The sequence below is a fragment of the Pseudomonas sp. 8BK genome (assembly GCF_902506475.1).
Taxonomy (GTDB): domain Bacteria; phylum Pseudomonadota; class Gammaproteobacteria; order Pseudomonadales; family Pseudomonadaceae; genus Aquipseudomonas; species Aquipseudomonas anguilliseptica.
This window is the reverse complement of sequence record NZ_LR733252.1, coordinates 2971741-3025981: the sequence shown is the minus strand read 5'-3', so window position 1 is coordinate 3025981 and position 54241 is coordinate 2971741. Positions and strand designations below refer to the sequence as shown.

Sequence of the window (54241 nt, the reverse complement as noted above, 5' to 3'; positions counted from 1 at the left end):
CTGCGCATTCTTGGCGATATCGTCATGGCCAACCTGCAGGTGGCCAAACTGATCCTCGGCTCGCCCGCCAAGCTGCGCCCGGCCTTCGTGGAAATTCCCCTGCTGCTGGAAGATGAGCTGGCTCTAACCATGCTCACCAGCATCATCTCCCTGACCCCTGGCACGGTCTCTGCCGACCTCAGCGATGACCGCAAGCTGTTGCTGGTGCACGGCCTGGATGTGCCGGACGCCGAAGCCTTGGTGGCAGAAATCAAACAGCGCTACGAAGCACCCTTGCTGGAGGTATTCACATGCTCGCCTACGTGATTCCGCTGTGCCTGGTGATCATCGGCCTGGCCCTGGTGCTGACCATGGCGCGCCTGATTATTGGCCCGGATCTGCCCGACCGTATCCTGGCCCTGGATACCCTGTATATCAACGCGATTGCCATGCTGGTGCTGTTCGGCATCTGGTTGGGCTCGGACCTGTATTTTGAAGCGGCCCTGCTGATTGCGGTGATGGGCTTTATCGGCACGGTGGCCGTGGCCAAGTATTTACTGCGCGGCGACATCATCGAATGAGGAGCATCTGATGGCTTTCTGGATCGAAGCGCTGGTAGCGCTGTTTCTGCTGATCGGCAGCCTGTTCGCCTTGATCGGTGCGATTGGCCTGTACCGCCTGCCGGATTTCTTTATGCGCCTGCACGGCCCGACCAAGGCCAGCACCCTGGGTGTGGGCGGCATGGTGATTGCCTCACTGATCTACTTCAGCTTTCGTGGTGAGGGTGTCAGCCTGCATGAGCTGTTGATCGCCCTGTTTCTGTTTATCACCGCACCGGTCAGCGCCCATATGCTGGCCAAGGCCGCGCTGCAGCAGAAGCTGCAGATCAGTGAGCAAACTCGCGGTAAGCCCTGGGAACAATAAGGTGCCGGTTGCGTCGCGCTTCCTGTGGGAGGGGCTTTAGCCGCGTCGGCTGTCTCGTCTCGACCCCCCGCACAGTTCGCGGCTCTGACTGTATCTGTCGGTAGCGCGCCGGCCTCTCTACACTGCAGCCTTTAGTCAGGGGCTTGGGTATGGGTGAGCGGGGAAGGGGCATCGCGGTGATCTGCCTGGTTGTCGCCATGGCGCTGTGGGGCAGTTCCTTTATTGCACTGAAACTGGCCTTTGCCGAGTTGCCGCCGCTGTGGGTGATTTTCGGCCGTATGGCCCTCGGCAGCCTGGTGTTTCTGCTGGCCTGGCGCTGGCGCGGACAGATGCATTACCGCACCGGTGACTGGAAGTACCTGCTGGGCCTGGCGGCCTGCGAACCCTGTCTGTATTTCCTCTTTGAAGCCCTGGCGCTGCAGCACACCAGTGCAGCGCAAGCGGGCATGGTCACGGCGTTGCTGCCGCTGCTGGTGGCGGTGGGGGCGTTTATTTTCCTGCGCGAGCGGGTCAGCCGCATCACCCTTGCGGGCTTTCTCCTGGCGTTGATCGGCGCCGTATGGCTTAGCTTGGCCGGTAGCGCCGATGAGCATGCCAGCAACCCGATTCTCGGCAACTTCTACGAGCTGCTGGCGATGCTCTGCGCCATGGGTTACACCCTGTTGCTCAAGCACCTGTCATCACGCTATTCGCCCTTTCTGCTGACGGCCATGGTGGCCTTTGTCGGCACTATCTTCTTTCTACCCCTGGCGCTGTTCAGTGCACCTTTGCCAACCAGCGTCAGCCCCATGGGCCAGGGCGCGGTGGCGTACCTGGGCATATTGGTCACGGTGGGCGCTTACGGGATGTACAACTTCGGCGTCATCCGCTTGCCGGCCAGTCAGGCGTCGGCCTTTACCAACCTGATCCCGGTGTTCACCCTGTTGTTCGCCATACTGCTATTAGGCGAAAGCCTGAATACCTTGCAGATAGTGGCCGCTGCATTGGTGTTTGCCGGTGTCTTACTGAGTCAGTGGCAGGGAGCGACGCCCATGCCCGCTGGTGTTCTGGATTGAGGACAAAGTGATGAGTGATACCCGAACCTGGGCGCGTGAAGCGATCCGCATCATCGAGGCGGACTTTCAGCGCAGCGCCGACACCCACCTGATTCCCCTGGCGCTGCCAGGCTTGCCGGGTGTCGAGCTGTATTTCAAGGATGAGTCCAGCCATCCCACTGGCAGTCTTAAACATCGCCTGGCGCGTTCGCTTTTTCTTTATGCACTGTGTAACGGCTGGCTCAAGCCCGGCGCGCCGGTGATCGAGGCGTCTAGCGGCTCCACGGCGATTTCCGAGGCCTATTTTGCCCGCTTGCTGGGGTTGCCGTTTATTGCGGTGATGCCGGCCAGCACCTCGAAGGAGAAGATCGCGCAGATCGCTTTTTATGGCGGGCAGAGCCATCTGGTGCAGGACCCGACGCAGATCTACGCCGAGTCTGAGCGCCTGGCGCGTGAGACTGGTGGGCATTTTATGGATCAGTTCACCTACGCCGAGCGCGCCACCGACTGGCGCGCCAACAACAATATTGCCGAGTCGATCTTCCAGCAGCTGCGCAGCGAACGTTTCCCTGAGCCAAGCTGGCTGGTGTCCAGTCCTGGCACCGGCGGTACTCTGGCCACGCTGGGGCGTTATGTGCGTTATCGCCGCCACAGCACTCAGGTGTTGTGCGCCGATGCCGAGCGTTCGGTTTTCTTCGATTACTACCGCACGGGTGATGCCAGCTTGTGCCTGAACCATGGTTCGCGTATCGAAGGCATCGGTCGGCCCCGGGTCGAGGCGTCCTTTCTGCCGTCAGTGATCGATGCCATGTGCAAGGTGCCAGATGCCTTGTCTCTGGCCGCCATGCATTACCTGGCGCTGCGGCTGGGCCGGAAAGTGGGTGGCTCCAGCGGCACCAATCTGATTGGCGCATTGCTGGTGGCGCAGCGGATGGTTGCGGCGGGTGAGTCCGGCTCGGTGGTGGCGATTCTCTGCGATGGTGGCGAGCGCTATGCCGACACCTACTACGATCAGGTCTGGCTCAGCGCCCAGGGTTTCGAGCTGACTGGGTTGATCGCAGCGGTAGCGGATTGCGCCGAGCGCGGTGTTAGCTTGCCGAGTGACTTGCCCGTGGTGGGGGTGTAGGCGGCTGCTCGGTAGCGGCTGGTCTAAAGTCACTGCTGTAGGCGGGCGCACGCCGCGCCCCGAATGCAGCAGGAGAAATGCCATGGGAATTGCGCGCAGCTGCTTGCACATGCTGCTGTGGTCGGCCGTTGGGTTGAGTCAGGCAGCGCTGGCTACCGATGATACGGCGGGGTCGAAGGATCATCCGCTGCTGTCTCGCTACCCGAACTCGCATATCGTCGAATACGAGCAGAACTACAATGCCGCGCAGTTCGCCACCGGTACTCAGGACGGCGTACCACAGCGCCAGACCGTGGAAGGCGATGCCACGCAGATTCGCTATTTCCACAACGCGGTAGACAGCCAGCCGAGCCCGCTGCAGTTGCTGCGCAACTACCAGAATGCGATCAAGTCGATCGGTGGCGAAGTGATTTACGAGCGTCTGCCCCAGGACGGTGATGGCGGTGAAACCACGCTGAAGGTCACGACTGGCGGTAAGCAGGTGTGGGTGCGTCTCGAACCGGAGATTTTCAGCGCACCGACGCAGAGCTACAAGCTGGTGATCGTCGAAGTGGCGGCCATGCAGCAGGTGGTGACTGCCAATCAGTTGCTCGATGAACTCAACCGCAACGGCTTTATCGCTCTGTATATCAACTTCGATACTGGCAAGGCCGAGCTCAAGGCCGATGGCCAGGCCACGGTGGCAGAGATTGTCAGCATGCTTAAAGCCGCGCCGGATCTGCGCCTGGCCGTCGAAGGCCATACTGACAGTCAGGGTCAGGCCGAGGCCAACAAGCTGCTGTCTGAACAGCGCGCACTGAGCGTGATGAATGCCATAGTCGCCGCCGGTATCGAGGTGCAGCGGCTGACTGCTGCGGGCTTCGGCCAGGAACGGCCAGTGGCGGACAATCGCAGTGAAGAAGGGCGGGCGAAGAATCGCCGGGTTGAGTTGGTCAAGCTGTAGTCCACATGCTGCCTGGCTTGCAGGCAGCTGCGGATGATGGCCTAGGCTGGTTCGGCAATATCCAGCATGTCGCGAATCAGCGCTTCGGCCACGCGAATACCATCGACACCCGCCGACAGAATACCGCCGGCGTAACCCGCGCCTTCACCGGCCGGGTACAGGCCACGAACGTTGAGGCTCTGCATATCCGCGCCACGGGTGATGCGCAGTGGCGAAGAGGTGCGGGTTTCGATGCCAGTCAGCACCGCGTCATGCAGGTCGAAACCTTTGATCTGCTTGCCGAAGGCCGGTAGCGCTTCGCGGATCGCTTCGATGGCAAAGTCCGGCAACGCCAAAGCCAGGTCGCCCAGCTTGATCCCAGGTTTGTAGGATGGTTCGACGCTACCCAGCTCTGTAGAAGGTTTGCCGGCGATAAAGTCGCCAACCAGTTGCCCCGGTGCTTCGTAGGTGCTGCCGCCGAGCAGATAGGCCTGGGATTCCAGACGTTCCTGCAGTTCAACACCGGCCAGCGGACCGTCGGGATAATCCTGCTCAGGGGTGATGCCGACGACGATGCCGGCGTTGGCATTGCGCTCATTGCGCGAGTACTGGCTCATGCCGTTGGTCACCACGCGGTTCGGCTCGGAAGTCGCCGCAACAACGGTACCGCCTGGGCACATGCAGAAGCTGTAAACCGAGCGGCCGTTCTTGGCGTGGTGCACCAGTTTGTAATCTGCGGCGCCGAGCTTGGGATGGCCGGCGTATTTACCGAGGCGTGCGCGGTCGATCAGGCCTTGCGGGTGCTCGATACGAAAGCCCACCGAGAACGGCTTGGCCTCCATGAAGACTTCGCGTTTGTGCAGCATGCGGAAGGTGTCACGCGAGCTGTGGCCCAGGGCCAGGATCACCTGGCGGCTGAGAATCTGCTCGCCACTGTCGAGCACCACGCCCTTGAGCTGACCTTCTTCGATCAGCACATCACTGACGCGTTGCTGGAAGCGCACTTCGCCGCCCAGCGCCTTGATTTCCTCGCGCATGGTGGCGACCACGCCGGTGAGGCGGAAGGTGCCGATATGTGGCTTGCTGACGTAGAGGATTTCCTCTGGCGCGCCGGCCTTGACGAACTCCTGCAGCACCTTACGCCCGTAATGCTTGGGGTCCTTGATCTGGCTGTACAGCTTGCCGTCGGAGAAGGTGCCGGCACCGCCCTCGCCAAACTGCACGTTGGACTCCGGGTTGAGCACCTTCTGGCGCCACAGGCCCCAGGTGTCCTTGGTGCGCTGGCGTACTTCGGTGCCGCGTTCCAGCACGATGGGTTTGAGCCCAGCCTGGGCGAGAATCAGCGCGGCGAAAATTCCGCAGGGGCCAAAACCGACGACCAGCGGGCGCTCTGCGAGGTTCTCAGGCGCCAGGCCGACGGGTTTGTAGGTGGTATCCGGGGTGACGCTGATATGCCGGTCATCGCTGAACTTGGCCAGCAGCGCCGCTTCATCGCGCAGCTCGCAGTCGATGGTGTAGATAAAGTGCATCTCAGTGGATTTCTTGCGCGCGTCGTAGCTGCGTTTGAACAGGGTGAAGTCGAGCAGCTCGCTGTCGGCAATCCCCAGACGCTGGACGATGGCCGGGCGTAGTGCCTCGTCGGGGTGGTCGAGGGGTAGCTTGAGTTCGGTGATACGAAGCATGAGGGACGATCCACTTTCAGGGCCGGAGGCAACCCGGCAGCTTTAAAAAGCGGCGATTATACGCCTGATCTCGGGCTAAGGGCCGCTGCCGATCAACGGCAGCGGCTCGCCATGTGGCAGCATCCAAGCCTGGGTGCTAGCGCGCCTCAGGCTTTACCCACGCCAGCATCACATCAAGCATGCGGTTGGCGAACGCCCACTCGTTGTCATACCAGGCCAGCACCTTGACCAGATCGCCCTGCACGCGGGTGTGGCTGAGGTCGACCACGCAGGACACTGGATAGCCATTGAAGTCGCTGGACACCAGCGCCACGTCATTGCATTCCATCACCCCAGCTAGCAACTGCGTGGCGCCGGCTTGCAGGGCGGCGTTGATGGCTTCGCGGCTGGTCGGGCGTTCGCTGGTAAATGTCAGATCGACCAGTGACACGTTGGGCGTTGGTACGCGTATCGATAAGCCATCCAGGCGTCCGGCCAGTTCCGGCATCACCAAGCCAATGGCCTTGGCCGCGCCGGTGCTAGTGGGGATCATCGACAACACGGCGGCGCGGGCGCGGTAGAGGTCGCTGTGAGTCTTGTCCAGCAGGTTCTGGTCATTGGTATAGGAGTGGATGGTGTTGACCAGGCCCTGACGAATGCCCACGGCCTCGTGCAGCACCTTGGCCATCGGCGCCAGACAGTTGGTCGTGCAGGAGGCGTTGGAAACGATCTGCTGATCGCCCAGCAACTGGTGGTTAACGCCGTAGACCACGGTCAGATCGGCGCTGTCCAGCGGATGCGAGAGCAGCACGCGGGGGCTGCCGGCGCTGATGTGCTGTTCGACCTGTTCGCGCTTCTTCAGCTTGCCGGTGCATTCGAGCACCAGATCTACCGCGTGCTCACGCCAGGGCAGGTTGGTGACTTCGCGCTCACGCAGCAGCCGGATCGGGTGGCCGTTTACCAGCAGGGTATCGCCGTCCAGGCTGATCTCCCCAGGAAAGCGGCCGAAGGTGGAGTCGAAGCGGGTGAGGTGGGCGAGGGTGCTTTGCTCACCTAGGTCATTGATCGCGGTGAGGTGAATCTGCTGCTCCATTTTGCGCTCGAACAACGCGCGCACCAGGCAGCGACCGATACGTCCATATCCATTGATAGCAATGCGCAGCATAACGATATCCCTTTGGCTGTCTTCCTTTGCAGCTTAGGCCAATCGTCTAGCAAGCGGCTGATCTATCTCAGCTATCTGCGCATTGGCCGGTGTATCCGCGGCTCAGTCGCTACGCGCGCCACCTAGGTAGGCGCAGCCTCGCAGGACTTCGCCGTTGAGGCGTAATTCAGCGCTCAGGTGCTGTACCGCGCCACTCATGCTGTCGACGCAGCGCTGGCGGGCGACCCAGAGATCAAGGCGTTGGCCATTGGCTTCGCTGCTGAGGTTGAGGCGGCCTTCGGGCAATTGCTCCTCCAGGTACGGCAGCGCCTGTGGTTCTTGGCCTGGACGATTGAGGATCAGACCCTGACTGCTTACCGCGATATTCCAGTCTGGCTCATGGCCGCTGGCACGCAGAAGGGTGCGGGCGAAGTTGATATCCGTGCAGCCATGGCCTTCAGCCTGTACGCGGTACACCTGGCTCGGCACGAACTGGCCATCCACACCTTGCTGCGCATTGGCCTGTAGCTGGCCGCGCATATCAACATAGAGCGTTGTGTGGCCGTCAGCGAAGAGTGCGCTGGCATCGCTGCTCAGTTCGGCGGCGCTGTCTTCCTTGAGGATAAATTGACGTTGTTCCTGGCAGGGGCGAAACAGCAATTGGCCCGCATTCAGGCTCAGCTCGCCCTGCATGCGTGTCTGCCCAGTTACCGGCTCGGCGGGTTTGTCGGTAAACATTTGGCAGCTGGCGAGCAGTGGCAACAAGGCAAAACAAAAAGGGCGGCTGAAACGCATCGTGGCACTCCTGAAAAGTGCGCTCACGTTACCTAGGCCCCTGGCGTATCACAAGGGCATGCCGCCGCTGGCGACGGCATTTTCAGCAGCAGTCAGAACGGTTGAACCTGCTGGCTGACGTGCCCTGAGTGTTAGTCAGTCTTGATGGTGGTCGTAGGGCCATTGGTCTTGACCGACTCAATACCGCCCTCACGACTGGCCGCAGCCTTGTACATCTGGCTGGTGCCAATCACCTGATGGTTGGCCGCCTTGAGGTTGAAGTAAAAGCGTCCGTCACTGGCATCCTTGCGCTCGTAACGCTCATCGGCGGGCGAGTTCTTCTGCACCGAAGCAATGCCGCCTTCGGCAGCCGCGCGAGTTTCGTATTGTTCACTGCGCAAAATTACCTCGGCATTGCCTGCCTTCAGTACGAAAAAGAACTGGCCTTTATCGTTCTTCGAAAGTTCATACCAACCAGCCATGGCGGCCTCCATCAAATAAAAGGGAAGGGGTAGAACAGCGATCAACGTAACCACACGTGCGTGATCGACTGGCAAAAGCATAGCAAGGGCGTGTGACAGTGTTTTGCGAGCAGCTATTTAGACAGAGCTTGAATGGGTTGCTTGCTCTGAGTTAATCGCCGGACAAATCCGACTCCTGACCTGGGTCGCCCAAGAGGAATGTGTCGCCATTGCTTGCGGTCAACGTAGCGGTACCCAGATTGCGGATTACCCAGTGCCATTGGCCGTAGCGGGTCTGCAACGTGCCGCGCGCAGTGCAGGGGCCATAGAGGAAAAAGTCATGCTGCTGACGTGCGGAAATAAGCACCGCCCGCGCAAAGAAGGCCTGTACCTGAGCCGGTTCGATCACAAACTTGGCGCAGCCTTCAGACGGTGGGCCGATCCCCTGTTCCTGCACGTGGATTCTGGTGATTGCACCTATGGGGGATGCTGAGCAGGCCAGCGGGAGCAATAGTATTGATAACAGTAGGCCTGCGAGTATTCGACAGGGTTTGTGTATTGGGATAGATGCCAGTTGTTTGGTCATTGCCGTGGGGTAACGTATGGTTAAGGGGCGGGCTTTAGCCCGTCCCAGTGAGCGAAGCGAACGGTTTGAACCAATTGTTATGTTCCTCACGGCACGAGGCTATTCAAGGAAATCAACAGGAACCGTTTTCATATATTCCTTCGCTTTGCTGATAAGCGCCGCCCATTCTGCCTGGGGCTTTCCATTGACGCCGTTTTCAGCTAATGAATTTTCAAGCAAGTCCGCTAAACCCCAAATGGCTCTTCTTTCTTCTTCTGAAAGACTATCGTTTGACTGCAAGTCTGAGAATTTATCAGACAAGACCTCCCAGGCAAGCAGCAGGTGGCCGAGGGTTATTTTAATGGATGTTTCTTTGGGGAAATCTTCAGCTTCCATTTTGGAGATTCCTGATGAGGCACATAACGTTTGGTTAAGGGGCGGGCTTTAGCCCGTCCCAGTGATCGAAGCGAACGGTTTGAACCACTTGTTAGGCTCTATTGACGGCTAGCCCTGTTCGAAGCTCAAGTAGTTCACATGGCCGTTGACTCGCCACACAACACACCATGAATTTACGTCGCTCTCATTGGATAAAAAAATCTCGCATTGTTGATCAGCCGCATACTGGAAATCATGCTTCTCAGTGTTGATAAACCTGTAGCTGTGCTCTTCAAGCGATCCTTCGGTTTCTTCTGCGCCTACGAGCCACCGGAATTCCTCTTCCCAGATCGGGTTATCAGATATTTCACTGACACGCTTAAGACGAAGCCGCTGAACCATGGCAGGCCAGTTAGAATTGTCTAATAAGCAACTGACAGCAAGGCGGTCATCAACCCCAATACCACCGGCATAAAAACTTAATGAATAGGCCAATCTGTCTGTTTTAGGCCGAAAGCCGATGAGATTCGCGATGATACCAATGACTTTTTCCTTCTCGGCGTCATCGCTTATGTACTGATAGTTAACGCCGTCGTATGAGCGCATCTGGATCTTCTTGTGTGAGCCTAACGTTTGGTTAAGGGGCGGGCTTTAGCCCGTCCCAGAGAGCGAAGCGAACGGTTTGAACCACTAGTTAGGTATCTGCTTTCGAGTAATCATAGTCTTCAAAGTTGAGCCCGGAAGCTGAGCCAATAACGGAGCCGCCAAAGCAGCACTCCGGATTAGGACAGACAGCTGATACCCCATCTTGCCAAGACGTGATGTCCGATGGTGGAAAGCGTCTATAGCAATTAGTGCACATGCATATGTCGCTTGCTTCAACTTCGCAGCGGTTCCCCCATGTGTGACTCTCAAGACTCTCTCCGAGCTCTCGTAGTCTTTCTTGTGAGAAACCCTTGGGGTTGTGCATGTACACTTTCCTCTTTATCTCAGTGCGGTAGCCTAACGCTTGGTTAAGGGGCGGGCTTTAGCCCGTCCCAGTGAGCGAGGCGAACGATTTGAACCAATTGTTATGCAGGGGTTTAATTTCTTTCGCTAATCTGTAGTTCACCTTTGACTATGGCTAGCCTTAGTTTCAGCGGTGGTTCCTTGCTGTAGTTAATGAGCGATTGACTTAATTCTTTCCTTTCTTTTTCGGGAACTTCAAATTCCTCAAGGTAATACATGTAGCCTATCAAATCTTCGCTTGTGAGCTGCTTAGTATTGATGAGGATTATTTTGTCGTAATTTAAAAGGCCTTTTGAATCTATTGGTGCGTGCCCAATGTATGGCGATAGTGACAATATTTCTTTTTCAGAAGGAATGTGCTGAAAGTCTTCTTTGTATATAGCTATATGATAAGCATTTTGGTTGAAGTCAAGCATGCGAAAAACAGATATTTCACCGCTGTCTTTTGAAATGCCTGCGTAGAAACCTCCCCATGCAAGGTCAATATCTAATGGTTCATTCATCTTTCTCTCTGCTCCGTGAGCAAATGACAGTTGCATTAGAAGGCATATAGCCCAAAATGTTCTTAGCATGGTTGTCTGTACCGCTTATGCATAACGATTAAGCTAAGGGGCGGCGGCACGCCGTCCCAGCGAACGAAGTGAGCGATTTTAGCGACTTGTTAGGTTTCATTGCACGCCCCGTTTTGAACCAATATATTTTGCACCGATATCTATTAAGAAAAATGCTGAGATAGGTAGCGATAGCCAAAATAGGATTGGACTCCAGAATATACCGAAGCCTAGCCAGGGTAATAGATCAACGCCACCAGCTGCGCATGGGGCGAGATTCTTAATGTTGCCTTGGCAATTGAAGTAGTGATAGGAAAAAACGCCCAGTTTCCAGAAGGTAAAAAGCAGAACTGGGGGAGTCACTGCCAATGTGTATTTAGTCATCCATGTCATGTTGAAACCTAACGATTAAGCTAAGGGGCGGGCTTTAGCCCGTCCCAGCGAACGAAGTGAGCGATTTGAGCGCATTGTTAGGCGCTGCTTACGCATGATTAAAAAGCCAGTAATAAGGGGCAAGAAATAGAGCTGTTTGCCCAAAGACTTGAAAATAGGTATCAATTTTTCCTTGTGCTGGAGTTCTGCGAAGCCAAACGAAATTTACCATGAGAACTACAGGCATCATGGCGATTAGTACCCAGCGAGCTTCAGATAAGCTAGCGGTGTTGATGCCTTGGGTGAAAGTTGCCTGATTTATAAAAATACCCGACAGGACACTTACGAATGAAAATACTAAGGTCGCGTAGAGTAGGACGTTTCGTATGATCAATTGCAGTGCCTAACGTTTGGTTAAGGGGCGGGCTTTAGCCCGTCCCAGTGAGCGAAGCGAACGATTTGAACCACTAGTTAGGGTTGAACACAAAGAAGTTTTTCAAAGTGGTTTGCGACCTTAAGTAGAACAGAGTCAGGGCATGACGGATTTTCAACAAAAAACCAGAAGTCGCCGTATTGATTGTTGATACTGAATTTATTGCCCTTGTACCTGAAGTCTATCCAGGACTCGTCAAGACTAGGTATATAGGCCGTAGGGAAGGCTCCCCACAACGAGAGTACGCGAAAGACGAGGCGGATTGGCGGTGTGCTTCCAGTAGGGAGCAACAGGAAATTTCTCGAGCCATCATGCATCTTGTCTTGGAGCAACTTCATTAAATGATGAGACCCTAACGTTTGGTTAAGGGGCCGGCTTTAGCCGGTCCCGAGTGAGCGAAGCGAACGGCTTGAACCAGTAGTTATGAGCCATCAATTGCGCTCGGGGCAGTGCCAAACAATGCTATGCCACATGCTGCCGGATACGGTGAACTGAACCATGAGCATTTGAGATGCCTTGTAGTCTGGTGCCTTTGTATAGTTGAAAATTAATTTTGAGGAAATTTCCTCTCCAAAACTCAACGCCTGATCAATTGGCGCGCTATGCATGGCTAAGCTGGAGACTAGGGAGTGCCACTTCCCTTCAGAGGCTGACTTTATGTCTTTTCTCCAGTTTGTATATTCTCTGTTCAAGAATAGATCATGAACATAATTGGATAGTTCTTCTTCTATCTCAGCGGTCGGCACGGTTTAGCCTTGATGGTTCATAACTATAATTAGGCGACATTCCTGTCGCATAAACACCTGAAGGTGTCTGATAATGTTCCTTGTCGTTCTGCAAGTCCTTGTCTAGCTTGGAGTGGGTCGCGACAAAAGCGACATTTCTCAGGGAGCAACACGACATGGATGACGGCAAGCCAAAATTGTTGGTGCAGGTGCGCCAGCAGATTCGTTTGAGAAACTATTCGATTCGTACCGAGGCTGTCTATGCCGAGTGGGTGAAACGCTACATACGGTTTCATTGTTATCGGCATCCCGCGGAAATGGGCGCTGCGGAGATTGAGGCGTTTTTGACTCATCTGGCCGTCGCTAGGAATGTATCAGGCTCTACGCAGAATCAGGCGTTGGCAGCGCTGTTGTTTCTTTATAAGCAAGTTTTGGATGTGCAATTGCCTTGGCTCGATGACATCGTCCGCGCCAAAAAGGCAAAGCACTTGCCCGTTGTGCTAACTCGCGATGAGGCGGCGCGGGTGTTGGCAGAGTTGTCGGGTGTGCAGTGGATTGTGGCCAATTTACTTTATGGTGCTGGGCTGCGCTTGTTGGAGGCACTTCGGCTGCGGGTTAAGGACGTCGATTTTGCTCGTGGTGAAGTTCTAGTGCGGGATGGTAAAGGGCAGAAGGATCGCGTGACCATGTTGCCGCAGCGCTTGGTATTGCCGCTGCAGGAGCATCTGCTGAAAGTCGCTGTTTTGCATCGCGCCGATCTGGTGAGGGTTTTGGTCGCGCCAACTTGCCGTTCGCACTGGCGCGTAAGTATCCGAACGCTGCCGCAGAGTGGGGGTGGCAGTTTGTCTTTCCGTCAGTCAATCGCTCACAGGATCCGCGTTTCAAGGGGATCTTCCGTCATCACCTGCATGAGAAAACCATCCAACGTGCGGTACGTAAGGCGGTCAGGCGTGCTGGAGTTATCAAGCCGGCGACGCCACATACTTTTCGCCATTCTTTTGCGACTCATCTGCTGGAAAGTGGCCAGGACATCCGCACGGTGCAGGAATTGCTCGGTCATGCGGATGTGAAAACGACGCAGATTTATACCCATGTGCTCAATCGCGGCGGTTTGGGGGTAATTAGCCCGCTTGATCGAGTGTGAGGGGAGGTCACGACTGCTCTTCTGTTGAGATGGACAGTAAAAGCCCCGCATTGTGCGGGGCTTTATGGTTCTGCGCTGACGTGCGTGGCGTTTAGATCAGCTCGGCCCACATGTCGTATTCATCGGCGTCGATGATGCGTACGCGGACTTTATCGCCCGGATTGACGTCGGTGCTGGCAATAAACACGCTGCCGTCGATCTCTGGGGCATCGGCGTAGCAGCGGGCAACGGCGCCTTGGTCGTCGACTTCATCAATTAGCACGTCCATTTCCTTGCCGACCTTGAGTTGCAGGCGGGCGGTGCTGATGGCTTGCTGGTGGGCCATGAAGCGGTCCCAGCGATCCTGCTTGACGTCATCCGGTACCGGGTTGTCGAGCAGGTTGGCCGGGGCGCCTTCTACTGGCGAGTACTGGAAGCAGCCCACGCGGTCGAGTTGCGCTTCGGTCAGCCAGTCGAGCAGGTACTGGAAGTCCTCTTCGGTTTCGCCGGGGAAGCCGACGATAAACGTCGAGCGGATGGTCAGCTCCGGGCAGATCTCGCGCCAGGCTTTGATTCGCGCGAGTGTCTTGTCTTCGAAGGCTGGGCGCTTCATCAGTTTGAGCACTTTCGGGCTGGCGTGCTGGAAGGGGATATCCAGGTACGGCAGGATTTTGCCGGCGGCCATCAGGGGGATCAGTTCGTCGACGTGCGGGTAGGGGTAAACGTAGTGCAGGCGTACCCATACGCCCATGCTGGAGAGCGCTTCACACAGTTCGGTCATGCGGGTTTTCACCGGCTGGCCGTTCCAGAAGTCGGTCTTGTACTTCATGTCGACGCCGTAGGCGCTGGTGTCCTGGGAAATCACCAGCAGCTCTTTCACGCCAGCTTTGACCAGGCGCTCGGCTTCGCTGAGTACTTCGCCAACCGGACGGCTGACCAGCTTGCCGCGCATCGAGGGGATGATGCAGAAGCTGCAGCTATGGTTGCAGCCTTCGGAAATCTTCAGATAGGCGTAGTGGCGCGGCGTTAGTTTGATGCCCTGTGGCGGTACCAGGTCGATCAGTGGGTTGTGGTCCTGGCGCGGTGGTACGACCTCATGCACGGCGTTGACCACTTGCTCGTACTGCTGCGGGCCGGTCACCGACAGCACGCTGGGGTGTACGTCACGGATGCTGCCTTCTTCCACGCCCATGCAGCCGGTGACGATAACCTTACCGTTTTCCTTGATCGCTTCGCCGATCACGTCCAGGGACTCGGCCTTGGCGCTGTCGATAAAACCGCAGGTGTTGACCACCACCACGTCGGCGTCCTGATAGGTCGGCACTACTTCATAACCTTCCATGCGCAGCTGGGTCAGGATACGCTCGGAGTCCACCAGCGCCTTGGGGCATCCGAGACTTACAAACCCCACTTTGTGTGTGGTAATTGACATTGGGCTTACCTCATCGGGCGCTCTGTGTGGCACCGCTGATCAAAAAGTGCGCAATTCTAGCGGCGCTTGGTGAGATTATCCAGTGCCGTTGATAGTGTGGGTGTGCCCAGCGTGACAGTAAACTTTCTAGGATGGATTCCGCAGCACCTGCAACCTGGCTCCGTTAGATCAATCTGCGACGTCAATGCTGTGAAAGATGGCGCGCCCCCGATGTTGGGCCATCGCTCAACGGGTGCTTTGGGCTGATATTGGCCTGTCACGACCAGCAGAAGTCGACCCAAAACTGTCTGCCGCGATAGGCTGGAATCGGCCAGAACATGCCCTGCATGTGGCCTCTTGCTAGCATATCTGGGTGCTTCTGAGTATTTTGATTGCCCAAAGTATCGACAGCGAAACATCATTGAGCGGATGTTTGGCTGGCTGAAAGAGAACCGCAGAATAGGGACTCGCCACGACAAGCTGGCTAGGAGCTTTGCAGCCATGGTCACGCTGGCCTGCAGCCTACGCTGTATGAGGCAATACTTTTCGTACAAAGCCTAGAGGTGCCCTACCGGCGCGACGAAGTGGCACCGCCGGTGATATGCCTGGTGCCGCTGAGCATCGTGCTGGTGGCCCAAGGGGCCAAGCAGATGTGGGCGGGCGGCGAGGGTTTCCCCTGCGACACGGGGCGTTTTCTGGTGACGTCGCTGGACCTGCCGGCCAACTCCGAAGTCACCCTGGCCAGCCCGGAGCAGCCTTGCCTGGGCCTGAGCGCGACATCATGGCCTTGCGGGAGCGGGCGCTGGTGTCCTGACGCCGGGCGAGGGCGCCGCTACCTCACTGAACACCACCCCCATCTCGGTCAGCAACTCGGCGCGGGTGGCGGCCGAAGAGTCGCGGTAACCGCTCAGGTCACGGTATGCCGTCAGCGCCTGGGTTGTGGCCATATCCCTTGTCCCTTCGCGCCATAGCCAGGGCAGCAACTGCAACCGTGCCTTGATCCGGTCAGAGGGGCGGTCGGCCGGCAGATGGTCGATCATGGCCACCGCTTGGGGCAGCAGTGCTGGCTCGTGCTGTTTCAGGCCCGCTCGCCGGGCCAGGTCCAGAAGCTTGACCAGGGTGCTGATATCTTCAAGGCTGCGCGGCGTGCCGGCGGCGGGTTCCAGGGCCTGGAATGCCTGCCGGTAGCTGGCGCTGAAGTCCTGGTGGGCTTGCCACTGCAGTTGAGCCACCTGCTGCCAGGCGCTGGCCTGTTCCAGCGCAGATTGCTTGATCGGGCGTTCGGCGAAATAGCGCGCGGTGGGCAGGTCATTACGCTCGCTGGCATCCTTGATGAGCTTTGGCCACAGGCGGGCGCCGTAATGGGTGTTGCCGTCCTGGGGCGCGGCGGCGAGCAGTGCATAGGCTTGGTCCGGGGCGCCAGTGATAGCCAGGCGGGTCATGTTCAGATAGGGTGTCAAGGGCTCTGGCAGCGAGGCTCCGCCGGCCTTGAGTGCCAGCAGGTTGAGCTGGCTGAGGACGTAGCCTTTGCGCGAGTCGCGCAGTTGGCCGGTGGCCTCGATCCCTTGGTCGACAAAACCCAGAGCCTGGGTCTTGTCGCCCATTTTCAAGGCCAGCTCGGCCAGGCCGAGCCAGCTGAAGGCGGCATTTTCCCGCTCGCGCGCAAGGGCCTGGGTCACCGGGCTGATCATCCAACTGCGGGTATGCTGTGGGCTGCGCTGCATCGCGTAGATCATCCGGTCGTAACTGTCGAGCTTGTGCGCATACTCCAGCGCCAAAGCAAGCAGCGCACGGGCCTGAGTCTCGTCGCCCGCGCCGCAGTAGTGCAGTGCCAGCCACATGAAGGCCCCGGTGCTGGCGGTGCTGTCGCGCTCGGCCTGTTGCCGGGCAATGTCCAGCGCCTGACCCAGCAACGCTTCACGGCGCGCCGCGCTTACCTGTGGCAGCTCTGCCACTTCCACCAGCCGATAGGGCTGCGAGCCAGCATAAAGACCGGCGATGGTCTTGAGGGCGTCATCGACAAAACCGGCCCTGGCCTGGACCAGCGGCAGTGATGAATCGATGTTTTTCTCCTGACCGGCCTCAAGCAGGACGGCACGGGCCGCCTGATGCCAGTCGTGGCGGGCGATCAGGGCCTCGGCATTGCTGGCATGGGCAAGCAGTGGCAGGCAGGTGAGCAGCAGGGTGGTCAGCGTCCGTGCGAGGGTGTTCAACAGCGGGTCTCCGAAGGTTTAACGACTAGGGTGGCAGGCTAGGTTTTGTACGTAAAGTGCCTGCGCTCGGCCATGCTGCGTTAAAAACCGGCTCGGAATGCTCATTTACTCCAGTAAAGTCGGCCGCGACTCCGACCGTTCCTCGCCTGTTTTTGCCTTGCCTGACCTTCGCTCGCCGACTTTTCGTACAGAGCCTAGCGTCAAGCCGGCGGGACTGCCCACCTCTCACCGATATAACTGGCTCGCAAGTGACCGCTTCTGGCCGATTGTTGCCACTTACGCTAGTTACTACCCGGCCAGATGCCGTGCCACTAAAAAAGGCCCTTACCTCAGCTGTTGGTTGCGGTAAGGGCCTTTTTAGTGGCTACAGAATTTGTATAGATCAACTGACGCTGGGGCAACCGAGTGATACAAAGCCGACTTTCGGCGTGGCGGGGGTGGACATGGCGTTAACCTCAGGCGTGTACGGATGGATGCCGGGCGCTTGACGCGCCTCTGATCAAAAAGTGCGCAATTCTAGCGGCGACGCTGGCAATTGACCAGCGCTGAGCGTCGCCTTGATAGGGTGGGGCTGCTTGCGTAGCTGAGTCAGGACTGCTTGCTGGGTAGGATGCGGGTCAAGGTGTTGTCGCGTACGACAAAATGGTGGAGCAACCCAGCGGCGGCGTGCAGGCCGATCAACCAGTAGCCGGCGCTGCCTGCCAGCTCGTGCCATTCCTTTATGGTGCCGGCCAGCTCCGGGTTCTTGTCGATCAGTGACGGCAACTCCAGGCCAAAGAATGGGATGGGTTTGCCAGCAGCGCTGAGGATCAGCCAGCCGGCCAGCGGTGCGCCGATCATCAGGCCGTAGAGTGTTAGGTGCATCAGTTTTGCTGGGATGGCTTGCCAGCTGGGTAGTGCGGGCTGGATTGTCGGCGTCGGGGCAATTACACGGGCCAGCAAGCGCAGCCAGACCAGGGCGAAGACTGCGAGGCCGAGCATAAAGTGCCACTGCTTGAGCAGCTCGCGAGTATCGCTGCCTTTGGGGAAATTGCCTTTGAGTTCGATACAGGCGTAGACGCCAGCAATCAGGATCAGCATCAGCCAATGCAGGGCGATGGACAGGCTGCCGTAGCGCGATTCAGTATTCTTCCAGGACATGGTGGCATGGGCTCCGGACGGTAAGTGAGGATCGGCTCCAGTTTAGATAGGCAAGCCGTGAGCCTTGTTGCGCCTGATCACTTAAATCACGCACAAACAAAAAGGCCACTCGATTGAGTGGCCTTTTTGAGTATCTGGTTGCGGGAGCCGGATTTGAACCGACGACCTTCGGGTTATGAGCCCGACGAGCTACCAGACTGCTCCATCCCGCGCCGGCTATTCTATATAGAAATCGCGTGCTGTCAACAAAATAGTGTTTTTAATCAAATGCTTAGCTTGTGTTAGCGGCAGAAGCAAAAAAGGCCACTCGATTGAGTGGCCTTTTTTGAGTATCTGGTTGCGGGAGCCGGATTTGAACCGACGACCTTCGGGTTATGAGCCCGACGAGCTACCAGACTGCTCCATCCCGCGCCGGCCATTCTATACAGGAACGGTGCTTTGTCAATTGATTAGTGGTTTTTAATCAATAACTTAAATCGGTTGGGCGGAAATGCAAAAAGGCCACTCGATTGAGTGGCCTTTTTGAGTATCTGGTTGCGGGAGCCGGATTTGAACCGACGACCTTCGGGTTATGAGCCCGACGAGCTACCAGACTGCTCCATCCCGCGGCGCCAATTCTAGCGCCTAAATGCTCCTTGTCAACCTAAAGGTGGCTAGAAGTTGTTTTTATTCAGATGCTTAGCCGTGAGCTAGCGAGTTTTGCGCTGCAGAGCCCTGTGCTAGAGCCTGATTGGGTGGACAGCTTGGCTTTTGGCATAGCCCGCAACCGGGCTGTTGGGCTAGAGTCCGTGCCCATTGAATGGGAGGAAAGTTATGAGCGTTGAATGCAAAGCCTGTGGTGCTCAGGTGTCAGGCGATGCCAAGAGTTGTCCAGGTTGTGGGGCCGCCGTATCGGCGAAGACCAAGTTGGTGCCGTTGGCGGCTTTTATGCTGATTGTCATCCTGATCATCCAGTCTTATATGGGCAAGTCTGAGGATGCAGCGAGCGAAGCCAAGCCAGCAGCGCCTGTAAGTTCAGCCGAGCAGTAGCCGCAGGAACGGTGGGCTTGGCGATGAGCAGCCGCAAGATCATTCACGTGGACTGTGATTGCTTCTACGCAGCAATCGAGATGCGTGATGATCCGATCCTGGCCAGCAAGCCGTTGGCTGTTGGGGGCTCGGCAGATCGGCGTGGGGTGATTGCCACCTGCAATTACGAGGCGCGTAGTTATGGTGTGCGCTCGGCGATGGCTTCCGGCCAAGCGCTGAAATTGTGTCCCGACCTGGTGATCGTCAAGCCGCGGATGGATGCCTACAAGGCGGTATCGCGGGAGATTCTGGCGATCTTTCGCGATTACACCGAGCTGATCGAGCCTTTGTCGCTGGATGAGGCTTATCTGGATGTAACCGACAGCCCACACTTTGCCGGCAGCGCCACGCGTATCGCTCAGGATATTCGCAGGCGGGTCTCGCAGGAGTTGCATATCACTGTCTCTGCGGGCGTGGCGCCGAACAAGTTCCTGGCCAAGATCGCTAGCGACTGGAAGAAGCCTAACGGCCTGTTTGTGATTACCCCAGATCAGGTTGATGACTTTGTCGCGGCCTTACCGGTGAGCAAGCTGCATGGCGTAGGCAAGGTCACGGCTGACAAGCTCGGGCGTTCGGGCATTCGTACCTGCAGCGATCTGCGCGAGTGGAACAAGCTGGCGTTGGTCAAGGATTTCGGCAGTTTCGGCGAGCGCTTGTGGGGGCTGGCGCGCGGGATTGATGAGCGAGTCGTGCATAACGACAGTCGGCGCCAGTCGGTCAGCGTGGAAAACACCTTTGATAGGGATCTGCCGGATCTGGCTGCCTGTCTGGAACAGTTACCCGCACTGCTGGAGCAACTGGCCAAGAGAATGGAGCGGCTGGATACGAGTTATCGGCCGGATAAACCCTTCGTCAAGATCAAGTTCCATGACTTCAGTCAGACCACCTTGGAGCAGGGGGGGGCACGGCGTGATCTGGAGAGCTATAAGCGGCTGATGAGCGCCGCCTTCGCCCGCGGCAATAAGGCGGTTCGTCTGCTCGGTGTTGGTGTGCGATTGCATGACTTGCGCGGCGAACACGAGCAGTTGGAGTTATTTGCACCCTGACGGCTGCTGTATAAGACGCTGAAAATAAAAAAGGCGAAGCCCCAGGGCTTCGCCTTTTTTAGTTGCGCATGTATCAGTGCTTGCGCGGTACCGGCTTGAGCAGCTCGTCCGGCGGCATTTCACAGGCGATCTTGCGGCCCAGCAGGGCCTCGATGGCGGGCAGGGCGTAGGCGTCGTCTTCGCCGGCAAAGCTGATCGAGGTGCCGCTGGTGCCGGCGCGACCGGTGCGGCCGATGCGGTGCACATAGTCGTCCGGGGTTTCCGGCAGGGTGAAGTTGATCACGTGGCTGATGGCGTCGACGTGGATGCCGCGGCCGGCTACGTCGGTGGCGACCATCACGCGGATCTTGCCTTCACGGAAGCCTTCCAGGGCGCGGATGCGCTTGTGCTGTGGCACATCGCCGGACATCTGTACGGCACTGATGCCGTCGCGGGTCAGGCGTTCCTCGATGCGCCGCACTTCGTCCTTGCGGTTGGCGAAGACCATCACCCGGATCCAGTCGTTCTGTGTAATCAGGTTGTACAGCAGCTTGTACTTGTCGCTGCCAGCCACGGCATAGACGTGCTGCTCGACGGTATCGCTGGCGACGTTTTCCGGTTCGATCTCGACGATCGCCGGGTCGGTGGTCCACTGCTTGGCCAGGTTCATCACGTCGTCGGTGAAGGTCGCGGAAAACAGCAGAGTCTGGCGTTCGCCCTTCATCGGGGTCTGGCGGATGATCTGCCGCACCTGCGGGATAAAGCCCATGTCGAGCATGCGATCCGCTTCGTCGAGCACCATCACCTCGACCATATCGAGGTGCACTTCGCCGCGCTGGTTGAAGTCCAGTAGTCGACCGGGTGTGGCGACCAGAATGTCGCAGAAGCGTGATTCGAGCTGCTTAAGCTGCTTGTCGAAGTCCATGCCGCCGACAAACTGCATAACGTTGAGGCCGCTGTACTTGGTCAGCTCGGCGGCGTCCTTGGCGATCTGTACCACCAGCTCGCGGGTCGGCGCGATGATCAGCGCGCGCGGCTCGCCCATATAGCGTTCTTTCGGCGGCGGGGTCTGCTGCAGCTGGGTGATGATCGAGATCAGGAAGGCGGCTGTTTTACCCGTGCCGGTCTGGGCGCGGCCGATGGCGTCGCGACCACTGAGAGTGTAACCCAGCACCTGCGCCTGGATCGGCGTGCAGTAGGGAAAGCCCAGATCATGGATCGCATGCATCAGCTCGGGGGAGAGCTTGAAGTCATGAAAGCGGGTCTTGCCCTCAGCCGGCGCTACGGCGAAGTCTTCCAGTTTCCAGGTGTCGACTGGTTTGGCAGGGCGTTCGCGGCGTGGTTTCGCCGGTTTTACTTTGCTCTGTAGCGGTTTTTCAGCGGTTTCAGCAGTGCGCAGCTTGGCGCTGCGGCTGTGTTGTTCGGTGCATTCGTCCTGCTGGGCGCGAGTCGCGCTGGACGCTGTAGACGGGCCTGCTGGGCTGGGCTGCTCGCCCTCGGCTTTGCCGAATATCTTCTTGAGTGCTTTGAGCACGGTCATCTCATCAATTGGTTAAGGAGTGAACGGCCGCCAGTGTAAAGCAAGAAGCCGGCGCGGCGAAGTGCCACGCCGGATAGCGGCGCCTGGCTGGTTTTTACTCAATCTTCCAGGAGGTTGGCAAGCAGCAGGCGCTGCACATTGCCGCCCATGATTGCGGCGATTTCCTCGGGTTTGAAGCCGGCCTTGAGCAGGCCTTCGGTCAGTTGTGGCAGGCCGGTGACATCAAACGGCGCATGGATGGTGCCGTTGAAGTCAGAACCCAGTGCTACATGCTGCACGCCAATCAAGTCGGTGGTATAGCGCATGGCTTTGACGATGGCCTCGACCGAAGTGGCGCAGACGGCGGCATCCCAGTAGCCGATGCCGATTACTCCGCCGGTGGCGGCGATGGCTTGCAGGTGCTTGTCGCTGAGGTTGCGCGGGCCTTTGCAGGTGCCTTCGACGCCAGTGTGGGAGACCAGCACCGGGCGTGTGGCGATGGCCAGCACGTCGTCGATCAAGGGGCGCGAGGCGTGGGCCAGGTCGATCAGCATGGCCTTTTCTTCCAGGCGCTTGATCACTTGCCGGCCCAGTGGGGTCAGGCCACCTTTGTCCAGGCCATGGGCCGAGCCGCCGATTTCGTTATCAAAGAAGTGGGTCAGGCCGGTGATGCGAAAGCCTGCGTCATAGAGTGCGTCGACGTTCTCCAGTTTGCCCTCGATCGGTTGCAGGCCTTCGGTTGCGAGGATTGCCGCTACACGCTGCGGGTCTTTCTGCCAGGCGCTGACAAAGTTGGCGAGGTCGCTGCGGGTTTTGATCAGCACTAGGCGGCCGTCACTGTTGGCGCTGGCCTCATTGAGCTTCTGTGCCTGGTACAGCGCGCGTTGCAGCAGGCTGCTCCAGGTTTCCCTGGGCCAGCGCTGGGCCATGGCCAGCAGGGTGATGTTGTCGGTTTCGCCGCTGTTACGCTCATAGTTGATGCCGCGCGGCGTCTTGGTCACGGTGGAGAACACCTGCAGCCCCACATGGCCTTCGAGCATGCGCGGCAGATCGGAGTGGCCGAAGTCATAACGTTTGAGCAGGTCGCGCTCCCACAACAGCACGTCGTCATGCAGGTCGGCGATAAACAGCTGTTGATGCAGCTGCTTGGCCGGCTCGCTGGTGGGATAGGGTGCGGGGGACTCGACGCTGTTCATCTTGCGGTCAAGCAAGGAGGGCAGGGCAAACACGCTGCCCGCAGCGATCAACAGGATTACCAGCAGAGTGATCAGAATTTTGCGCATAAGAAGGTGCCATCCGGGCGTTGTTGTTATGCGCAGCACTCTAGCAAGAGTGAGTAGGAAATGTGATTGAGTGGACTGCAGTACGGGGGGCTTTAACGCAGTAGGGCCGACGCGCAGCAGACCGTGAGGATTAGCCGCAGAGGCAGTCGCGGCCTTGCTGCTTGGCCTGATACAACGCGCTGTCGGCGCGGGCGATCACGCCTTGCAGGCTGTCCTTGGGTTGCATCTGCGCCAGTCCGATGGATACGGTCACCCCCGGCAGCACGCCAATCGGTGAGTGGAACGAGCTGACAGTGCGCAGCGCCAGGCGCAGCCGTTCGCCGATGCTACGGGCCTCATCGATGCCGATTTCCGGTAGCAGGATGACGAATTCTTCGCCGCCATAGCGGGTCAGGCTGTCCTTGGGGCGCAGCTGATTGCGCAGAGTGTGCGCTACCAGGCACAGGGCATAGTCGCCGGCGAGGTGGCCGTGTTGATCGTTGTAGGCTTTGAAATGGTCGACATCAAGCATCAGCATGCACAGTGGCTTGCCGTTGAAGGCGCTGCGGGTGCTTTCGCGTTCGAAGATATGTTCCAGCCAGCGGCGGTTATAGGCGCCGGTGAGGGCGTCGATATTGGCGGTCTGTTCGCTGTCGAGAATGATCCGGTTGCCTTTGCGCACGCGGTCGCAGAGCAGTTCGAGCATGTTCTGCATCAGTTCTGGCGATTGCTGGAATAGGTTGAACAGCGACTCGCGGTGCAGGCGCAGCACACAGCAGGGCTCGGTCGCCACTACATAGGCAGACGGGTGCTCATTGTCGATAAAGCTGATTTCGCCAGCGCAATCGCCGACGCTCAGAGTACTGACAGCCTGGCTGTCGAGCGAGCCGAGATAGACCTTGAGTTGGCCCTTGAGCAGCAGGTAGAGGTACTGATTGCGGTTGAAGGGTGACAGCAGTACTTCGCCGGCTTCCAGATCGCAGGCGCGGAATTCCTTGAGCAACTGGCTGATGCTGCTGGTGGCGACATTGTTGAACAGTCGCAGATGGCGAAGTTGCTGCAGGTCAGCCTGCCATTTGGCGTTTTTCATTGGATCGGCAGGTGTGACGGTTGTGGGTTGGGAATGTTGGGCATCGCTAACGCTCCCTGCATTAAGGGCGAACACCATGCCTGAACATATTCCGCTGCCTGTGGCCTGACAATCCTTGTCAGACGCACGGGCGACCAGTGGTATTGAAGTTGAATGGTTGGTCACAAATCTGGCGCGATCCTTGCGCCGGCACTTGCTTACTTGGTGGGGTGCAGTTCTATGGCGACTGCAAAGCCGGCCAGGCGTTGGCTCACCGCGTTAGCCAGTGCTGCCTGATCTGCTGGCAGATAGATGTGGGCGACCTGACCGCGTTTGTCGTCACTGAGTACTTCCACGCGCAGGCGTGCATCCAGCTCTGCCAGTGCAGCTTGGTAAACGCGCGCAATGGCATCGAAGCGCAGCGCCGGTTTGAAGGTTTTACCCACGGCGGTCAGCGGAATGGCGTCGATGATCCAGGCGTCCTTGGGGATCGCCGCGCGCTCGGGAATGTGTTCGGCAGCATGGGCCAATAATTCGGCTTCGCTGACCTGCACGCCGGGCTTGAGTTGCACGTAGACCACGGGCAGCTCGCCGGCTTTCTCATCAGGCTTGCCGACCGCAGCGGCCATGGCTACTGCGGGGTGCTTGTGCAGCGCTTCTTCGATCATCTGCGGGTCAATATTGTGGCCGCCACGGATGATCAGATCCTTGCTGCGCCCGGTCAGCCAGATATAGCCATCGGCATCCACGCGGCCCAGGTCGCCGGTGTTGAACCAATCGCCGTCGACCCAGATGCCGGCATTCTTGCTGCTTTGCAGGTATCCCTTGAACACCGTGGCACCACGGATGCACAGGTTGCCGATTTCATTGCGATTGGCCTCTCTTAGATAGTTGCCTTGTTCGTCGAGGATCTTGATGCTCACCTCGCAATAGGGCATCGGCAGGCCGATGGAGCCGGGGCGACGCTCGCCTGCGGGCGGGTTGGCGCAGCTGCCGCAAGTACCTTCGGTGAGGCCGTAGCCTTCGATCAGGGTCAGTCCGGTTTTGCTTTCGAACTGGCGAATCAGCTCCACTGGCATCGGTGCGGCACCGCACAGCGCGTATTTCAGCGAGCTGAGGTCGTGGCTTTCGCTCGGTACCTGCAGCAGGCCGGCGTAGATGGTCGGTACGCCGCTGAAGAAGCTGACCTTGTGGTGTTCAATGATCTTCCAGAAATTGCTGATCAGGTTGGGGTTGCGATAACCCTGCGGAGTGGCCAGCAGCACTTCGGCACCGCCAATAAAGGCGGTAAGGCCGGTGACGATTACGCCGTTGACGTGGAACAGTGGCAGGCCGCAGAGGGTTACATCGCCCGGTTCGAAGCCGGTGACCAGATTCATGCTGTAGGCCATGGCCACTTCGTTACCGTGGCTGTGCGGCGCGAGCTTCGGCGTACCGGTGGTGCCACCGGTATGGAAATAGCTGGCAATGTCGTCTGGCGCGATGACGCGGCCGCTTTCCAGGTGGTCGTCCGGGCAGGCTGCAATCAGTTCATCAAAATCCAGCACGCCGTCCGGCAATGGCCCGCGCTGCGTCTTGATGGCGCTGCGCTGTGGCTCCGGCAGCAGATTGGCCATGTCCACACAGATAATCGCCTTGAGCGCTGGCAGTTGCTCGCGCAGGCCTTCGACCTTGGCCCACAGGTCGGTGCCGGGGAAGGGCGCGAGGGTCACCAGCAGCTCGGAGTCCGAGGCCTGGATCAATTCGGCGATATGTTCCGGGTCGAGCAGCGGGTTGATCGCGTTGACGATCCCGGCCGCTTCGCCGCCCCAGATGGTGAAGTGGGTGTGCGGCAGGTTCGGCAGCAGAAACGATACCGCCTTACCTGGGCGCAGGCCCAGGCGATGAAAGGCATTGGCGGTCTGGGTGATCTTGCCCAGCAGTTGCCCATAACTGAGGCGGTAAGCCGCCTCGTCTGCCGTGCCCTGGAGGATAAACGAGAGTGCCGGTGCATCCGCTTGCCGCGCTGCACTGCGGCGGATCAGCTCATAGGTATTGGCCGGCAGGTCGCGTTCGGCCAGTGGGGTTTGCTCGATCAGCTGGATATCGCGCAGGGTCTTGATCGCAGGGATGGCAGGCATAAATGTTTTCGCTCGTAGACAGTCAACTGGTGAACCGTTGCTCCAGCCAATCGGCGATGTCGCGGATTTCCTCATTCACCACTTCGTGGCCCATCGGGTAATCACGCCATTGCACGCTGACGCCAGAGGCACTCAGGTAGTCATGGGCCGCGCGGCCCATGGCCGGCAGAACTATGTCGTCGAATGTGCCATGCAAACACAGGGCCGGCAGTTGTTTTTTTGTATCCGCCAGCTGGATGTCGTCGCTGAAGGTCGGTGCATAGGTCGATAGGGCGATAACTCCGCCGAGGGCGAACTGCCAGCGCAGGAAGGCGGTGTGCAGCACCACCGCGCCGCCCTGGGAGAAACCGGCGAGAACGATGCGCGCAGGATCAATGCCGCTGTCACGCTGCGCTTCGATCAGCGCGATCACCTGCTGCGCCGAGGCTTCCAGCTGCTCGCGGTTGATCGCCCGGGCCGGACTCATGGCTAGAATGTCGTACCAGCTGGGCATGGCGTAGCCGCCGTTAATGGTTACCGCCTGGGTCGGCGCTTGTGGCAGAACGAAGCGGGTGCTGTGCAAGCGCTTCTGCAGCATCTCGGCTACCGGCATAAAGTCGTAGCGATCGGCACCCAGGCCGTGCAACCAAATGACGCACGCGTCTGCGGCAAGTGTGGGCTGAAGAATCAAGGGTTCGCTCATCTGAGGCTCCGCTGTGGTGCGTGCGCGCTGATTTAGTGCGCGAGAAATTTTAGGGGGTGGCGATTCTAGAAAGAAGTTGTCGCCAGGGTGCAAGTTTTGCTCTTGACCTGTCCGTATGGTGCTCAAAGCGCGGCGCTGGTACGGGCCTTGCTATACACCCTAGAGACTGATGACGTTGCCGGGTCGTGGTAACACTGCCACCAAACTGGGCACGGAGCAGACTGAAATGCCTTTGCTGGCGTTTCACAGGTTCGCCAGGCGCTGCATGCTGTGCGACAAGTCACTTGCTATCTGTCTCTGGCCCATTCAAATAATGGGCGGGTACGAGTTTATGGCCGCTGGAGCAATCGGCAACTAAACTCGCGCTAAGGTTTGATCCCCGGTTGAGTGTGTTGCTGCCGACACAGTCAACGAGCCCCATAAGGGTACGGTGGTAGAACCGAGACTCCAAACACAACAAAAGCAACTGGAGGTTTTAATGAAGATGGTGAAATCCACATTGGCAGTACTGACCACCGCCGCTGTTCTCGGTGTCAGCAGTTTTGCTCAAGCAGGCGCTACTCTGGACGCGATCCAGAAGAAAGGTTTCGTACAGTGCGGTATCAGCGATGGTCTGCCTGGCTTCTCCTACGCCGATGAGAAGGGTAACTACCTGGGTCTCGACGTTGACGTATGCCGCGCAGTTGCTGCCGCAGTATTCGGTGATGCAACCAAGGTCAAGTACAGCCCGCTGACCGCCAAGGAGCGCTTCACCGCGCTGCAGTCTGGCGAAGTCGACATCCTCTCGCGCAACACCACCTGGACCAGCTCGCGTGATTCGGGCCTGGGTCTGAACTTTGCCGGCGTCAACTACTACGACGGTCAAGGTTTCCTGGTTAACAAGAAGCTTGGCGTTTCCAGCGCTAAAGAACTCGACGGCGCAACTGTCTGCATCCAGGCAGGTACCACCACCGAGCTGAACCTCTCCGACTACTTCCGTGCCAACGGCCTGAAGTACACCCCGATCACCTACGATACCTCCGACGAGAGCGCCAAATCGGTTGAAGCTGGCCGTTGCGACGTGCTGACCTCCGACCAGTCGCAGCTGTACGCACAGCGCATCAAACTGGCCGATCCGAACTCCTACGTGGTACTGCCGGAAGTGATCTCGAAAGAGCCACTGGGCCCGGTCGTACGCCAGGGTGACGAAGAGTGGTTCGACATCGTGCGCTGGTCGCTCTACGCGATGGTCAACGCTGAAGAACTGGGCGTAACTTCGGCCAACGTCGAAGAGCAGGCCAAATCCACCAAGAACCCCGATGTAGCGCGTCTGCTCGGTGCTGAAGGTGAGTTCGGCAAAGATCTGAAACTGCCGAAAGACTGGGCCGTGCAGATCGTCAAGCAAGTGGGCAACTACGGTGAGAGCTTTGAGCGCAACGTCGGTACCGGCAGCGAGCTGAAGATCGAGCGTGGCCTCAACGCCCTGTGGAACAAAGGTGGTCTGCAGTACGCACCGCCGGTGCGCTGACCGTCCGCTGCCAGCCGCTCGTCCTGAGTGGCTGGCATTGTTCTGATTGATGTGAACCTCATGCCCGCTGATGCGGGCATGAGGGTTCCAAGAGGGCTTCTATGCAAACCACTGCAAATGTCCCGCGCCCCGGTGGATCGGTCTGGACCGACCCCAAGGCGCGTGCTTGGCTATTTCAAATTCTTGCCGTTATCGCCGTTGTGGCGCTCGGCTGGTTTCTGTTTGACAACACCCAGACCAACCTGGAAAAGCGCGGGATCACCTCCGGTTTTTCCTTTCTCAATAACAGCGCCGGTTTCGGTATTGCCCAGCACCTGATCGACTACGACGAAAGCAACTCCTATGGGCGTGTTTTCGTGGTGGGTTTGCTCAACACCTTGTTGGTGTCGGTGATTGGTATTGTCCTGGCGACGTTGTTGGGTTTTCTGCTGGGTGTGGCGCGTCTGTCGCCGAACTGGCTGGTCAGCAAACTGGCCACCGTGTACATCGAGACGTTCCGTAACATCCCGCCACTGCTGCAGATTTTCTTCTGGTACTTCGCCGTCATGCTCTCCCTGCCAGGACCGCGGCAGAGCATGGGCATGGGCGAGACGTTCTTTCTCAACAGCCGTGGCCTGTATATGCCGGCCCCAAGTCCGACGGACAGCTTCAGCCTGTTTGCCGGTGCGGTGATCGTCGCAATCATCGGCGTGGTGCTGCTGGCGCGCTGGTCGAAGGCGCGCTTTGAGGCCACAGGCAAATATTTCCCGGTGTCTCTGGGGGCTGTGCCGTTGTTGCTGGTCTTACCTGGCCTGGCTGTGCTGTTGGGCGGTAATCCGCTGCAGTGGAGTGTGCCGGAGCTGACGGGCTTCAACTTCCGTGGCGGCTGGGTGCTGATCCCTGAGCTGATGGCCTTGACCCTGGCCTTGACCATCTACACCGCAGCCTTTATCGCCGAGAACGTGCGTTCCGGGATCATGGCGGTCAGCCACGGGCAGACCGAGGCCGCGCGCTCTCTGGGGCTGCCCGCAGGCAAGACCCTGCGTCTGGTGATCATTCCGCAGGCGCTGCGGGTGATCATTCCGCCGCTGACCAGCCAATACCTCAACCTGGCGAAGAACTCCTCGCTGGCCGCCGGTATCGGTTATCCGGACATGGTCTCGCTGTTCGCCGGTACGGTACTCAACCAGACCGGGCAAGCGATCGAGGTGATTGCCATCACCATGAGTGTGTACCTGGCGATCAGTATCAGCATTTCCATGCTGATGAACTGGTACAACAAGCGCATTGCGCTGATCGAGCGGTAAGGGGCAGCCATGCAAACTCATACGTTCAAACCTGATCTACCGCCACCCGCGCTCAGCGTTGGTGTGCTCGGTTGGCTGCGCGCCAACCTGTTCTCCAGCTGGTTCAACACCCTGTTGACGCTGTTCGCAGCGTATCTGGTGTGGCTGATGGTACCGCCGCTGATCCAGTGGGCCTTTATTGATGCCGACTGGACCGGCACCACTCGTGCCGACTGCACCAGCGGTGGGGCCTGCTGGGTGTTTGTGCAGCAGCGCTTTGGCCAGTTCATGTACGGTTTTTACCCGAGCGAGCTGCGTTGGCGCGTTGACCTGACTCTGTGGCTGGCGGTCATCGGTGCTGCACCGTTGTTCGTGCCGCAGATGCCGCGCAAGGCCATTTATGGCCTGGCTTTCCTGGTGGTCTATCCGCTGCTGGCATATTGGCTGCTGCATGGTGGCTTCTTCGGTCTATCGACCGTGTCCACCAGCCAGTGGGGCGGCCTGATGCTGACCCTGGTGATTGCCGCTGTGGGTATTGCCGGCGCCTTGCCGCTGGGCATTCTGCTGGCGCTGGGACGCCGTTCGGATATGCCGGCGATCCGGGTGATCTGCGTGACCTTTATCGAGTTCTGGCGCGGGGTGCCGTTGATCACCGTGCTGTTTATGTCCTCGGTAATGTTGCCGCTGTTCCTGCCCGAGGGCCTGTCCTTCGACAAGCTGATGCGTGCGCTGATCGGGGTGATCCTGTTCCAGTCGGCCTATATCGCCGAAGTGGTGCGCGGTGGCCTGCAGGCGATTCCCAAAGGTCAGTACGAGGCCGCTGCGGCCATGGGCCTGGGCTACTGGCGGATGATGGGCCTGGTGATTCTGCCGCAAGCCCTGAAGCTGGTTATTCCCGGCATCGTCAACACCTTTATTGCGCTGTTCAAGGACACCAGCCTGGTGATCATCATCGGCCTGTTCGACCTGCTCAACAGCATCAAGCAAGCCACCACCGATCCGGCTTGGCTGGGCATGGCCACTGAAGGCTATGTGTTCGCCGCGCTGATTTTCTGGATTTTCTGTTTTGGTATGTCCCGCTACTCCCAACATCTGGAGCGCAAGCTGGACACCGGCCACAAGCGTTAGGAGCCACGCCATGAATGAAGCAAGCATGAGTGAAGCAAACAAACAGCCGGTAGCGGCTGACGGCATGATCCAGATGCAGGGCGTGCACAAATGGTACGGTCAGTTCCATGTGCTCAAAGACATCAACCTGAATGTGCAGGCTGGTGAGCGTATTGTGTTGTGCGGGCCTTCCGGTTCGGGCAAGTCGACCACCATCCGCTGCCTCAACCGTCTGGAAGAGCACCAGCAGGGGCGCATCGTGGTTGATGGCACTGAGCTGACCCACGACCTCAAGCACATCGAAGCGGTGCGTCGTGAAGTCGGTATGGTGTTCCAGCACTTCAACCTGTTCCCGCACCTGACCGTGCTGCAGAACTGCACCCTGGCGCCGATGTGGGTGCGCAAGATGCCCAAGCGTCAGGCGGAAGAGATTGCCATGCACTTTCTCGAGCGCGTGCGTATTCCGGAGCAGGCCAACAAGTACCCAGGCCAGCTCTCTGGCGGCCAGCAGCAGCGTGTGGCGATTGCCCGTGCGCTGTGCATGAAGCCGAAGATCATGCTGTTCGACGAGCCGACCTCGGCTCTCGATCCGGAAATGGTCAAGGAAGTGCTGGATACCATGATCGGCCTGGCTGAAGACGGCATGACCATGCTCTGCGTAACCCACGAAATGGGCTTTGCCCGCACCGTGGCGAACCGGGTGATCTTTATGGATAAGGGCGAGATCGTTGAGCAGAACGAGCCCGACGCCTTCTTCACCAATCCGCAAAACGAACGCACCAAGCTGTTCCTCAGCCAGATCATTCACTGAGTTTCAGCCGCAAATAAAAAGGGAGCCTTCGGGCTCCTTTTTATTTGCGCATGGGTAGCAGATCCGAGACGGGCTCTTATTTGCTCTCAGGCCATAGGCGCAATGGCTTGCCTTCGGCGGGCCACAGCTGCAGCTGTTCGGTGGCGGAGAAGTCCCAGCGCTCTACCTTGCTCAGACTGTCGAGAAAGCGCGCTTCCTGCTCCATCAGCGCCGGAGCGCACATCTTGCGGGTGCTGCCGGCAGCACTGAAACTGAGCGTGTCGCCCTCCAGGGTGTAACCGGCAAACCAGTGGTTGCAGCCGGCGTTGCCATAGGCGCGGCCGTCGTCACCAAGGGTGATAGTCAGGTGGCTGCGGTCGATCAGTGGGCGTTCACCGATCCATTCCACCTGATAGCTGTGCTCGGTTTCCAGCTGCGGTGTTGATGTGGCGCAGCCCACGAGACCGGCAGCCAGCAGGCTGATAGTCAGTGCACGTTTCATATAGCCTCCTTGTTGATGCATTTCGGGCACAGGTGCTTGGCGTTTTTCGATTGCCAGCCCAGTTCCTTGATCCGTGCTTCGGCGGCCGGCGCCTGGGCCTTTTTACCGAGGGCGGCGTCGACGGCGAACTCGAAGTCCAGCAGCGCGTTGCAGCTGTCACAGTTGGCCTGCCAATTGAATATCGCCAGCTCCTTGAAGGCTGGGCCGGTGGCCACAGCCACCCACTGGCCACGCGGGTTGATCAGGTGACGAACCTTGTCGGCCTGCAGGCGCATGGACAGCTCACGGCTGCCCTTGAGAGTAACCAGCAGGGTGTCGCCACTCTGGATTGAGCCGCCATTGCCGGTGACCTGGTAACGGCCCGGTGCCAATGCGCGGCATTCGATCAGGGTGTGCTCGGGGTTGAGCAGGTTGTAGCGAAAGTCGTGTTCAGCCATGGAGCCTCCAAATAGGCCTAAATGCTATCACGCGGCAGGAAGCAGCTGATTGATCGGCGCATTTCCCAGCCAGGCGGCGATATTGCCGCGGGTGGTGCTGGCAATCGCCGCCAATGCTTCGTGGGTGAGAAAGCCCTGGTGCGCGGTAATCAGTACATTGGGGAAGCTCAGCAGGCGCGCCAGCACATCATCCTGCAGCGGTTGTTCGGAGCAATCCTCGAAGAACAGCTCGGCTTCTTCCTCATAAACATCCAGGCCCAGATAGCCCAGTTGCCCACTTTTCAGCGCGCCGATCAGCGCCGGGGTGTCGATCAAGGCGCCGCGCCCAGTATTGATCAGCATCACGCCGCGCTGCATCTGCTGCAGCCGTGCGGCGTTGATCAGGTGGTGAGTAGCGGCGTTAAGCGGGCAGTGCAGGCTGATGATATCGCTGCTTTCGAGCAGTTGATTCAGCTCCACCTGCCGCGCGCCGGCGGGTAGCTCGGCGATGGGCGCTGGGTCATGGATCAGCAATTGGCAGCCGAAGCCGGCCATGATTCGCGCGAAAGTCAGGCCGATCTGTCCGGCGCCGATAATCCCGACCTGTTTACCGTGCAGATCGAAGCCGATCAGCCCATGCAGGGAGAAGTCGCCCTCGCGAGTGCGGTTGAATGCGCGGTGAGTGCGTCGATTGAGGGTCATGATCAGCGCCAGAGCATGTTCGGCGACGGCATGTGGCGAGTAGGCCGGCACGCGTACCACGGTTAGGCCGAGGGCGTGCGCGGCGTGCAGGTCGACATGGTTGTAGCCAGCCGAGCGCAGGGCAATCAGCCGCGTACCGCCGGCCGCCAGTTGCTGCAGCACTTGGGCGCTGAGGTCGTCATTGATAAAGGCGCAAACCACCTCGTAACCGGCAGCCAGGCCGGCGCTGTCTGGTCGCAGATGGGCTTCCTGAAAACTCAGCTGCCAGTCGTCCGGGAAACCAGCAGCGCGAAAGCTCTGTTGGTCGTAAGGCTTGCTGCTGAACAAAATGATGCGCATGGGGCTCCTTGACGTGTGGCTTCGCAGCGCCTGACTCAGGCACTGACCTGGGCGTGTCGCGCCAATCGGTCGATGGCAGCATCCAGTTCATCCAGGGCTTGCTGGGCGGCCGGATCATTCTGTTTCAGCAGGGTTTCACTACGCTGGCAGGCGGCACGTAGCTGCGGCACCCCGCAGTAACGGGTAGCGCCGTGCAGGCGGTGTACGCGTTCAATCAGACTGTTGCGTTCGCCACTGTCACGCGCCTGGCGAATGGCCTGACGATCGCCGGGCAGGCCGGCAAGCAGCATGCTCAGCATATCGGCGGCCAGGTCCGCCTTGCCGGCGGCCAGGCGCAGACCTTCGTCGGCATCCAGCACACTGAGGTTGTTATGCGTGGCGCTGATGCCGGTGTGTTCGCTGCTCTGGTTGCGCAGGGCCAGGCCGGTCCACTTGAGTACCACCTGGGCCAGCTGACGTTCGCTGATCGGCTTGGTCAGGTAGTCATCCAGGCCGCTTTGCAGTAGGGCGCGCTTCTCGTTGGCGAGGGCGTGAGCGGTCAGTGCAACAATCGGCACGGGGCTCTGGTTGCGCTCATTTTCCTGTTGGCGAATCGCTTCTGTGGCCTGACGACCGTCCATGCCGGGCATCTGTACGTCCATAAAGATCAGATCGAACGTCTGCTCGGCGGCTTTCTCCACGGCTTCATAGCCGCTGTTGGCGATGCTGACCTGGGCGCCCATATCGTCCAGCAGGGTTTGCACCAGCAGCAGGTTGGCCGGGTTGTCGTCGACGCAGAGAATCAGTGGCGGGCGGCTCGGGGCGCTTTGCTTGTTTTCTGCACGGTTCAGCCGCGGGTTAACCAGCTCGGCCAGGCCGCGCTGCAGCTTGCGGGTACAGGCGGGCTTGGCCTGCAGTTGGCTGTACGCATCCGGCAACAGGCTGTGATAGAGCGACTGTTCGGTGGTGGGGCACAGCAGCAGGGTTTTGCAGGCTAGGCGTTCGAGCTCCCAGATGCGCTGATCGAGGCGCTCTGGCGGCAAGGTCTGAGTGCTGACGCCGAGTACCGCCAGTTCGATTGGCTGGGCGCTATGCCGCGCTTCGGCCACGGCGCTGAGCAGACTGTCGAGGTTGTCGAAGCCGCTGACCTGCAGGCCGCAGTCTTCCAGTTGATGTTGCAGCGCCTGACGCGCCAGGTCGTGGTGTTCCAGGGCGGCAGCACGACGGCCCAGCAATGGTGGCCGCGGCAGGTCTTCGGCATCGTCACGGGCCTTGGGCAGGCTCAGGGTGATCCAGAACTCAGAGCCTTCTTCGGGGGTACTGTCGACGCCGATCTCGCCGCCCATCTGTTCGATCAGGCGCTTGGAAATCACCAGGCCCAGGCCGGTGCCGCCGGCCTGGCGGCTGAGCGAGTTGTCGGCCTGGCTGAAGGCCTGGAACAGTTCGCGCAGGTCGTCATCGGACAGACCGATGCCGGTGTCCTGCACGCTGATGCGCAGCTGCGCGCGGTCGGCGCTTTCGTCTTCGAGCATGGCGCGAATCACGATAGTGCCGGCGCGGGTGAATTTGATCGCGTTACTTACCAGATTGGTCAGTACCTGCTTGAGCCGCAGCGGGTCGCCGATCAGCGACAGTGGTGTGTCGCGGTAGACCAGGCTGAGCAGCTCAAGCTGTTTGGCGTGGGCGGCAGGAGCGAGGATGGTCAGGGTGTCCTGCAGCAGGTCGCGCAGGTTGAACGGGATGTTTTCCAGCACTAGCTTGCCGGCCTCGATCTTCGAGAAATCGAGAATCTCGTTGATGATCGCCAGCAGGCTATCGGCGGATTTTTCGATGGTGCCCAGATAGTCCTGCTGGCGCGGCGTCAGTTCGCTTTTCTGCAGCAGGTTGGTGAAACCGAGGATGCCGTTGAGCGGGGTGCGGATCTCGTGGCTCATATTGGCGAGGAATTCGGACTTGATCCGGCTGGCCTCCAGGGCCTCTTTGCGCGCCAGATCGAGCTCGATGTTCTGGATTTCGATGGTTTCCAGGTTCTGCCGCACGTCTTCGGTGGCCTGGTCGACACTGTGTTGCAGTTCTTCCTGGGCGTTCTGCAACGACTCGGCCATGCGGTTGATGCCCGAGGCCAGTTCGTCCAGCTCATGGCTGCCGAGTGGCGGCAGGCGGGTTTCCAGATGGCCGTCCTTGAGCTGGGCGACGCTGTGTTTTATCTGCCGCAGCGGGTCGTTGATGGTGCGACTCATACGCACGGCGAGCAGGGCGGTGACCATCAGTCCGGTGGCAATCAGCAGCAGGCTGGCCAGCAGGCTGCGGTAGCCGCTGAGCAGGGTGCTGTGGTGGGACAGTTCCAGCTCGACCCAGCCAAGCAGCCGAGTGCCAGGTTCCTCAGTGGCTTTGCCGGTGATGCCCAGGTGCTGCTGATACACCGGCAACAGAAAGCGCGTGGCGTTCTGGTTGCTGTTCTGCGCGGGTTGCGGCTCGCCAGCTGCCGGCGAGGGGTTAAGCATGCTCGGCCCAGCATGGGCCAGGGTGGTGCGCTCGGCGGCGAGAAAACTCACGGCGCGCACATCCGGCTGATCGAGTGCCTGGCTGGCAATGCGCTGCAGCACCTCGCTGTCGCCTGCATGCAGCGCCGGTGCGGCCAGCGGCGCAAGTTGCTCGATGATCATCTGCCCGCGTTGTAGCAATTGTCCCTGCAGATCGGACAATTGCACCCAGGTGAAATAGCCGCCCAACACCAGCGCCAACAGGCTGGTGGGCAACAGGGTGAGCATGAGCACACGGCCTTTGATGCCTAAATCCTTTAACACGCGCTGCCTCCTGTATTGACCTGGTGCAGTTTAGCGGTTGCGCCTGTTCTTATGGCAAATGCAGTCGTCTACATTGGCTCTGTTATATGGCCGGGCGAGGTTTGCCGTTATCATGGCGGCCTTCTTTGCTTCTGGATCATTTCGTTTGCCATGAGCCTGCATTACCCAACCATCGCCGATTGCGTCGGCAACACCCCACTGGTGCGTTTGCAGCGCCTGCCGGGCAACACCAGCAACACCTTGCTGTTGAAGCTGGAAGGCAACAACCCGGCCGGTTCGGTAAAGGATCGTCCGGCGTTGTCGATGATCAGTCGCGCCGAACTGCGCGGCGATATCCAGCCCGGTGATGTGCTGATCGAAGCCACCAGTGGCAACACCGGCATCGCCCTGGCCATGGCGGCGGCGATCAAGGGTTACCGCATGGTGCTGATCATGCCGGACAACTCCACCGCCGAACGCAAGGCCGCGATGACCGCCTACGGCGCGCAGCTGATTCTGGTCGGCGGTATGGAGGAAGCCCGCGATCTGGCTCTGCAGATGCAGGCTGACGGCAAGGGCAAGGTGCTCGACCAGTTCGCCAACGGTGACAACCCGATTGCTCACTACACCAGCACCGGCCCGGAAATCTGGCAGCAGACGGGCGGGCAGATCACCCATTTCGTCAGCTCGATGGGCACCACCGGCACCATCATGGGTGTCTCGCGCTTTCTGAAAGAGCAGAAGCCCGAGGTGCAGATCGTCGGTTTGCAGCCCATGGAAGGCGCGGCGATTCCCGGTATCCGCCGTTGGCCGCAAGAGTACCTGCCGAAGATTTATCAGGCCGAGCGGGTGGATCGCATTATCGATATGGGCCAGCAGGAAGCCGAAGACGTGATGCGCCGTCTGGCGCGCGAAGAAGGCATCTTCTGCGGGGTGTCTTCCGGCGGTTCGGTGGCGGCGATGCTGCGCCTGTCCCAGGAAGTCGAGAACGCGGTGATGGTGGCGATCATCTGTGACCGTGGCGACCGTTACCTGTCCAGCGGCGTTTACGACGCCCCCGGTACGGATGGCCAGAGCAACTGATGGCCAAGAAAGACGGCGGTCTGCGCTTTCAACCCAGCGGTGGTTCCCGAGCGCCGCAGGTGCCGGTGGGCAAGAAGCAGAAGCTCACCATCGAGCGCCTGGCCAATGATGGTCGTGGCATCGCTTTCAGCGAAGGGCGTAACTGGTTTGTCAGCGGCGCACTGGCCGGCGAACAGATCGAAGCGCGAGTGCTGGGTGCCCACGGCAAGGTGGTCGAAGCGCGGGTCGAGCGCATTCTCAGCGCCAGTGCCGAGCGGCGTAGCGAGGCTTGCGTGCATGCCAAAGTCTGCGGTGGCTGCAGCCTGCAACATATGCCCCACGCTGATCAGCTTGCCCTGAAACAGCGCATGCTCGCCGAGCAGCTGAGCCGCTTGGCCAATCTTCAGCCGCAGGAATGGGCAGCGCCGCTGGTCGGCCCGGAGCTGGGCTATCGCCGCCGCGCGCGTATTGCCGTGCGCTGGGACAACAAAGCCAAGCGTCTGGACGTTGGTTTTCGCGCAGCGGCCAGCCAGGACATCATCGCCATCGGCGATTGCCCGGTGCTGGTACAACCCTTGCAGCCGATCCTGCGCGCATTGCCTCAAGTGTTGCGTGAGTTGGATAAACCCCAGGCCATTGGTCATGTCGAGTTGTTCAGCGGCAGCTCCAGTGCTGTGCTGATAAGGCATACCGCTGCACTGAGCGAGGCGGATCTGGCTCGTTTGCAGGCGTTCTGCACGGCGCAGGATGCGCAGCTGTGGTTACACGGAACGGCCGAGCCGCAACCGTTTGAGTCAGCGCAGCAACTGAGTTATCGCCTGGACGCGTTTGCTCTCGACTTGGCTTATCGGCCCGGCGATTTTGTCCAGGTCAACCAGCCGGTGAATGACGCCATGGTTGCGCAGGCGCTGGACTGGCTGGCGCCGCAGGCCGATGAGCGGGTGCTGGATTTGTTCTGCGGTCTGGGCAATTTCGCCTTGCCACTGGCCCTGCGAGTGCGCGAACTGGTGGCGGTGGAGGGCGTGCAAACCATGGTTGAGCGCGCCGCCGAGAATGCCGCAAGCAATGGCCTGGGCAATGCGCACTTTTTCCAGGCCGATCTGTCCAACCCGCTGGTCGAGGCGAGCTGGGCGCTGGGCGGTTTTGCTGCGGTGCTGCTGGACCCGCCGCGTGACGGTGCACTGCAGGTGGTTAAGCAGATGTCGGCGTTGGGCGTCAAACGGGTGCTCTACGTATCGTGCAACCCGACGACTCTGGCCCGCGACAGCGCCGAGTTGCTGGCGCAAGGCTATCGGCTTGAACGTGCCGGTATCCTTGATATGTTTCCGCAAACCGCGCACGTCGAAGCGATGGCGCTGTTTGTCAGGCAGTAGATAGAAGTACCGGGATACGGCGGCAGGTGCTTGGATTTATCCGGTGCTGCCCTTATCTCGGTGCTGCAGGGGCGTGCAGGGAGTGCGCCTTAAGTGGTTAAACCGACCGGCTCATAGAAGGCGGCGACTGTTCGGTGTGCATGCTGCGCACCGTAGGGAAGGTAAGCAAGATGGTTCAGGTCAGAGCGCATCAGCCGATCAACGACGACGGCAGCATCAACCTTGAAGCCTGGCTCGGGCATGTGCTGAGTGTTGATCCGGCGTTGGATCGTGACGCCTTGCGCGAAGCCTGCGAGTTCGCCCGCGAGGCTGAGCAGCAGGCCAATGCCGCGAAGAATTTGTGGACCGAGGGCGCGTCGAGTTTCCGCTCCGGTCTGGAAATCGCCGAAATTCTCGCCGACCTCAAGCTCGATCAGGACTCCCTGGTTGCCGCCGTGATCTACCGCTGCGTACGCGAGGGCAAGGTGCCGTTGGCGCTGGTGCATCAGCGTTTCGGCTCGGTGGTGGCCAAGCTGGTGGAAGGCGTGTTGCGCATGGCCGCTATCAGCGCCTCCTTGAATCCGCGTGATTCCCTGGTGCTCGGCTCCCAGGCGCAGGTGGAGAACCTGCGCAAGATGCTCGTGGCGATGGTCGATGACGTGCGCGTGGCGCTGATCAAACTGGCTGAGCGCACCTGCGCGATCCGCGCGGTGAAAGAGGCCGATGACGAGAAGCGCCAGCGCGTGGCTCGCGAGGTGTTCGACATCTATGCACCGCTGGCTCACCGCCTGGGTATCGGTCATATCAAGTGGGAGCTGGAGGACCTGTCTTTCCGTTATCTGGAACCCGAGCAGTACAAGCAGATCGCCAAGCTGCTGCATGAGCGCCGGCTGGATCGCGAGCACTACATCAATGAAGTGATGGGTCAGCTGCGCGAGGAGTTGGAGGCCACCGGGATCAAGGCCGATATCAGCGGTCGGGCCAAACATATCTATTCGATCTGGCGCAAGATGCAGCGCAAAGGCCTGCAGTTCAGCCAGATCTACGACGTGCGCGCGGTGCGCGTGCTGGTGCCCCAGGTGCGTGATTGCTACACGGCCCTGGGTATCGTGCACACCCTGTGGCGGCACATTCCCAAAGAGTTCGACGACTACATCGCCAACCCCAAGGAAAATGGCTACCGCTCGCTGCATACCGCCGTGCTCGGTCCGGAAGGCAAGGTGCTGGAAGTGCAGATCCGCACCCAGGCCATGCACGAGGAAGCCGAGCTGGGCGTGTGTGCGCACTGGCGCTATAAGGGCACCGACGTCAAAGCCAGCTCCAACCATTACGAAGAGAAGATTTCCTGGCTGCGTCAGGTGCTCGAATGGCACGAGGAACTGGGCGATATCGGCGGCCTGGCCGAGCAGCTGCGCGTGGATATCGAGCCGGACCGGGTTTATGTGTTCACTCCCGACGGTCACGCCATCGACCTGCCCAAGGGGGCGACGCCGCTGGATTTTGCTTACCGCGTGCACACCGAGATCGGCCATAACTGCCGTGGTGCGAAGATCAACGGGCGCATCGTGCCGCTCAACTACAGCCTGCAGACCGGCGAGCAGGTGGAGATCATCACCAGCAAGCACGGCACGCCGAGCCGCGACTGGCTGAACTCCAACCTGGGTTACGTCACCACCAGTCGGGCGCGGGCAAAGATCGTCCACTGGTTCAAACTGCAGGACCGCGACCAGAACGTCGCCGCCGGCAAGCAGCAGCTTGAGCGCGAACTGTTGCGTCTTGGCCTGCCGCATGTGGACTTCGAAAAACTGGCCGAGAAGGCCAATATGAAGACCAGCGAGGATCTGTTTGCCTCCCTCGGTGCCGGTGATTTACGCCTGGCGCAACTGGTTAACCTGGCGCAGCAACTGGTCGAGCCGGACCGGGTCAACGAGCAACTGGAGCTGATCCCGCGCAAGGCATTGGGCTTCAAGCCAGGTAAGCGTGGCGATATCCAGATTCAGGGCGTCGGCAACCTGCTGACGCAGATGGCTGGTTGCTGCCAGCCGCTGCCGGGTGACCCGATTGTCGGCTATATCACTCTGGGCCGTGGCGTGAGCATCCACCGTCAGGACTGTGCCTCGGTGTTGCAACTTGCCGGGCGTGAGCCGGAGAGAATTATTCAGGTCAACTGGGGGCCGGTGCCGGTACAGACCTATCCGGTGGAAATTGTTATCAAAGCCTACGACCGCTCCGGTCTGCTGCGTGACGTGACCCAGGTGTTGCTCAACGAAAAGCTCAATGTGCTGGCGGTGAATACCCGCTCGAACAAGGACGACAACACGGCGTCCATGTCGATCACCGTGGAGATTCCTGGGCTGGATGCATTGGGCCGTCTGCTGGGGCGGATTTCCCAATTGCCGAATATTATCGAGGCCCGCCGCCACCGGGTGTCCTGAGGCGCTAGCGGCTTAACTGGATTTGTCATGTACCAACTCGACGACCTGCTGCACCTGATGGCCCGCCTGCGCGACCCGCAGCACGGCTGTCCGTGGGACCTCAAGCAGGACTACGCGACGATTGTGCCGCATACGATTGAAGAGGCCTACGAAGTGGCCGATGCCATCGAGCGCGGCGACTTCGATCATCTGCCGGGTGAGCTGGGCGATCTGCTGTTCCAGGTGGTGTATTACAGCCAACTGGCCCGTGAAGAAGGGCGCTTCGAGTTTGCCCAGGTGGTTGATGGCATCACCACCAAGCTGATTCGCCGCCATCCTCATGTATTCCCCGATGGCGATCTGTATGGCGCGGTAGATGTGGCCAAGCTGGAAGAGGCCGCGGTCAAGCAGCGCTGGGAAGCGATTAAGGCCGAAGAGCGTGCCGAGAAGGCCGCGGCCCCTGAGCAACTCTCGCTGCTTGACGACGTGCCCACGGCGCTGCCGTCGCTAAGCCGGGCAATCAAGTTGCAGAAGCGTGCCGCCCAGGTCGGTTTTGACTGGCCCGAGGCTTTGCCGGTGGTGGACAAGGTGCGCGAAGAGCTGGATGAAGTGCTCGAAGCCATGAGCGAGAACGACCCCGAGGCGATTGGCGAAGAAATCGGTGACCTGCTGTTTGTGGTCAGCAATCTGGCCCGGCACCTCAAGGTCGATCCGGAAACTGCTTTGCGTGCGGCCAATGCCAAGTTTGAACGGCGTTTTCGTTTTATCGAGCAGGCATTGCGCGATGCGGGGCGCAGCATGGAAGATTGCGCCCTGGATGAATTGGACGCGCTCTGGGGCGAAGCCAAAAAGCTGGAAAAGCACTCCCCGAGTTGCTGAGCCCGCAGGGTGGATGGCGTTTTTTTCATCCACCATCGGCAGGCACACGCTGGATGGTGAGGCGTCATCCAACGTGCGAATAGCGCGTCACGGTTGTGCTGGGTACGCCACTTAATATTGAAGGTTGGAAAGGTAGGTTATGGCTCTCTCACTACGCGATCAGTTGCTTAAAGCCGGGCTGGTCAACGAAAAGCAGGCCAAGCAGGCCGGCAAGCAGCAGCAGAAACAACAGCGCCTGGTGCATAAAGGTCAGGCCGAGAAGGACGAATCGCAAAAGCTTGCCGCCCAGCAGGCCATGGCCGAAAAGGCCGCGCGTGATCAGGAGCTGAACCGTCAGCAGCAGGAAAAGATCGAGCAGAAGGCCCGTGCCGCGCAGATCAAGCAACTGATTGAAGTCTCGCGTCTGCCCAAGCTGACCACCGAGGATTACTACAACTTCGTCGACGACAAAAAGGTCAAGCGCCTGTCGGTCAACAGCCTGATGCGCAACAAGCTCAGCAGCGGCTCGTTGGCCATCGTACGCCATGGCGGCGGCTACGAAGTGATCCCGCGCGAAGCCGCACTGAAGATTCAGGAGCGCGACGCCCAGCGCGTGGTGCTGCTGAACACCCCGACCGAAGCACCGGATGCTGATGATCCGTACGCGGCCTATCAGGTGCCGGATGATCTGATGTGGTGATTACGATCTGCTGCGCGTCGGCCATCCGGCGTTAAAAACAGCCTCGGAATGCTCATGTACAAAAGTACACTCCGCGTGATTCGCTGCGCTCACCCTGCGGGCCAGCCTGTGGCTGTTACTCCGCTACGCTGCGTTTCTCGGCTATTTTTGCCTTGTCTGGCTCTAGCTCGCGAGATCGTAAACAGGCTCTAAGGGGTGACGCTGTTAGGCTCGGTTTACCGAACTCAGCGCAATAAAAAAGCCGAGCATTTAGCTCGGCTTTTTTATTGCGCTAACTCAGTCCTGGCGACCTTCAACCGCTTTGCCGTCGACGGTGCCGTCCTTGAGCATGATCTGGTATTCCTTGCCGTCTTTCTCGACCTGATGCAGCCGTACCAGCAGGAATTCCCAGTCCTTGGCAAACCAGAGGATGGTCTTGCGGCTGCTTTGTGTTGGGTCGCGCACGCGCTCGACTTTGATGGCGTCGATCAGGCCGGCTTTAGTGCGTACGGTTTCTTCACCCAGCACGCGGAAATCGTAGGTTTCCACTTCGTCGCCATCGACCACCTGGTAGCTCATGCTCTGGGTGCCTGCGGCTACGTCATATTGCAGGGCCAACTGGTAGGTCGATTTGTCCAGCAGGCCACGGTTCAGCGGCAGGCGCACCGGGGTGTCGCGATCACTGCCGATGACCTGCTTGGCGCTCCAGTCGAAGTCGTGCTCGATCTTCTTGCCCTTGCCCAGGCCGTTGCGTTCATACAGGTAGGTCTGTGGCAGGAAGACTTCGTTGTCCACGCGCAGGGTGCTTTGTTCGGTCAGGCTGGCGACCAGCATGGAGGCTTCGAAATTCAGCTTCCACACCCCGTTATCCAGGGCTTCAAGGCTGCGTTCGGCGCTGCCGCTGACGGGCAGTTGCTTCCAATCGGCGGTGTAGCTGGCGGAGAAGGGTTTCAGCTCGACGGCGAGTGCCGGCAGGCTAAAAAGTGTCAGTGCGAACAGTAAGGCGCGACCCATGGTGTCTCCTAAGTTCGAATAAGGTGTCCGGTACTCGGTAACAGTTGCTCGTCCAACATCGCCCCGTGCGCCGTCAGTTGCAAACGGTCTTCGGCAAACCAGCGCACGGCCAGCGGGTAAATTACATGTTCTTGCTCGTGTACGCGCTGCGCCAGGCTGGTGGGCGAGTCATCCGACTGTACCGGTACCACTGCCTGTACGACCAGTGGTCCGCCATCGAGTTCCTCGCTGACAAAGTGCACGCTACAACCATGCTCAGTGTCGCCGGCGTCCAGCGCTCGCTGATGGGTGTGTAGGCCTTTGTATTTCGGCAGCAAGGACGGGTGGATATTCAGCAGACGGCCGCTGTAGTGACGGATAAAGCCAGGCGTAAGGATGCGCATAAACCCCGCCAGCACCACCAGTTGCGGATTAAACGCATCAATGGCCCCGACCAGCGCAGCATCGAAGGCTTCGCGGCCGTCGAACTGCTTGTGGTCGAGCACGGTAGTGGCGATGCCGGCCTGTTTTGCGCGCTCCAGACCGTAGGCATCGGCGCGGTTGGAAATCACCGCGCTGATATGTGCCGGATTGCCGTCATGGGCGATGCTATCAATCAGCGCCTGCAAGTTGCTGCCGGAGCCGGAGATCAGCACCACCACGTTGCACTGTGCTGGCATTAGTGCTGTTTCAGGTTGTTCAGTACGACCTGGGCGGCACCTTCGGCGGCTTCACCGATCTGGCCGATCACCCATGGCTGCTCGCCAGCGGCGGTCAGGGTTTGCAGGGCCACTTCGACCTGATCCTGCGCCACGCAGATCACCATGCCGACACCGCAGTTGAGCACACGGTGCATTTCGTGCTCATCGACGTTGCCTTTTTCTTGCAGCCAGTCGAAGACCGCTGGGCGAGTCCAGCTGGCTACATCGACCACGGCCTGGGCACCTTTTGGCAGTACGCGCGGGATGTTGTCGAGCAGGCCGCCACCGGTGATGTGGGCCATGGCTTTGACGGCTCCGGTGTCCTTGATCAACTTGAGCAGCGGTTTGACGTAGATGCGCGTCGGCGCCATCAGCAGGTCGGTCAGCGGCTTGCCGTCGACCTGGGTGGTTTCGATGTCAGCACCGGAGACTTCGATGATCTTGCGGATCAGCGAGTAGCCGTTGGAGTGCGGGCCGGAGGACGGCAGGGCGATCAGCGCATCGCCAGTAGCGACTTTCGAGCCGTCGATGATCTCGGCTTTTTCCACCACGCCGACGCAGAAACCGGCCAGGTCGTAGTCTTCGCCTTCGTACATACCTGGCATTTCAGCGGTTTCACCGCCAACCAGGGAGCAGCCGGCCAGCTCGCAGCCGGCGCCGATGCCGGTGACCACTGTGGCGGCAACGTCCACGTTGAGCTTGCCGGTGGCGTAGTAATCGAGGAAGAACAGCGGCTCGGCACCGCACACCACCAGGTCATTGACACACATGGCGACCAGGTCCTGGCCGATGCTGTCGTGCTTGTTCAGGTTCAGCGCCAGGCGCAGCTTGGTGCCTACACCGTCAGTGCCGGAGACCAGCACCGGTTGCTTGTAGCCAGCCGGGATCTCGCACAGCGCGCCGAAGCCGCCCAGCCCACCCATGACTTCCGGACGCGCGGTGCGCTTGGCCACGCCTTTGATGCGTTCGACCAGGGCTTCGCCCGCGTCGATATCTACACCTGCGTCCTTGTAGCTGATGGAGGGTTGCTTGCTCATAGATCCAGGCCTTTAGGGGAAATTCGGATAGGCACCACCGCTTGTGGCGGCGGTCTGCGAAGGCGCGCGATTTTATCAGGCTTACCCGGCAGCGGCCACCCGCTAAGGTTGCGGCTGTTGGGGCGGCTGTTTAAGCTCGAAATCTGGCTGTTGTTGGCGGTCTGCGGCTGAAAAGGGCTTTGGAATGCACCTTAACAGCACCTAAACTCGCACTCTTGGGCCAGCGCGGCCTACCTTCTGTGGCGTAGGTTAGCCACAACTATTGTTAATCCTGGCCTGCGCGCCATTTTCCGTCCGTCGAGAATTCATCCATGCGTTTGACCGCTCGCCTGCTTCTAGTTTGTTTGTCGCTGTCCGGCCTGCCGGCGTTTGCCGCGCCGGTGAGTAATCTGTACCAAGTCCGCGAAGCGGTCAGCAGCCAGCAACCTGAAGAACGCGCTGCCGCCCTGAGCCGCGCGCTGGATACCTTGGTGTTGCGCCTTACCGGCAAGGCCGATGCGGCGCAGAGTCCGGCACTGGCGGCGCTGCGCAAGGACCCGCAACAGATCATCAGCCAATATGGCTACGAGGGCGACAAGCTGTTGGTCGATTTCGACCCGCTGAGCACCGACCGCAGCTTGCGTCAGGCAGGGCTGTCGCTGTGGGGCGCCAATCGTCCAAGCATTTTGCTGTGGTGGTTGAGTGATGCCAGCGACGGCAGCCGTCTGCTCGGTGATGGTCAAGCGGCCGCAGCACCACTTAATCAGGCCGCGCAGCACCGCGGTCTGCCGTTGCGCCTGCCGTTGGCCGATCTGGCCGAGCAACTGGTAGCGGTTCCGGAAAACCTCACGGCGAATGATCCGGCTGCCCTGCGTGAAGCCTCCGAACGCTACGCCGCCGATGCCTTGCTGGCAGTGATGGCGCGCGAAGCAAACGGCCAATGGCAGGCCGAGTGGCGTCTGTGGCTGGGTAATGAGCGGGAGCAGGGCACTGTGCAGGGCGCCGATCAAGCCGCATTGGCTGATGCCATTCTGTTGGCAGTCAGCCAGCGTCTGGCTCCACGTTTTATTGTGGCTGCAGGTGCCGCCAGTGGTTTGACTGTGGAGGTGCAGGGCGTTGACCTGGCGCGCTACGCCGAGTTGCAGCGCATTCTTGAGCCATTCGCGGCGCAACTGCGCAAGGTTCAGGGCGACACGCTGACCTTTGCCGTCAATGCCAATGCCGAACAACTACGTGCGCAATTGGGCCTGGCACACTTGCAGGAAGTACCGGCAGAAGCTCCAGTGGTTGACGCCAGCCAGTCGGTTACGCCGCCGGCTACCGCCGCTGAGCCCGCTACCGCAGTGGTAGCGCCTGACAATGTGTTGAGGTTTCGCTGGTAGACTGCGGCTATTACACCCGGTCCCTGACTTGAAAACCGCAGCTATCGAGCTGCGGTTTTCTTATGTAACGGGCCTCGTGGTTTGAGTATTTCTGGACAAAACGTTGGCATATGGAGCGCTGGGCATGATCGATTCGCATCGTTGGATATGGATAGTCGGGGCGCTGCTGCTATGCGGCCTGTTGTACCTGTTGGCGCCGATTCTCTCGCCATTTCTGATAGGCGTACTGCTGGCCTATATGGGCGACCCGCTGGTCGACCGTCTGGAGCGCTGGAAACTCTCGCGGACCTGGGGTGTGGTGGTGGTATTTGCACTGATCACCCTGATCATGGCCATTCTGCTGCTGGTATTGGTGCCAATGCTGGGCAAGCAGCTGGTGCGTCTATATGAGTTGATCCCGCAAATGCTCGATTGGGCGCAGAATCAAGCGCTGCCATGGATTCAGCTCCAGCTGGGTTTAAGCGAGGGCTTCTGGCGTTTTGATCAGCTGAAAACTGCACTGTCCGGCCAACTGGGTAAAACCACCGATATCGTCGGCATGCTGCTGTCCACAGCCACCTCTTCAGGTCTAGCGCTATTGGCCTGGCTGGCCAATCTCGTACTGATTCCGGTGGTGAGCTTCTACCTGATGCGCGACTGGGACCTGATGGTCGCCAAACTGCGCAGTTTGCTGCCGCGCGGTCGTGAAGGCCTTGTTGTGCAACTGTTCGGCGAATGTCACGAAGTGCTTGGCGCTTTCCTACGGGGTCAATTGTTGGTGATGTTGGCGCTGGGGGTGATGTATGCCACTGGGCTGATGATGATTGGCCTGGAGCTCGGACTGCTGATCGGTGTGCTAGCAGGTCTGGCCAGCATCGTGCCGTATCTGGGTGTGGTGGTCGGCATTGGCGCGGCACTGACGGCCGGTTTGTTCCAGTTCGGTCTGGATTTCTACCCGCTGATGGGTATAGCTGCGGTATTTATCGTCGGGCAAATGCTTGAAGGCATGCTGCTGACACCGATGCTGGTAGGCGACCGCATTGGTCTGCATCCGGTGGCCGTAATCTTCGCAATCATGGCCGGCGGCCAACTGTTCGGCTTTACCGGCATCCTCCTGGCCCTGCCAGTGGCGGCGGTGATTATGGTTTTAGTGCGTCATCTGCATGATTTATATAAACAATCGGGCACTTATGGTGCGACGCCTGAAGGTGATTGATTTATATAGAATTTATTTCTCGCTATTTTTCGTGTGTCGAAGAAGTGTCGAAACCATCTAGTGGGTTGAGACGAAGCGCATCACGCAGGTGAGACGGGGACAGGTGGGCATAGCGCATGGTCATGGTCAGCGATGAATGCCCCAGCACCTCCTTTAAGGTCAGGATATTGCCGCCGTTCATAATAAAATGGCTGGCAAACGTATGACGTAGCACATGCGTTGCCTGGCCACGGGGAAGTGTTGTGGTCAACGAAAACTGGACACTGGTTTAGGTTTATCCGGCCAGTGATTCAGTTTCCGCTGGCGTTCTGTATCCGTTGTAACTGTGTGGCCGCTGATGGTTGTAGTAATCCGTCAGGTAATCCAACACCAAACCGGCTGCTTCGAGTTTGAAATCTGTACTGAATGATCTTCTGGTCACACAAACACCTCATGGCTGGGCGAAGCTTAACGCCCTATCGGGGTGTCCAGAATCATTGAGCCACAACAGTTTCTTTAGTGTATTGACCAAGTGAGCCTTGGAAGAAGCGACCTAACTCTTGAATATCTTTTTCGGTGAACTCTAGGCGCTGTTGCTCAGCTGTAACCAAAGAATTTCTTAACGATGAGTTTGAGCAGCTATGAGCTTGCTGATAGCAGAACTTGAAAGTGAACAGAAGGCCGCCTTCTGTGTAAACAGTACTGGATGCGCTTGCCAGGCCTTCAAGGAACCCAAGTGTTCGGCTGCTGAGCATAGGACCTCTAACGTTTGGTTAAGGGGCCGGCTTTAGCCGGTCCCGAGTGAGCGAAGCAAGCGACTTGAACCATTTGTTAGGGCTAGTACGGAGCATAGTTTGTAAGCTCCTTTATTCGCTGTTTGGCGCGCTCTTCTTTGCAGGCTAGATAGATGCTGTTGCGAATAGTGCCTGATCTGTGCATTTCGTATTGAGCAGCGCAATCCGCTTCTCTGAATGTAATCCATGCCCTTTGAGCGGTTAAAAGCTTTTTTCTGTATTCTGTGTAGTTGTCATATTCAGTGTTTGGTTGGGAAAGACTCTCTACCAATTTTTTATACGTTGAATTCAGCTCTTTCTCTGTATTTTCGAGAGAGATAGATGCGCACTGCTCAATATCTGGCGTTGAGAATGCATTGGTGCAGTCGATGTTTTTTTCAGGTTCTGCGTATGCCTCAATAGATAAGGCTAGTAGGCAGGCAGCTAGTAAGCGGTGCATTGAGTGCCCTAACGTTTGGTTAAGGGGCCGGCTTTAGCCGGTCCCAGTGAGCGAAGCGAGCGATTTGAACCAGTTGTTAGAGGCTGTATTCGCTGCAGCTCTGAGCTTTTTTAATGACACCGCCAAACGCGGCTCTTGCACCACAAAAGCCCTTGCAAGAATTAACAGCGTTGATAGTTACATTTTGCTCGGTAAATTTAAAATTAATTCCGCATGCGCCGCCATCGCTAGGGGCGCCATATAACTCCCAGCCAGGCTCAGACCAATAGCTTGCTTCATCTTTAAATATAAAGCTTCCATCGGGTTGCTTTGTGGCAAAACCAGGTAATGTGCAAGTGTGAAAATTTCCACCGTACTGCAATAGCTCGAATTGTATTTTGGTGTTGTCAATTTTAGTTATTTTCATAAAGCTGGTTGCCTCGCCCCAAGTCTCGGTAGCAGCACTGTAATCTCGCAGCTTGAATGTAGATGCGTAACACTCACTGGGCTCCGCATGTAATGCGGTAGATAAAAGCGTAATAATCGCACCCAGGAGGGCACTTCTCATCATTATTACAGCCTCTAACGTTTGGTTAAGGGGCCGGCTTTAGCCGGTCCCAGTGAGCGAAGCGAACGATTTGAACCACTAGTTAGGTTTCTTTGTACGGTACGCCATAAAGAACATTTCTAGCTCGCCCTTCAAATTCGGGTGCATATGCTTGTAAAGTACACCATTCAATGCGCGCCAAACAATTAATGGCGGCGTTTCTAATGCTCGCCCATTCATTATGGCTAAACATAAATTGATCATCGCAGTGGAATGCATCACTGCTTAAATTATCGCAGCTTTCAAATATTGAGAGTAACTCGTTTTTTATATCGACTGGAATGTCATTTCCGTAGTTGTCAGCAAAATCTTTAATCCTTAACATTTTTTCGCTCCACACTTCGCATGCGGGGCAATATGGTATCGACTCGCTCTGTTGTTTTGCTTCGAGCGCAAGAAACTCTAACCCATAGCAGAGTTGTAGGAATGAAAGTAGCTTTTCATACTCATCATCTGCATACCAGTTCCATACCCTGGCTGAGAAGCTGGTTTCCATGTGATACCTAACGTTTGGTTAAGGGGCGGGCTTTAGCCCGTCCCAGCGAGCGGAGCGAGCGATTTGAACTAATTGTTAGGTTTTTAGTTATGGACACTGTGGCGCGACTTGTCCGTTACCACCTATAACTTTATTTTTTACAGAAAAAATATCTATAAATAGATAGTCTACGCAGAGAATTCCACTCTTAGATTTTGTACATGTGTACTTTTTCGCTTCCTGACTTTTTTGGGAAAAATAACGCGCCTCATTTTCTTTCATTTCTGATTCGGCGCACGAATAGCCGCTTGCCTCAAGTTTAGAGAGCAATATTTTAGTATTTGATGAATTTTTCTTTGCGTTATTAAAATCGTTAGCTGGTTGGTTGGTGCTACAACCGAACAGGGTTGTTAGTAGAAAAATGATAGCGGATTTTTTGATTTTTTTGATCATGGGCTAAAAACCTAACGTTTGGTTAAGGGGCGGGCTTTAGCCCGTCCCAGTGAGCGAAGCGAACGATTTGAACCTATTGTTAGGTTGTGGAGTTGTTATTAAAAACAAACAGCAGCGAATCACGAGAATATTGATAGCACAAGAAGCCACATACAAATGCAGGAATAGCTAAAATTGAAAGTGTAAATAAATTTCCATTAGCAAAAATAAATATTGGCAGTAAGGCAATGCCGCCACCAAGTATGGCGCGATTCTTATGTGTGGCTGTACCGTTAAGCCAGTTAGTTTTATTTGTAAGGATGCATATTATTGTCGAGTAAATTGCTCCAAACAGGAATGCTACTTTAGGTGCGTAAAATAGAGAATGAAATGCAAATGGTGGTGACATTGTAAGCATTGCTAAGAAACCGACTATCGTCCCGGTAATAGAAAAGAATAGTGCAATTAATATTGCGTGAAATAGTACTGAGAAAGTAGCTTTGAAGATGACCAATGTGAGACCTAACGATTAAGCTAAGGGGCCGGCTTCGCCGGTCCCAGCGAACGGAGTGAGCGCTTTGAGCGCATTGTTAGGCGCTGCTTACGCATGATTGAAGAGCCAGTAATAAGGGGTGATAAATAGAGCTGTTTGCCCAAGAATTTGCAAGGATGTATCAATTTTTACGTTTGCTGGAGTTCTGCGTAGCCAAACGAAATTTACCATGAGAACTATGGGCGTCATGGTGATTAGCACCCAGCGAGCTTCCGATAAGCTGTTGGTGTTGATGGTCTGGGTGAAAGTGCCCTGATTGATAAAAATACCTGAGAGAACACTTGCCGATACAAATGCCAAGGTTGCGTAGAGTAGGGCGTTTCGTATGATCAATTGCAGTGCCTAACGTTTGGTTAAGGGGCGGGCTTTAGCCCGTCCCAGTGAGCGAAGCGAGCGATTTGAACCAATTGTTAGGAGCATTTTAACCTCCCCATAATACAACCATTGATTTTTTACCTTCAACTACACTTTTAAGAAACTCAACCAATGGCTCAAACAACCAAATATCTGGTTGACATCCCTTGGCGGAGAGTAGTTGTTCAAATTGGTCGCGACCCTTATTTATAAATTCGAAATATATTTCTTTAACGGAGTCGCTACTTAAAAATACAACATCGGGGTCATCATATTCATTTCTCTTAGCCGACAGGTCTCCAGCAAACAGCTTGCTCAAAGGCTCGCCAAGTTCCTGTAATGAGTATTCCCAGCCCGTAATTGATTCAAAAGCATCAAAGCTTGGAAATGATTCAATATCAATTTTTCCAAGAACTTCATACCAATCACTTTTCGAGCTCTTGCCTTCAAACTCAGTGGCGATTGAGTCTGCGACTTCGTAGAATGTGCCAAAGCTCATTTCAGCCTCCTAACGTTTGGTTAAGGGGCCGGCTTTAGCCGGTCCCGAGTGAGCGAAGCGAACGGCTTGAACCAGTAGTTAGGAAACCGCGCGCATAGGTTAAAGGGATATGCCGTAATAAGAGCTTGTTGCTTTTTCTGCTTCCCACAGAGGTTTGATCCGTGGTGTTTCAATGATTGACTTCATTCCGTTACACCACGATTTCCATACGACGGGGTCAATATAGCCAAGCTCATAATAAAGGTGCTCCTCTCCGCAAAGATTGAAGTAATCAATTAGCGAGGATTCTTCTTCTGAGGTTAGTGGCGTATTGTCTTTGCTTATGATGCTGGCCAGATTTTCATTCATGCCGTCATAACGGGAATTGAATTCTTTGAAGAGCTCACGAAATAGCTTCAGTTCTTCTAGGCGCTGCTTTTGGATGAAGTAAATAACTGACAGTACAGAACCCGCAACTGTAGCGATGGATGTTATTGAGGTTTCAGCGCATAAGAGAAACGCTACTGCTCCGACCAGTATTGTGCCAAGAAGCCACCAGTAATTCCTGAATAGCCAGAATTTGAGTTTTACGCCGATACGCATTCGGTGTTCCTAACGTTCAGGTTAAGGGGCGGGCTTTAGCCCGTCCCGAGTGAGCGAAGCGAACGACTTGAACCGCTTGTTAGGCTGACTCACGCACGCACCTCGTAATTAAGCTTAAGCCCTTGGACTTGCGAGAAAATTGTGTTGGCGAATTCCAGGCAATACGGCATTAAATTTTGGATATTTTCACTAAGGAAAAGTATTTGCTTCTGTGAACCGTTATGAGTCCCCCCTAGATCCTCTAGCTTGTAGCAGAACATAACTAAGGGATCGTCAAGGTTTTCACCCATGCAGTAAGATGTTGCCCATTTTAGAAATATATTTATTGATTCCATAGAGGATATGTCAAGTACGGATGCACGCAAGCAAAACTCTTCAGAAAAGCTAAGTGCTGCTGGGCGTGCTAGAAAGTCATAGCTTGGACGTTTTAGGCAGATATCAGGACCATTTAGCGAAAGCTCAACCAGTTCTTGCTCCGGATTAGTAGATGACAAAATTATATTGTCTACCCTTGCAATAAGATTGTCGGAACTAGTCAGTCCGATTTTCCATAGGAACAATGCAATATTTAAAGTGGCCATGTGAGCCTAACGTTTGGTTAAGGGGCGGGCTTTAGCCCGTCCCTAGAGAGCGTAGCGAACGGGCTTGAACCGCTTGTTATAACCTACTGCGGAGGCGTGAGATGCTTTAATGCTTTTTGCATGTTCTCTACAAGAACGACAGTGGTTTTCTCATTCACATCTGGTGCTTTAGCTATAAATGATTTCCCAATAGGAGAGGAAAAAAATTCAGTGATAGCTTTGAGTTCGTTCGCCGTGTAGGACTCTTCGTATATTTTTGTTGTAGGTCCAACTAGCGCCTCCCAGGCCATGGCTTCCCTGAAATATTGTTCAAATCCAGGTGTTGCAGCTATTGGGTTTCCGGCGAGCTGGTTTATGTAAGCATCAACCATTAATTCGTGATTCTGCTTGGCGTTTGTTACCTCTAATAGCTCTAATACCAAGTCATGCTTTTCACCCCCGTAAGCAGAGGTAGCAAATGCTAAGCATAGTCCGAGCGCAAACTTCATGTTTTTCATGTGTGTCTCCTTGGGTTATAACGTTTGGTTAAGGGGCGGGCTTTAGCCCGTCCCAGTGAGCGAAGCGAACGATTTGAACCAGTTGTTATATTTCATGGCCATACTGCTCAAAGTAGCTCCGAATCAGACGCTTTTTCTTGCTACTTAAATTATATATTTCGTTATCAATCGCGCTTCGACAAAATGAAATTTCAGCTTCTATATCTGCGCCAAGCTCTAGCAGCAGGATAACCATTTCGGTGTTGCCCATTTCAATTGCTTCGCAGAGCGTAAATTGAGGTATTTTTGAACCAAGGCTGCGTAATAGGCTAACACCTTCAATAAGGTTTTCTAGCGCAAGCCAACAAAGTACGTTTTCTCCAGAGAGATTCTCTGCGTCGAGTATGGCTCTGTTTTTTACGACTATATCTTTAACTTTGTGCGGTTCGTTGAGTACGGCATCTAGTAGTAAGTAGAAATCGTAATTGTGTTCAAATTCCAATGCTATTTCCCATGCGGCGTCGGACTAATGAAATATAACGTTTGGTTAAGGTGCGGGCTTTAGCCCGTCCCAGTGAGCGAAGCGAACGATTTGAACCACTTGTTATAGGGCTTTTTCACAGCCTGGAGAGCCTCCGAACTCTGTTTGTCGAACACAGAAGAAGCTTTTCTTAACTAAATTTATTGTGAAATTTTCGCAGTCGTATTTTGGATTTAATGTGTTAATTGTGATTTTATTAGCGTGCTTTGGTTGTGTGAT

At 57.5% G+C, this 54241-nt stretch carries 53 protein-coding genes, 3 tRNA genes and 4 pseudogenes (2 of these 60 running past the window's edge); 22 read left to right on the top strand and 38 right to left on the bottom strand.

Annotated features, from left to right (window positions below):
- From ACIN8IBEIGE_RS14160 to ACIN8IBEIGE_RS14135, 6 genes are all read left to right on the top strand, one after another.
- Positions 1–306, top strand: the 3' portion of a protein-coding gene (locus ACIN8IBEIGE_RS14160; RefSeq protein ID WP_160015226.1) for a Na+/H+ antiporter subunit E. The gene continues 198 nt to the left of window position 1, outside the view; 306 of the gene's 504 nt are visible here — the last part of the coding sequence; its start codon lies off the left edge, out of view; its stop codon occupies positions 304–306.
- Complete coding sequence (locus ACIN8IBEIGE_RS14155; protein WP_160015225.1) at positions 291–560, top strand: K+/H+ antiporter subunit F; 270 nt, start codon at positions 291–293, stop codon at positions 558–560. Before ACIN8IBEIGE_RS14160 ends, ACIN8IBEIGE_RS14155 begins: the two co-directional genes overlap by 16 nt.
- A 10-nt stretch (positions 561–570) precedes the next feature.
- On the top strand, positions 571–903 hold the full coding sequence (locus ACIN8IBEIGE_RS14150; RefSeq protein ID WP_160015224.1) for a Na+/H+ antiporter subunit G: 333 nt from the start codon (positions 571–573) through the stop codon (positions 901–903).
- A gap of 149 nt (positions 904–1052) precedes the next feature.
- Entirely contained in the window at positions 1053–1958 is a 906-nt protein-coding gene (locus tag ACIN8IBEIGE_RS14145; RefSeq protein ID WP_160015222.1) for a DMT family transporter, read from the top strand.
- Between the two features lie 10 nt (positions 1959–1968).
- Positions 1969–3063, top strand: a complete 1095-nt coding sequence (locus tag ACIN8IBEIGE_RS14140) for a PLP-dependent cysteine synthase family protein (RefSeq protein WP_160015221.1) — start codon at positions 1969–1971, stop codon at positions 3061–3063.
- 82 nt (positions 3064–3145) lie between these two features.
- Positions 3146–4006 (top strand): OmpA family protein, encoded by an 861-nt coding sequence (locus tag ACIN8IBEIGE_RS14135; protein WP_160015219.1) that lies wholly within the window; start codon positions 3146–3148, stop codon positions 4004–4006.
- 41 nt (positions 4007–4047) lie between these two features.
- Here the strand turns inward: ACIN8IBEIGE_RS14135 and ACIN8IBEIGE_RS14130 are convergent, their stop codons facing one another.
- The 8 genes from ACIN8IBEIGE_RS14130 to ACIN8IBEIGE_RS14095 all read right to left on the bottom strand — a co-directional run bounded on the left by ACIN8IBEIGE_RS14130 (position 4048) and on the right by ACIN8IBEIGE_RS14095 (position 10476).
- Complete coding sequence (locus tag ACIN8IBEIGE_RS14130) at positions 4048–5667, bottom strand: NAD(P)/FAD-dependent oxidoreductase (protein WP_160015218.1); 1620 nt, start codon at positions 5665–5667, stop codon at positions 4048–4050.
- Between the two features lie 136 nt (positions 5668–5803).
- Complete coding sequence (gene gap, locus ACIN8IBEIGE_RS14125) at positions 5804–6811, bottom strand: type I glyceraldehyde-3-phosphate dehydrogenase (RefSeq protein ID WP_160015216.1); 1008 nt, start codon at positions 6809–6811, stop codon at positions 5804–5806.
- Positions 6812–6913: 102 nt separating this feature from the next.
- Positions 6914–7585, bottom strand: coding sequence for a COG3650 family protein (locus tag ACIN8IBEIGE_RS14120; protein ID WP_160015214.1), 672 nt, complete (start codon positions 7583–7585; stop codon positions 6914–6916).
- Between the two features lie 131 nt (positions 7586–7716).
- Complete coding sequence (locus tag ACIN8IBEIGE_RS14115) at positions 7717–8046, bottom strand: YegP family protein (RefSeq protein WP_160015213.1); 330 nt, start codon at positions 8044–8046, stop codon at positions 7717–7719.
- A 151-nt stretch (positions 8047–8197) separates the two neighbouring features.
- On the bottom strand, positions 8198–8482 hold the full coding sequence (locus tag ACIN8IBEIGE_RS14110) for a hypothetical protein (RefSeq protein ID WP_244161191.1): 285 nt from the start codon (positions 8480–8482) through the stop codon (positions 8198–8200).
- A gap of 228 nt (positions 8483–8710) precedes the next feature.
- Positions 8711–8986 (bottom strand): hypothetical protein, encoded by a 276-nt coding sequence (locus ACIN8IBEIGE_RS14105; protein ID WP_160015209.1) that lies wholly within the window; start codon positions 8984–8986, stop codon positions 8711–8713.
- A gap of 108 nt (positions 8987–9094) precedes the next feature.
- Positions 9095–9571: a hypothetical protein gene (locus tag ACIN8IBEIGE_RS14100; protein WP_160015207.1), complete on the bottom strand. Its 477-nt coding sequence runs from the start codon at positions 9569–9571 to the stop codon at positions 9095–9097.
- A gap of 476 nt (positions 9572–10047) precedes the next feature.
- Positions 10048–10476, bottom strand: a complete 429-nt coding sequence (locus ACIN8IBEIGE_RS14095; RefSeq protein ID WP_160015205.1) for a hypothetical protein — start codon at positions 10474–10476, stop codon at positions 10048–10050.
- A 1754-nt stretch (positions 10477–12230) separates the two neighbouring features.
- On the opposite strand from ACIN8IBEIGE_RS14095, the pseudogene ACIN8IBEIGE_RS20980 reads away from it, so the two are divergent.
- Positions 12231–13198 (top strand): annotated as a pseudogene (locus ACIN8IBEIGE_RS20980) (integron integrase).
- Between the two features lie 91 nt (positions 13199–13289).
- On the opposite strand, the gene rimO reads toward ACIN8IBEIGE_RS20980, so the two are convergent.
- On the bottom strand, positions 13290–14609 hold the full coding sequence (rimO, locus tag ACIN8IBEIGE_RS14085) for a 30S ribosomal protein S12 methylthiotransferase RimO (protein ID WP_160015203.1): 1320 nt from the start codon (positions 14607–14609) through the stop codon (positions 13290–13292).
- Positions 14610–14975: 366 nt separating this feature from the next.
- Here rimO and ACIN8IBEIGE_RS14080 point away from each other — a divergent pair.
- Together ACIN8IBEIGE_RS14080 and ACIN8IBEIGE_RS20975 are read left to right on the top strand one after the other, a co-directional pair.
- Positions 14976–15149: pseudogene (locus ACIN8IBEIGE_RS14080) on the top strand (transposase); the annotation flags it as partial.
- A 20-nt stretch (positions 15150–15169) separates the two neighbouring features.
- Positions 15170–15361: pseudogene (locus ACIN8IBEIGE_RS20975) on the top strand (AraC family transcriptional regulator); the annotation flags it as partial.
- A gap of 6 nt (positions 15362–15367) precedes the next feature.
- Here the strand turns inward: ACIN8IBEIGE_RS20975 and ACIN8IBEIGE_RS20970 are convergent.
- The 5 genes from ACIN8IBEIGE_RS20970 to ACIN8IBEIGE_RS14055 all read right to left on the bottom strand — a co-directional run bounded on the left by ACIN8IBEIGE_RS20970 (position 15368) and on the right by ACIN8IBEIGE_RS14055 (position 18549).
- Complete coding sequence (locus ACIN8IBEIGE_RS20970) at positions 15368–16801, bottom strand: hypothetical protein (RefSeq protein WP_256665159.1); 1434 nt, start codon at positions 16799–16801, stop codon at positions 15368–15370.
- Between the two features lie 588 nt (positions 16802–17389).
- Entirely contained in the window at positions 17390–17941 is a 552-nt protein-coding gene (locus ACIN8IBEIGE_RS14070; protein ID WP_160015199.1) for a cytochrome b, read from the bottom strand.
- A 135-nt stretch (positions 17942–18076) separates the two neighbouring features.
- Positions 18077–18153: transfer RNA gene (locus tag ACIN8IBEIGE_RS14065), tRNA-Met, on the bottom strand.
- A 122-nt stretch (positions 18154–18275) separates the two neighbouring features.
- A tRNA-Met gene (locus tag ACIN8IBEIGE_RS14060) sits at positions 18276–18352 on the bottom strand.
- A 120-nt stretch (positions 18353–18472) separates the two neighbouring features.
- Positions 18473–18549 (bottom strand) — tRNA-Met (locus tag ACIN8IBEIGE_RS14055).
- 205 nt (positions 18550–18754) lie between these two features.
- On the opposite strand from ACIN8IBEIGE_RS14055, the gene ACIN8IBEIGE_RS14050 reads away from it, so the two are divergent.
- Positions 18755–18970 (top strand): hypothetical protein, encoded by a 216-nt coding sequence (locus ACIN8IBEIGE_RS14050; protein ID WP_160015197.1) that lies wholly within the window; start codon positions 18755–18757, stop codon positions 18968–18970.
- Positions 18971–18993: 23 nt separating this feature from the next.
- The gene (gene dinB / locus ACIN8IBEIGE_RS14045) at positions 18994–20055 is read left to right on the top strand and encodes a DNA polymerase IV (RefSeq protein WP_160015196.1); all 1062 of its coding nucleotides are present in this window, start codon (positions 18994–18996) and stop codon (positions 20053–20055) included.
- A 73-nt stretch (positions 20056–20128) separates the two neighbouring features.
- Here dinB and rhlB read toward each other — a convergent pair whose 3' ends face one another.
- From rhlB to ACIN8IBEIGE_RS14020, 5 genes are all read right to left on the bottom strand, one after another.
- A complete protein-coding gene (gene rhlB, locus ACIN8IBEIGE_RS14040) occupies positions 20129–21568 on the bottom strand; it encodes an ATP-dependent RNA helicase RhlB (RefSeq protein WP_160015194.1) in 1440 nt (479 codons plus the stop codon).
- A gap of 104 nt (positions 21569–21672) precedes the next feature.
- Entirely contained in the window at positions 21673–22836 is a 1164-nt protein-coding gene (locus ACIN8IBEIGE_RS14035; protein ID WP_160015193.1) for a dipeptidase, read from the bottom strand.
- Between the two features lie 130 nt (positions 22837–22966).
- Complete coding sequence (locus ACIN8IBEIGE_RS14030; protein ID WP_160015191.1) at positions 22967–23905, bottom strand: GGDEF domain-containing protein; 939 nt, start codon at positions 23903–23905, stop codon at positions 22967–22969.
- Between the two features lie 197 nt (positions 23906–24102).
- A complete protein-coding gene (locus ACIN8IBEIGE_RS14025; protein ID WP_160015190.1) occupies positions 24103–26004 on the bottom strand; it encodes an acyl-CoA synthetase in 1902 nt (633 codons plus the stop codon).
- Between the two features lie 22 nt (positions 26005–26026).
- Positions 26027–26686, bottom strand: a complete 660-nt coding sequence (locus ACIN8IBEIGE_RS14020; RefSeq protein ID WP_090387785.1) for an alpha/beta hydrolase — start codon at positions 26684–26686, stop codon at positions 26027–26029.
- Positions 26687–27164: 478 nt separating this feature from the next.
- Here ACIN8IBEIGE_RS14020 and ACIN8IBEIGE_RS14015 point away from each other — a divergent pair, with 478 nt between their 5' ends.
- The 4 genes from ACIN8IBEIGE_RS14015 (at position 27165) to ACIN8IBEIGE_RS14000 (ending at position 31376) form a co-directional block, all read left to right on the top strand.
- Positions 27165–28193 (top strand): amino acid ABC transporter substrate-binding protein, encoded by a 1029-nt coding sequence (locus ACIN8IBEIGE_RS14015; RefSeq protein ID WP_160015188.1) that lies wholly within the window; start codon positions 27165–27167, stop codon positions 28191–28193.
- A 101-nt stretch (positions 28194–28294) separates the two neighbouring features.
- Positions 28295–29479 carry an amino acid ABC transporter permease gene (locus ACIN8IBEIGE_RS14010; RefSeq protein WP_160015186.1) on the top strand — a complete coding sequence of 395 codons (1185 nt, stop codon included), beginning with the start codon at positions 28295–28297 and terminating at the stop codon, positions 29477–29479.
- Positions 29480–29488: 9 nt separating this feature from the next.
- Positions 29489–30586, top strand: coding sequence for an amino acid ABC transporter permease (locus ACIN8IBEIGE_RS14005; protein ID WP_160015184.1), 1098 nt, complete (start codon positions 29489–29491; stop codon positions 30584–30586).
- A 25-nt stretch (positions 30587–30611) separates the two neighbouring features.
- The gene (locus tag ACIN8IBEIGE_RS14000; protein WP_160015182.1) at positions 30612–31376 is read left to right on the top strand and encodes an amino acid ABC transporter ATP-binding protein; all 765 of its coding nucleotides are present in this window, start codon (positions 30612–30614) and stop codon (positions 31374–31376) included.
- 76 nt (positions 31377–31452) lie between these two features.
- Here the strand turns inward: ACIN8IBEIGE_RS14000 and ACIN8IBEIGE_RS13995 are convergent, their stop codons facing one another.
- From ACIN8IBEIGE_RS13995 to ACIN8IBEIGE_RS13980, 4 genes are read right to left on the bottom strand one after another with little or no spacing between them, the layout of a single operon-like run.
- Positions 31453–31857: an META domain-containing protein gene (locus tag ACIN8IBEIGE_RS13995; protein ID WP_160015180.1), complete on the bottom strand. Its 405-nt coding sequence runs from the start codon at positions 31855–31857 to the stop codon at positions 31453–31455.
- A complete protein-coding gene (locus tag ACIN8IBEIGE_RS13990; protein ID WP_160015178.1) occupies positions 31854–32294 on the bottom strand; it encodes a hypothetical protein in 441 nt (146 codons plus the stop codon). The genes ACIN8IBEIGE_RS13995 and ACIN8IBEIGE_RS13990 overlap by 4 nt, the downstream gene beginning before the upstream one ends.
- A 27-nt stretch (positions 32295–32321) precedes the next feature.
- The gene (locus ACIN8IBEIGE_RS13985; protein ID WP_160015176.1) at positions 32322–33314 is read right to left on the bottom strand and encodes a 2-hydroxyacid dehydrogenase; all 993 of its coding nucleotides are present in this window, start codon (positions 33312–33314) and stop codon (positions 32322–32324) included.
- 35 nt (positions 33315–33349) lie between these two features.
- The gene (locus ACIN8IBEIGE_RS13980) at positions 33350–36100 is read right to left on the bottom strand and encodes an ATP-binding protein (protein ID WP_160015175.1); all 2751 of its coding nucleotides are present in this window, start codon (positions 36098–36100) and stop codon (positions 33350–33352) included.
- A 150-nt stretch (positions 36101–36250) separates the two neighbouring features.
- Here ACIN8IBEIGE_RS13980 and cysM point away from each other — a divergent pair, with 150 nt between their 5' ends.
- From cysM to ACIN8IBEIGE_RS13955, 5 genes are all read left to right on the top strand, one after another.
- Positions 36251–37162 (top strand): cysteine synthase CysM, encoded by a 912-nt coding sequence (gene cysM, locus ACIN8IBEIGE_RS13975; RefSeq protein WP_160015174.1) that lies wholly within the window; start codon positions 36251–36253, stop codon positions 37160–37162.
- Positions 37162–38514 (top strand): 23S rRNA (uracil(1939)-C(5))-methyltransferase RlmD, encoded by a 1353-nt coding sequence (gene rlmD / locus ACIN8IBEIGE_RS13970; protein WP_160015173.1) that lies wholly within the window; start codon positions 37162–37164, stop codon positions 38512–38514. Before cysM ends, rlmD begins: the two co-directional genes overlap by 1 nt.
- A gap of 170 nt (positions 38515–38684) precedes the next feature.
- Positions 38685–40928, top strand: coding sequence for a GTP diphosphokinase (gene relA, locus ACIN8IBEIGE_RS13965; protein ID WP_160015172.1), 2244 nt, complete (start codon positions 38685–38687; stop codon positions 40926–40928).
- Positions 40929–40955: 27 nt separating this feature from the next.
- A complete protein-coding gene (gene mazG, locus ACIN8IBEIGE_RS13960; RefSeq protein WP_160015170.1) occupies positions 40956–41786 on the top strand; it encodes a nucleoside triphosphate pyrophosphohydrolase in 831 nt (276 codons plus the stop codon).
- A 139-nt stretch (positions 41787–41925) separates the two neighbouring features.
- On the top strand, positions 41926–42465 hold the full coding sequence (locus ACIN8IBEIGE_RS13955) for a DUF2058 domain-containing protein (RefSeq protein ID WP_160015168.1): 540 nt from the start codon (positions 41926–41928) through the stop codon (positions 42463–42465).
- Positions 42466–42741: 276 nt separating this feature from the next.
- Here ACIN8IBEIGE_RS13955 and ACIN8IBEIGE_RS13950 read toward each other — a convergent pair whose 3' ends face one another.
- Genes ACIN8IBEIGE_RS13950 through purM form a run of 3 tightly spaced genes read right to left on the bottom strand, consistent with a single transcriptional unit; the run spans position 42742 to position 45175 of the window.
- Positions 42742–43458: a DUF3108 domain-containing protein gene (locus ACIN8IBEIGE_RS13950; RefSeq protein WP_160015166.1), complete on the bottom strand. Its 717-nt coding sequence runs from the start codon at positions 43456–43458 to the stop codon at positions 42742–42744.
- Between the two features lie 8 nt (positions 43459–43466).
- Positions 43467–44117, bottom strand: coding sequence for a phosphoribosylglycinamide formyltransferase (gene purN / locus ACIN8IBEIGE_RS13945; RefSeq protein ID WP_160015165.1), 651 nt, complete (start codon positions 44115–44117; stop codon positions 43467–43469).
- The gene (purM, locus tag ACIN8IBEIGE_RS13940; RefSeq protein WP_160015164.1) at positions 44117–45175 is read right to left on the bottom strand and encodes a phosphoribosylformylglycinamidine cyclo-ligase; all 1059 of its coding nucleotides are present in this window, start codon (positions 45173–45175) and stop codon (positions 44117–44119) included. The genes purN and purM overlap by 1 nt, the downstream gene beginning before the upstream one ends.
- A gap of 311 nt (positions 45176–45486) precedes the next feature.
- On the opposite strand from purM, the gene ACIN8IBEIGE_RS13935 reads away from it, so the two are divergent.
- Positions 45487–46536, top strand: a complete 1050-nt coding sequence (locus ACIN8IBEIGE_RS13935) for a DUF2066 domain-containing protein (RefSeq protein ID WP_160015162.1) — start codon at positions 45487–45489, stop codon at positions 46534–46536.
- 124 nt (positions 46537–46660) lie between these two features.
- On the top strand, positions 46661–47731 hold the full coding sequence (locus tag ACIN8IBEIGE_RS13930; RefSeq protein ID WP_160015161.1) for an AI-2E family transporter: 1071 nt from the start codon (positions 46661–46663) through the stop codon (positions 47729–47731).
- 22 nt (positions 47732–47753) lie between these two features.
- On the opposite strand, the pseudogene ACIN8IBEIGE_RS13925 reads toward ACIN8IBEIGE_RS13930, so the two are convergent.
- The 12 genes and pseudogenes from ACIN8IBEIGE_RS13925 to ACIN8IBEIGE_RS13870 all read right to left on the bottom strand — a co-directional run.
- Positions 47754–47969: pseudogene (locus tag ACIN8IBEIGE_RS13925) on the bottom strand (tyrosine-type recombinase/integrase); the annotation flags it as partial.
- 36 nt (positions 47970–48005) lie between these two features.
- A complete protein-coding gene (locus ACIN8IBEIGE_RS21245) occupies positions 48006–48152 on the bottom strand; it encodes an integrase core domain-containing protein (RefSeq protein WP_160015159.1) in 147 nt (48 codons plus the stop codon).
- Positions 48153–48547: 395 nt separating this feature from the next.
- Positions 48548–48943 (bottom strand): lysozyme inhibitor LprI family protein, encoded by a 396-nt coding sequence (locus ACIN8IBEIGE_RS13915; RefSeq protein WP_079783266.1) that lies wholly within the window; start codon positions 48941–48943, stop codon positions 48548–48550.
- Positions 48944–49019: 76 nt separating this feature from the next.
- Complete coding sequence (locus tag ACIN8IBEIGE_RS13910; protein WP_160015158.1) at positions 49020–49493, bottom strand: hypothetical protein; 474 nt, start codon at positions 49491–49493, stop codon at positions 49020–49022.
- A 79-nt stretch (positions 49494–49572) separates the two neighbouring features.
- On the bottom strand, positions 49573–50025 hold the full coding sequence (locus tag ACIN8IBEIGE_RS13905) for a hypothetical protein (protein ID WP_160015157.1): 453 nt from the start codon (positions 50023–50025) through the stop codon (positions 49573–49575).
- 87 nt (positions 50026–50112) lie between these two features.
- Complete coding sequence (locus ACIN8IBEIGE_RS13900) at positions 50113–50457, bottom strand: hypothetical protein (RefSeq protein WP_160015155.1); 345 nt, start codon at positions 50455–50457, stop codon at positions 50113–50115.
- A 953-nt stretch (positions 50458–51410) separates the two neighbouring features.
- Positions 51411–51842, bottom strand: a complete 432-nt coding sequence (locus tag ACIN8IBEIGE_RS13895; RefSeq protein ID WP_160015153.1) for a hypothetical protein — start codon at positions 51840–51842, stop codon at positions 51411–51413.
- A gap of 99 nt (positions 51843–51941) precedes the next feature.
- Positions 51942–52424: a hypothetical protein gene (locus ACIN8IBEIGE_RS13890; protein ID WP_160015151.1), complete on the bottom strand. Its 483-nt coding sequence runs from the start codon at positions 52422–52424 to the stop codon at positions 51942–51944.
- Positions 52425–52513: 89 nt separating this feature from the next.
- On the bottom strand, positions 52514–53005 hold the full coding sequence (locus ACIN8IBEIGE_RS13885; protein WP_160015150.1) for a hypothetical protein: 492 nt from the start codon (positions 53003–53005) through the stop codon (positions 52514–52516).
- An 83-nt stretch (positions 53006–53088) separates the two neighbouring features.
- Positions 53089–53502, bottom strand: a complete 414-nt coding sequence (locus ACIN8IBEIGE_RS13880) for a DUF2059 domain-containing protein (RefSeq protein WP_160015148.1) — start codon at positions 53500–53502, stop codon at positions 53089–53091.
- Between the two features lie 85 nt (positions 53503–53587).
- A complete protein-coding gene (locus ACIN8IBEIGE_RS13875; protein WP_160015146.1) occupies positions 53588–53983 on the bottom strand; it encodes a hypothetical protein in 396 nt (131 codons plus the stop codon).
- 102 nt (positions 53984–54085) lie between these two features.
- Positions 54086–54241, bottom strand: the 3' end of a protein-coding gene (locus ACIN8IBEIGE_RS13870; RefSeq protein ID WP_160015144.1) for a hypothetical protein. 351 nt of this gene lie beyond the right edge of the window; only the last 156 of its 507 coding nucleotides appear in the window; its start codon lies off the right edge, out of view; the stop codon is at positions 54086–54088.

What these genes read in the sequence shown, in the direction of transcription:
- ACIN8IBEIGE_RS14000 (WP_160015182.1), top strand. Translation starts at nt 30,612, where the DNA reads ATGAGTGAAGCAAACAAACAGCCGGTAGCGGCTGACGGCATGATCCAG.
- ACIN8IBEIGE_RS13900 (WP_160015155.1), bottom strand. Translation starts at nt 50,457, where the DNA reads ATGATCAAAAAAATCAAAAAATCCGCTATCATTTTTCTACTAACAACC.
- rimO (WP_160015203.1), bottom strand. Translation starts at nt 14,609, where the DNA reads ATGTCAATTACCACACACAAAGTGGGGTTTGTAAGTCTCGGATGCCCC.
- purM (WP_160015164.1), bottom strand. Translation starts at nt 45,175, where the DNA reads ATGAGCAAGCAACCCTCCATCAGCTACAAGGACGCAGGTGTAGATATC.
- ACIN8IBEIGE_RS13990 (WP_160015178.1), bottom strand. Translation starts at nt 32,294, where the DNA reads ATGGCTGAACACGACTTTCGCTACAACCTGCTCAACCCCGAGCACACC.
- ACIN8IBEIGE_RS14140 (WP_160015221.1), top strand. Translation starts at nt 1,969, where the DNA reads ATGAGTGATACCCGAACCTGGGCGCGTGAAGCGATCCGCATCATCGAG.
- ACIN8IBEIGE_RS13890 (WP_160015151.1), bottom strand. Translation starts at nt 52,424, where the DNA reads ATGCGTATCGGCGTAAAACTCAAATTCTGGCTATTCAGGAATTACTGG.
- ACIN8IBEIGE_RS14120 (WP_160015214.1), bottom strand. Translation starts at nt 7,585, where the DNA reads ATGCGTTTCAGCCGCCCTTTTTGTTTTGCCTTGTTGCCACTGCTCGCC.
- ACIN8IBEIGE_RS13910 (WP_160015158.1), bottom strand. Translation starts at nt 49,493, where the DNA reads ATGATGAGAAGTGCCCTCCTGGGTGCGATTATTACGCTTTTATCTACC.
- ACIN8IBEIGE_RS14135 (WP_160015219.1), top strand. Translation starts at nt 3,146, where the DNA reads ATGGGAATTGCGCGCAGCTGCTTGCACATGCTGCTGTGGTCGGCCGTT.
- ACIN8IBEIGE_RS13885 (WP_160015150.1), bottom strand. Translation starts at nt 53,005, where the DNA reads ATGGCCACTTTAAATATTGCATTGTTCCTATGGAAAATCGGACTGACT.
- ACIN8IBEIGE_RS13995 (WP_160015180.1), bottom strand. Translation starts at nt 31,857, where the DNA reads ATGAAACGTGCACTGACTATCAGCCTGCTGGCTGCCGGTCTCGTGGGC.
- ACIN8IBEIGE_RS13985 (WP_160015176.1), bottom strand. Translation starts at nt 33,314, where the DNA reads ATGCGCATCATTTTGTTCAGCAGCAAGCCTTACGACCAACAGAGCTTT.
- ACIN8IBEIGE_RS14025 (WP_160015190.1), bottom strand. Translation starts at nt 26,004, where the DNA reads ATGCCTGCCATCCCTGCGATCAAGACCCTGCGCGATATCCAGCTGATC.
- ACIN8IBEIGE_RS14005 (WP_160015184.1), top strand. Translation starts at nt 29,489, where the DNA reads ATGCAAACTCATACGTTCAAACCTGATCTACCGCCACCCGCGCTCAGC.
- mazG (WP_160015170.1), top strand. Translation starts at nt 40,956, where the DNA reads ATGTACCAACTCGACGACCTGCTGCACCTGATGGCCCGCCTGCGCGAC.
- rlmD (WP_160015173.1), top strand. Translation starts at nt 37,162, where the DNA reads ATGGCCAAGAAAGACGGCGGTCTGCGCTTTCAACCCAGCGGTGGTTCC.
- ACIN8IBEIGE_RS13930 (WP_160015161.1), top strand. Translation starts at nt 46,661, where the DNA reads ATGATCGATTCGCATCGTTGGATATGGATAGTCGGGGCGCTGCTGCTA.
- ACIN8IBEIGE_RS14020 (WP_090387785.1), bottom strand. Translation starts at nt 26,686, where the DNA reads ATGAGCGAACCCTTGATTCTTCAGCCCACACTTGCCGCAGACGCGTGC.
- ACIN8IBEIGE_RS13915 (WP_079783266.1), bottom strand. Translation starts at nt 48,943, where the DNA reads ATGCACCGCTTACTAGCTGCCTGCCTACTAGCCTTATCTATTGAGGCA.
- ACIN8IBEIGE_RS14130 (WP_160015218.1), bottom strand. Translation starts at nt 5,667, where the DNA reads ATGCTTCGTATCACCGAACTCAAGCTACCCCTCGACCACCCCGACGAG.
- ACIN8IBEIGE_RS14115 (WP_160015213.1), bottom strand. Translation starts at nt 8,046, where the DNA reads ATGGCTGGTTGGTATGAACTTTCGAAGAACGATAAAGGCCAGTTCTTT.
- ACIN8IBEIGE_RS14150 (WP_160015224.1), top strand. Translation starts at nt 571, where the DNA reads ATGGCTTTCTGGATCGAAGCGCTGGTAGCGCTGTTTCTGCTGATCGGC.
- ACIN8IBEIGE_RS14145 (WP_160015222.1), top strand. Translation starts at nt 1,053, where the DNA reads ATGGGTGAGCGGGGAAGGGGCATCGCGGTGATCTGCCTGGTTGTCGCC.
- ACIN8IBEIGE_RS14015 (WP_160015188.1), top strand. Translation starts at nt 27,165, where the DNA reads ATGAAGATGGTGAAATCCACATTGGCAGTACTGACCACCGCCGCTGTT.
- purN (WP_160015165.1), bottom strand. Translation starts at nt 44,117, where the DNA reads ATGCCAGCACAGTGCAACGTGGTGGTGCTGATCTCCGGCTCCGGCAGC.
- ACIN8IBEIGE_RS14010 (WP_160015186.1), top strand. Translation starts at nt 28,295, where the DNA reads ATGCAAACCACTGCAAATGTCCCGCGCCCCGGTGGATCGGTCTGGACC.
- ACIN8IBEIGE_RS14030 (WP_160015191.1), bottom strand. Translation starts at nt 23,905, where the DNA reads ATGAAAAACGCCAAATGGCAGGCTGACCTGCAGCAACTTCGCCATCTG.
- ACIN8IBEIGE_RS14105 (WP_160015209.1), bottom strand. Translation starts at nt 8,986, where the DNA reads ATGGAAGCTGAAGATTTCCCCAAAGAAACATCCATTAAAATAACCCTC.
- ACIN8IBEIGE_RS14100 (WP_160015207.1), bottom strand. Translation starts at nt 9,571, where the DNA reads ATGCGCTCATACGACGGCGTTAACTATCAGTACATAAGCGATGACGCC.
- relA (WP_160015172.1), top strand. Translation starts at nt 38,685, where the DNA reads ATGGTTCAGGTCAGAGCGCATCAGCCGATCAACGACGACGGCAGCATC.
- gap (WP_160015216.1), bottom strand. Translation starts at nt 6,811, where the DNA reads ATGCTGCGCATTGCTATCAATGGATATGGACGTATCGGTCGCTGCCTG.
- ACIN8IBEIGE_RS13905 (WP_160015157.1), bottom strand. Translation starts at nt 50,025, where the DNA reads ATGGAAACCAGCTTCTCAGCCAGGGTATGGAACTGGTATGCAGATGAT.
- ACIN8IBEIGE_RS14050 (WP_160015197.1), top strand. Translation starts at nt 18,755, where the DNA reads ATGAGCGTTGAATGCAAAGCCTGTGGTGCTCAGGTGTCAGGCGATGCC.
- ACIN8IBEIGE_RS14155 (WP_160015225.1), top strand. Translation starts at nt 291, where the DNA reads ATGCTCGCCTACGTGATTCCGCTGTGCCTGGTGATCATCGGCCTGGCC.
- ACIN8IBEIGE_RS13950 (WP_160015166.1), bottom strand. Translation starts at nt 43,458, where the DNA reads ATGGGTCGCGCCTTACTGTTCGCACTGACACTTTTTAGCCTGCCGGCA.
- ACIN8IBEIGE_RS13935 (WP_160015162.1), top strand. Translation starts at nt 45,487, where the DNA reads ATGCGTTTGACCGCTCGCCTGCTTCTAGTTTGTTTGTCGCTGTCCGGC.
- ACIN8IBEIGE_RS13955 (WP_160015168.1), top strand. Translation starts at nt 41,926, where the DNA reads ATGGCTCTCTCACTACGCGATCAGTTGCTTAAAGCCGGGCTGGTCAAC.
- ACIN8IBEIGE_RS13880 (WP_160015148.1), bottom strand. Translation starts at nt 53,502, where the DNA reads ATGAAAAACATGAAGTTTGCGCTCGGACTATGCTTAGCATTTGCTACC.
- ACIN8IBEIGE_RS14095 (WP_160015205.1), bottom strand. Translation starts at nt 10,476, where the DNA reads ATGAATGAACCATTAGATATTGACCTTGCATGGGGAGGTTTCTACGCA.
- ACIN8IBEIGE_RS14035 (WP_160015193.1), bottom strand. Translation starts at nt 22,836, where the DNA reads ATGCGCAAAATTCTGATCACTCTGCTGGTAATCCTGTTGATCGCTGCG.
- cysM (WP_160015174.1), top strand. Translation starts at nt 36,251, where the DNA reads ATGAGCCTGCATTACCCAACCATCGCCGATTGCGTCGGCAACACCCCA.
- ACIN8IBEIGE_RS14070 (WP_160015199.1), bottom strand. Translation starts at nt 17,941, where the DNA reads ATGTCCTGGAAGAATACTGAATCGCGCTACGGCAGCCTGTCCATCGCC.
- ACIN8IBEIGE_RS13895 (WP_160015153.1), bottom strand. Translation starts at nt 51,842, where the DNA reads ATGAGCTTTGGCACATTCTACGAAGTCGCAGACTCAATCGCCACTGAG.
- dinB (WP_160015196.1), top strand. Translation starts at nt 18,994, where the DNA reads ATGAGCAGCCGCAAGATCATTCACGTGGACTGTGATTGCTTCTACGCA.